The organism is Streptomyces sp. NBC_00203 (assembly GCF_045206325.1).
Taxonomy (GTDB): domain Bacteria; phylum Actinomycetota; class Actinomycetes; order Streptomycetales; family Streptomycetaceae; genus Streptomyces; species Streptomyces lutosisoli.
In genome coordinates, this window is record NZ_CP108126.1 from 5,668,157 (window position 1) to 5,725,500 (window position 57,344).

The 57,344-nt window shown below is 69.9% G+C and carries 52 protein-coding genes (2 of these 52 running past the window's edge); 31 read left to right on the forward strand and 21 right to left on the reverse strand.

All coding sequences use genetic code 11. The annotated features are described in order from the left end of the window. A protein-coding gene (locus OG975_RS25470) for a hypothetical protein (protein WP_406331677.1) crosses the window boundary here: on the reverse strand, positions 1–357 show its 5' portion. It extends 156 nt beyond the left edge of the window; 357 of the gene's 513 nt are visible here — the first part of the coding sequence; it begins with the start codon at positions 355–357; its stop codon lies beyond the left edge, outside the window. Positions 358–478: 121 nt separating this feature from the next. Beyond that, positions 479–1,318, reverse strand: coding sequence for a diacylglycerol kinase family protein (locus OG975_RS25475; RefSeq protein ID WP_406331679.1), 840 nt, complete (start codon positions 1,316–1,318; stop codon positions 479–481). A 191-nt stretch (positions 1,319–1,509) separates the two neighbouring features. Here OG975_RS25475 and OG975_RS25480 point away from each other — a divergent pair, with 191 nt between their 5' ends. Next, positions 1,510–2,793, forward strand: a complete 1,284-nt coding sequence (locus OG975_RS25480; RefSeq protein WP_406331680.1) for an adenylosuccinate synthase — start codon at positions 1,510–1,512, stop codon at positions 2,791–2,793. A 73-nt stretch (positions 2,794–2,866) separates the two neighbouring features. Here OG975_RS25480 and OG975_RS25485 read toward each other — a convergent pair whose 3' ends face one another. Next, entirely contained in the window at positions 2,867–4,735 is a 1,869-nt protein-coding gene (locus OG975_RS25485) for a serine/threonine-protein kinase (protein ID WP_406331681.1), read from the reverse strand. 356 nt (positions 4,736–5,091) lie between these two features. Between OG975_RS25485 and OG975_RS25490 the strand changes: the two genes are divergently transcribed. From OG975_RS25490 to OG975_RS25505, 4 genes are all read left to right on the forward strand, one after another. Then, the gene (locus tag OG975_RS25490) at positions 5,092–6,903 is read left to right on the forward strand and encodes a bifunctional metallophosphatase/5'-nucleotidase (RefSeq protein WP_406331682.1); all 1,812 of its coding nucleotides are present in this window, start codon (positions 5,092–5,094) and stop codon (positions 6,901–6,903) included. 256 nt (positions 6,904–7,159) lie between these two features. Continuing rightward, complete coding sequence (locus OG975_RS25495) at positions 7,160–9,379, forward strand: glycoside hydrolase domain-containing protein (RefSeq protein WP_406331683.1); 2,220 nt, start codon at positions 7,160–7,162, stop codon at positions 9,377–9,379. 66 nt (positions 9,380–9,445) lie between these two features. Next, the gene (locus tag OG975_RS25500; protein ID WP_406331685.1) at positions 9,446–9,934 is read left to right on the forward strand and encodes a hypothetical protein; all 489 of its coding nucleotides are present in this window, start codon (positions 9,446–9,448) and stop codon (positions 9,932–9,934) included. Beyond that, complete coding sequence (locus OG975_RS25505) at positions 9,931–10,683, forward strand: hypothetical protein (RefSeq protein WP_406331686.1); 753 nt, start codon at positions 9,931–9,933, stop codon at positions 10,681–10,683. Before OG975_RS25500 ends, OG975_RS25505 begins: the two co-directional genes overlap by 4 nt. A 65-nt stretch (positions 10,684–10,748) precedes the next feature. Here OG975_RS25505 and OG975_RS25510 read toward each other — a convergent pair whose 3' ends face one another. Then, positions 10,749–12,152, reverse strand: a complete 1,404-nt coding sequence (locus OG975_RS25510) for a condensation domain-containing protein (RefSeq protein ID WP_406331687.1) — start codon at positions 12,150–12,152, stop codon at positions 10,749–10,751. A 182-nt stretch (positions 12,153–12,334) separates the two neighbouring features. Here OG975_RS25510 and OG975_RS25515 point away from each other — a divergent pair, with 182 nt between their 5' ends. After that, positions 12,335–12,628, forward strand: a complete 294-nt coding sequence (locus OG975_RS25515; RefSeq protein WP_406331688.1) for a DUF3303 family protein — start codon at positions 12,335–12,337, stop codon at positions 12,626–12,628. Positions 12,629–12,738: 110 nt separating this feature from the next. Here OG975_RS25515 and OG975_RS25520 read toward each other — a convergent pair whose 3' ends face one another. From OG975_RS25520 to OG975_RS25530, 3 genes are all read right to left on the reverse strand, one after another. Then, entirely contained in the window at positions 12,739–13,389 is a 651-nt protein-coding gene (locus OG975_RS25520; RefSeq protein ID WP_327430390.1) for a hypothetical protein, read from the reverse strand. Between the two features lie 191 nt (positions 13,390–13,580). Beyond that, positions 13,581–14,294 carry a GntR family transcriptional regulator gene (locus OG975_RS25525; protein WP_406331689.1) on the reverse strand — a complete coding sequence of 238 codons (714 nt, stop codon included), beginning with the start codon at positions 14,292–14,294 and terminating at the stop codon, positions 13,581–13,583. A gap of 328 nt (positions 14,295–14,622) precedes the next feature. Then, on the reverse strand, positions 14,623–15,984 hold the full coding sequence (locus OG975_RS25530) for an aspartate aminotransferase family protein (RefSeq protein WP_406331690.1): 1,362 nt from the start codon (positions 15,982–15,984) through the stop codon (positions 14,623–14,625). Positions 15,985–16,197: 213 nt separating this feature from the next. Between OG975_RS25530 and OG975_RS25535 the strand changes: the two genes are divergently transcribed. The 4 genes from OG975_RS25535 (at position 16,198) to OG975_RS25550 (ending at position 21,208) form a co-directional block, all read left to right on the forward strand. Then, positions 16,198–16,800 (forward strand): type 1 glutamine amidotransferase family protein, encoded by a 603-nt coding sequence (locus tag OG975_RS25535; protein WP_406331691.1) that lies wholly within the window; start codon positions 16,198–16,200, stop codon positions 16,798–16,800. Then, positions 16,797–17,276, forward strand: coding sequence for a MarR family winged helix-turn-helix transcriptional regulator (locus tag OG975_RS25540; RefSeq protein WP_406331692.1), 480 nt, complete (start codon positions 16,797–16,799; stop codon positions 17,274–17,276). The genes OG975_RS25535 and OG975_RS25540 overlap by 4 nt, the downstream gene beginning before the upstream one ends. Before the next feature lie 78 nt (positions 17,277–17,354). Continuing rightward, on the forward strand, positions 17,355–19,514 hold the full coding sequence (locus tag OG975_RS25545; RefSeq protein WP_406331693.1) for a protein kinase domain-containing protein: 2,160 nt from the start codon (positions 17,355–17,357) through the stop codon (positions 19,512–19,514). Positions 19,515–19,675: 161 nt separating this feature from the next. Beyond that, on the forward strand, positions 19,676–21,208 hold the full coding sequence (locus OG975_RS25550; RefSeq protein ID WP_406331694.1) for a substrate-binding domain-containing protein: 1,533 nt from the start codon (positions 19,676–19,678) through the stop codon (positions 21,206–21,208). 51 nt (positions 21,209–21,259) lie between these two features. Here the strand turns inward: OG975_RS25550 and OG975_RS25555 are convergent, their stop codons facing one another. Then, on the reverse strand, positions 21,260–23,935 hold the full coding sequence (locus OG975_RS25555; RefSeq protein ID WP_406331695.1) for an ABC transporter substrate-binding protein: 2,676 nt from the start codon (positions 23,933–23,935) through the stop codon (positions 21,260–21,262). Between the two features lie 346 nt (positions 23,936–24,281). After that, on the reverse strand, positions 24,282–25,022 hold the full coding sequence (locus OG975_RS25560) for an SLATT domain-containing protein (RefSeq protein WP_406331696.1): 741 nt from the start codon (positions 25,020–25,022) through the stop codon (positions 24,282–24,284). 304 nt (positions 25,023–25,326) lie between these two features. Between OG975_RS25560 and OG975_RS25565 the strand changes: the two genes are divergently transcribed. The 5 genes from OG975_RS25565 to OG975_RS25585 all read left to right on the forward strand — a co-directional run bounded on the left by OG975_RS25565 (position 25,327) and on the right by OG975_RS25585 (position 30,253). Then, entirely contained in the window at positions 25,327–25,671 is a 345-nt protein-coding gene (locus OG975_RS25565; protein WP_330306112.1) for a YbaB/EbfC family nucleoid-associated protein, read from the forward strand. 100 nt (positions 25,672–25,771) lie between these two features. After that, positions 25,772–26,371 (forward strand): recombination mediator RecR, encoded by a 600-nt coding sequence (gene recR / locus OG975_RS25570; protein ID WP_107018120.1) that lies wholly within the window; start codon positions 25,772–25,774, stop codon positions 26,369–26,371. Then, complete coding sequence (locus OG975_RS25575; RefSeq protein WP_406331697.1) at positions 26,364–27,023, forward strand: DUF5063 domain-containing protein; 660 nt, start codon at positions 26,364–26,366, stop codon at positions 27,021–27,023. The genes recR and OG975_RS25575 overlap by 8 nt, the downstream gene beginning before the upstream one ends. Positions 27,024–27,157: 134 nt before the next feature. After that, positions 27,158–27,469, forward strand: a complete 312-nt coding sequence (locus OG975_RS25580) for a trypco2 family protein (protein WP_406331699.1) — start codon at positions 27,158–27,160, stop codon at positions 27,467–27,469. A 42-nt stretch (positions 27,470–27,511) separates the two neighbouring features. Then, positions 27,512–30,253: a tetratricopeptide repeat protein gene (locus tag OG975_RS25585; protein ID WP_406336455.1), complete on the forward strand. Its 2,742-nt coding sequence runs from the start codon at positions 27,512–27,514 to the stop codon at positions 30,251–30,253. Here the strand turns inward: OG975_RS25585 and OG975_RS25590 are convergent. After that, positions 30,192–30,605: a hypothetical protein gene (locus tag OG975_RS25590; protein WP_406331700.1), complete on the reverse strand. Its 414-nt coding sequence runs from the start codon at positions 30,603–30,605 to the stop codon at positions 30,192–30,194. The two genes, OG975_RS25585 and OG975_RS25590, sit on opposite strands and share 62 nt — an antisense overlap. A gap of 84 nt (positions 30,606–30,689) precedes the next feature. Between OG975_RS25590 and OG975_RS25595 the strand changes: the two genes are divergently transcribed. The 4 genes from OG975_RS25595 to OG975_RS25610 all read left to right on the forward strand — a co-directional run bounded on the left by OG975_RS25595 (position 30,690) and on the right by OG975_RS25610 (position 33,632). Beyond that, a complete protein-coding gene (locus tag OG975_RS25595) occupies positions 30,690–31,505 on the forward strand; it encodes a helix-turn-helix domain-containing protein (RefSeq protein ID WP_406336457.1) in 816 nt (271 codons plus the stop codon). Further along, the gene (locus OG975_RS25600) at positions 31,502–31,693 is read left to right on the forward strand and encodes a DUF397 domain-containing protein (protein WP_406331701.1); all 192 of its coding nucleotides are present in this window, start codon (positions 31,502–31,504) and stop codon (positions 31,691–31,693) included. Before OG975_RS25595 ends, OG975_RS25600 begins: the two co-directional genes overlap by 4 nt. A gap of 284 nt (positions 31,694–31,977) precedes the next feature. After that, a complete protein-coding gene (locus tag OG975_RS25605; protein ID WP_406331702.1) occupies positions 31,978–33,060 on the forward strand; it encodes a hypothetical protein in 1,083 nt (360 codons plus the stop codon). Positions 33,061–33,077: 17 nt separating this feature from the next. Continuing rightward, positions 33,078–33,632: a Uma2 family endonuclease gene (locus tag OG975_RS25610; RefSeq protein ID WP_406331703.1), complete on the forward strand. Its 555-nt coding sequence runs from the start codon at positions 33,078–33,080 to the stop codon at positions 33,630–33,632. 17 nt (positions 33,633–33,649) lie between these two features. Here the strand turns inward: OG975_RS25610 and OG975_RS25615 are convergent, their stop codons facing one another. Further along, positions 33,650–34,165 carry a DUF3592 domain-containing protein gene (locus OG975_RS25615; protein WP_406331704.1) on the reverse strand — a complete coding sequence of 172 codons (516 nt, stop codon included), beginning with the start codon at positions 34,163–34,165 and terminating at the stop codon, positions 33,650–33,652. 124 nt (positions 34,166–34,289) lie between these two features. After that, positions 34,290–34,994 carry a sulfite exporter TauE/SafE family protein gene (locus OG975_RS25620; protein ID WP_406336459.1) on the reverse strand — a complete coding sequence of 235 codons (705 nt, stop codon included), beginning with the start codon at positions 34,992–34,994 and terminating at the stop codon, positions 34,290–34,292. A 207-nt stretch (positions 34,995–35,201) separates the two neighbouring features. Here OG975_RS25620 and OG975_RS25625 point away from each other — a divergent pair, with 207 nt between their 5' ends. Further along, positions 35,202–35,699, forward strand: a complete 498-nt coding sequence (locus OG975_RS25625) for an SgcJ/EcaC family oxidoreductase (protein WP_406331705.1) — start codon at positions 35,202–35,204, stop codon at positions 35,697–35,699. Here the strand turns inward: OG975_RS25625 and OG975_RS25630 are convergent. Together OG975_RS25630 and OG975_RS25635 are read right to left on the reverse strand one after the other, a co-directional pair. After that, entirely contained in the window at positions 35,665–37,002 is a 1,338-nt protein-coding gene (locus tag OG975_RS25630) for a sensor histidine kinase (RefSeq protein ID WP_406331706.1), read from the reverse strand. The genes OG975_RS25625 and OG975_RS25630 overlap by 35 nt on opposite strands. Next, complete coding sequence (locus OG975_RS25635) at positions 36,999–37,688, reverse strand: response regulator transcription factor (RefSeq protein WP_406331707.1); 690 nt, start codon at positions 37,686–37,688, stop codon at positions 36,999–37,001. Before OG975_RS25635 ends, OG975_RS25630 begins: the two co-directional genes overlap by 4 nt. 258 nt (positions 37,689–37,946) lie before the next feature. Here OG975_RS25635 and OG975_RS25640 point away from each other — a divergent pair, with 258 nt between their 5' ends. The 4 genes from OG975_RS25640 to OG975_RS25655 all read left to right on the forward strand — a co-directional run bounded on the left by OG975_RS25640 (position 37,947) and on the right by OG975_RS25655 (position 42,513). Next, a complete protein-coding gene (locus OG975_RS25640) occupies positions 37,947–39,239 on the forward strand; it encodes an aspartate kinase (RefSeq protein ID WP_327430413.1) in 1,293 nt (430 codons plus the stop codon). Continuing rightward, positions 39,239–40,315 (forward strand): aspartate-semialdehyde dehydrogenase, encoded by a 1,077-nt coding sequence (locus OG975_RS25645; protein WP_406331708.1) that lies wholly within the window; start codon positions 39,239–39,241, stop codon positions 40,313–40,315. The genes OG975_RS25640 and OG975_RS25645 overlap by 1 nt, the downstream gene beginning before the upstream one ends. Before the next feature lie 468 nt (positions 40,316–40,783). Beyond that, on the forward strand, positions 40,784–41,359 hold the full coding sequence (locus OG975_RS25650) for a SigE family RNA polymerase sigma factor (RefSeq protein WP_330310217.1): 576 nt from the start codon (positions 40,784–40,786) through the stop codon (positions 41,357–41,359). Continuing rightward, positions 41,356–42,513 (forward strand): hypothetical protein, encoded by a 1,158-nt coding sequence (locus OG975_RS25655; protein WP_406331709.1) that lies wholly within the window; start codon positions 41,356–41,358, stop codon positions 42,511–42,513. Before OG975_RS25650 ends, OG975_RS25655 begins: the two co-directional genes overlap by 4 nt. 108 nt (positions 42,514–42,621) lie before the next feature. Here OG975_RS25655 and OG975_RS25660 read toward each other — a convergent pair whose 3' ends face one another. The 3 genes from OG975_RS25660 to OG975_RS25670 all read right to left on the reverse strand — a co-directional run bounded on the left by OG975_RS25660 (position 42,622) and on the right by OG975_RS25670 (position 44,768). After that, positions 42,622–43,458 carry an SURF1 family protein gene (locus OG975_RS25660; RefSeq protein WP_406331710.1) on the reverse strand — a complete coding sequence of 279 codons (837 nt, stop codon included), beginning with the start codon at positions 43,456–43,458 and terminating at the stop codon, positions 42,622–42,624. A 44-nt stretch (positions 43,459–43,502) separates the two neighbouring features. After that, positions 43,503–43,877, reverse strand: a complete 375-nt coding sequence (locus OG975_RS25665; RefSeq protein WP_406331711.1) for a nuclear transport factor 2 family protein — start codon at positions 43,875–43,877, stop codon at positions 43,503–43,505. A 66-nt stretch (positions 43,878–43,943) separates the two neighbouring features. After that, a complete protein-coding gene (locus OG975_RS25670; protein WP_406331712.1) occupies positions 43,944–44,768 on the reverse strand; it encodes a class I SAM-dependent methyltransferase in 825 nt (274 codons plus the stop codon). Between the two features lie 70 nt (positions 44,769–44,838). On the opposite strand from OG975_RS25670, the gene OG975_RS25675 reads away from it, so the two are divergent. Then, positions 44,839–46,686, forward strand: a complete 1,848-nt coding sequence (locus OG975_RS25675) for a prolyl oligopeptidase family serine peptidase (protein ID WP_406331714.1) — start codon at positions 44,839–44,841, stop codon at positions 46,684–46,686. Between the two features lie 298 nt (positions 46,687–46,984). On the opposite strand, the gene OG975_RS25680 is transcribed toward OG975_RS25675, so the two are convergent. Then, complete coding sequence (locus OG975_RS25680; RefSeq protein WP_406336461.1) at positions 46,985–48,910, reverse strand: NAD-binding protein; 1,926 nt, start codon at positions 48,908–48,910, stop codon at positions 46,985–46,987. Between the two features lie 168 nt (positions 48,911–49,078). Next, positions 49,079–49,576, reverse strand: a complete 498-nt coding sequence (locus OG975_RS25685) for a winged helix-turn-helix transcriptional regulator (RefSeq protein WP_381263139.1) — start codon at positions 49,574–49,576, stop codon at positions 49,079–49,081. A gap of 353 nt (positions 49,577–49,929) precedes the next feature. Between OG975_RS25685 and OG975_RS25690 the strand changes: the two genes are divergently transcribed. From OG975_RS25690 to OG975_RS25705, 4 genes are all read left to right on the forward strand, one after another. After that, positions 49,930–50,769: an NUDIX domain-containing protein gene (locus tag OG975_RS25690; RefSeq protein ID WP_406331715.1), complete on the forward strand. Its 840-nt coding sequence runs from the start codon at positions 49,930–49,932 to the stop codon at positions 50,767–50,769. Between the two features lie 304 nt (positions 50,770–51,073). Then, positions 51,074–52,126, forward strand: a complete 1,053-nt coding sequence (gene pyrB / locus OG975_RS25695; protein ID WP_406331716.1) for an aspartate carbamoyltransferase — start codon at positions 51,074–51,076, stop codon at positions 52,124–52,126. Between the two features lie 298 nt (positions 52,127–52,424). After that, positions 52,425–53,108 (forward strand): hypothetical protein, encoded by a 684-nt coding sequence (locus tag OG975_RS25700; protein WP_406331717.1) that lies wholly within the window; start codon positions 52,425–52,427, stop codon positions 53,106–53,108. A gap of 152 nt (positions 53,109–53,260) precedes the next feature. Next, positions 53,261–54,028, forward strand: coding sequence for a flavodoxin family protein (locus tag OG975_RS25705; RefSeq protein ID WP_406331718.1), 768 nt, complete (start codon positions 53,261–53,263; stop codon positions 54,026–54,028). Positions 54,029–54,116: 88 nt separating this feature from the next. On the opposite strand, the gene OG975_RS25710 is transcribed toward OG975_RS25705, so the two are convergent. Next, positions 54,117–54,962 (reverse strand): SDR family oxidoreductase, encoded by an 846-nt coding sequence (locus OG975_RS25710; protein WP_406331719.1) that lies wholly within the window; start codon positions 54,960–54,962, stop codon positions 54,117–54,119. A 92-nt stretch (positions 54,963–55,054) separates the two neighbouring features. After that, entirely contained in the window at positions 55,055–55,822 is a 768-nt protein-coding gene (locus OG975_RS25715; protein WP_406331720.1) for an SDR family NAD(P)-dependent oxidoreductase, read from the reverse strand. A 148-nt stretch (positions 55,823–55,970) separates the two neighbouring features. Between OG975_RS25715 and OG975_RS25720 the strand changes: the two genes are divergently transcribed. Further along, entirely contained in the window at positions 55,971–56,930 is a 960-nt protein-coding gene (locus tag OG975_RS25720) for a helix-turn-helix domain-containing protein (RefSeq protein WP_406331721.1), read from the forward strand. 189 nt (positions 56,931–57,119) lie between these two features. Next, positions 57,120–57,344 carry the 5' portion of a BTAD domain-containing putative transcriptional regulator gene (locus tag OG975_RS25725; RefSeq protein WP_406331722.1) on the forward strand. 2,901 nt of this gene lie beyond the right edge of the window, so only the first 225 of its 3,126 coding nucleotides appear in the window; the start codon lies at positions 57,120–57,122; its stop codon lies beyond the right edge, outside the window.

A 57,344-nucleotide genomic window follows, 5' to 3' on the forward strand; every position in this document is an offset into this window, starting at 1 on the left:
GTGCATCGACTCGCGGAGCGATGGTGAGAAGTCAGGGCGGGTTTCGGACCTGGTGGCTGCGGCTTCGGCCGACTCGGTCCAGGAGCGGAGGACTTCGAGGGGGCGTTGGTGGCCACAGTCCAGTTCGGCGCCCGACCGGTCGTAGACGACGGCCTCGTAGCCGACGTTCACCCAGACGCTGACGCCCTGGTCGTGGAAGGCCACGTCGAACGGCACGTCATCCGCGGGCGCGGGCTCCGAGTCACCGGCCACGACCGTGAACTGCTCGCCCGGCTTCATCCAACGGTCCTCACCGAGCGGCTCGATCCAGAGCGCGAGTATCTCGTCGGTGTCGTTGCTCAGTCTCACCTTGGCCATCCGAGCAGGCTAACCAGGCGCCCCTAAGAGGGGCGCGGGGAACTGCGCAATCTTTTAGGGGGGTCTGGGGGCGCAGCCCCCAGGGATGGGACGGGTAGGGGCGGCGGGGGCGAGAAACCCCCTACGCGAGCCCCGGCGGCAAGGTAAGTCCCCACGCCCCCTCCCGCACCACCCACGTCCGAGTCCGCACAGGCCCCCCGACCACAGAATCCGCCCGATACCGAAAGTCGGCCCCGGACACAGTCACCTGCCGCCCCACGACCCGGAGGGGCGACCCCTCGACCCCCACCGACGCGGGCCGGATCTCCACCTCCGCACCCCCCGACACCCCGGGCGTCACCGACACCGCCTCCACAGGCTGGTCAAGATCCACCACCAGCACCCCGTCCACCTCGATCCGCAGCCGCGCAGGCCCGGGCCCAGGCACGGCAGCCAGCCGCGAAGGCCGCGCGGCGAGGGTGCGGACCAGGGACTGGCAGGTGCGGAGCCAGGGGTGCGACGCGGCCTCCGAGGGGACCGGGGACAGCACCGACGGGATCCGGAGCGCGCCCAGCACCACCCCGTCGCTGTCGTCCACAAGCAGGTCCAGCCGCCGCTCGACCCCGTCGAGAACGGCCCGCGCGGCGGCCACGGTCCCGGTCGGCACCCCCAGCGACCGGGCCAGCGACTGCACACCCCCCACCGGTACCAGCGACAGCGCACACGCGGCGAGCTCCCGCTGCCGGTGCAAAAGGGACACAGCCCGCAGCAGGGCCCGGTCGTCGCCGATCACGACCGGTCGCCGGGACCCCCGTCGGGCCAATGCCCGAGCGAATTCCTCGGGCCCCTCCGGCAGGCACACTTTTGTCGCCGCACCCGCGCTGAGCACGTCTTTCGCGATCCGTACAGACTCGCCGTCCGTCCGACGGGCGACCGGGTCGATGACCACCAGGAGCTGGTCGGAAGCCGCCACCTCGGTCATGCCTCGCTTCCTCGGGTACCATCTTGCTGCAAGAGCCCCTTGCGCTATTGCGCCAGGGGCTTCGTCTATTCCGGGGCATCCGGTCCGACGGTCGCGGCCAAAGGAGGTCGCCGGCGTACGCAGCCGTATCGAAAACCAGCCGCGTACGTCCCCGACCTTGGACATGCCCCGCCCGGAAGGGGTGTACGCCTGTGCCCGCACTTGTGCTGCTCGGTGCTCAGTGGGGTGACGAAGGCAAGGGAAAGGCCACCGACCTGCTCGGTGGATCTGTGGACTATGTGGTGCGCTACCAGGGCGGCAACAACGCCGGCCATACGGTAGTCGTGGGCGATCAGAAGTATGCCCTCCACCTCCTCCCTTCCGGAATCCTCACGCCGGAGTGCACTCCGGTGATCGGAAACGGAGTCGTCGTCGACCCGTCGGTCCTGTTCTCCGAGCTGAACGGACTGAACGAGCGCGGCGTCGACACGTCCAAGCTCCTGATCAGCGGAAACGCTCACCTCATCACGTCGTACAACGTGACCGTGGACAAGGTGACGGAACGCTTCCTCGGGAAGCGGAAGATCGGCACGACGGGGCGTGGCATCGGCCCCACCTACGCGGACAAGATCAACCGCGTCGGCATCCGCATCCAGGACCTGTACGACGAGTCGATCCTGACGCAGAAGGTCGAAGCGGCCCTCGAGGTCAAGAACCAGCTGCTCACCAAGCTCTACAACCGCCGCGCCATCGAGGCCGGCCAGGTCGTCGAGGAGCTGCTGAGCTACGCGGACCGGCTCAAGCCGTACGTCGCGGACACCGTCCTGGTCCTCAACCAGGCGCTGGAGCAGGACAAGGTCGTGCTCTTCGAGGGCGGCCAGGGCACGCTCCTGGACATCGACCACGGTACGTATCCGTTCGTGACGTCCAGCAACCCCACCGCGGGTGGGGCGTGCACGGGTGCGGGTGTCGGCCCGACGAAGATCAGCCGGGTCATCGGCATCCTCAAGGCGTACACGACCCGTGTCGGCTCGGGCCCGTTCCCGACCGAGCTCTTCGACGAGGACGGCGCCGCGCTGCGCCGTATCGGCGGCGAGCGCGGTGTCACCACCGGCCGTGACCGCCGCTGTGGCTGGTTCGACGCGGTCATCGCCCGCTACGCGACCCGCGTCAACGGTCTGACCGACTTCTTCCTGACCAAGCTGGACGTCCTGACCGGCTGGGAGGAGATCCCGGTCTGCGTGGCGTACGAGATCGACGGCAAGCGCGTCGAGGAGCTCCCGTACTCGCAGACCGACTTCCACCACGCGAAGCCGATCTACGAGACCCTCCCGGGCTGGTCGGAGGACATCACGAAGGCCAAGACCTTCGAGGACCTCCCGAAGAACGCCCAGGCGTACGTCAAGGCGCTGGAGGACATGTCCGGTGCGCCGATCTCCGCGATCGGTGTCGGGCCGGGCCGCGACGAGACGATCGAGATCAACTCGTTCATCTAGTCAGCCGACGGGTTCCAGACCAGGAGGGGCGTCCACACGGGCGCCCCTCCTCGGTTTCGTGCCGCCGCGCTGCTCATTTCGCACGTACGAGGTCGATGGTCCCGTCGTCCTTCTTGTCGGTCCGGCGGAGCTTGCCATCGCTGGTGAGCCTGAATGTGTGGGTCGGGTCGGTGTCGCACTCGTCGGAGACATTGGGGCCGAGGAGCAGGCCGTTGGTGACCGAGACGAGGATCGAGTGGTACGTGCAGCGGTAGCCGTCGCTGATGCGGGTGATCGTCGTCGTGTCCACCTCGCTGCCGATGGCGCCCTGTTCGATGGTGACGACGGGTTTGACGGTGGGGATGTCGGAGGGGTTGGCCGGCTTCCAGTCGCCGAGGTAGGCGGCGGGTACCGCCTGTTCGCCGGTCGGGGCCTGGGTGAAGTCGCCGCTGAGGTAACCCATGACCCAGTGCAGACGTTTCCCGTCCAGGGTCAGATACTGCTTCGCGGCCATGCCGCACTTCCCCTCCAGCGAGGCGGGGACCGTCGCCGTGACCTTGCCGGGGCTGAGGACGAGTTCGGTGGAACTCTTCGAAACGAGCTCGGCCTCGCCCTTGCACAGGACGTCATGCTCGGCTCCGAGGGTGACTCCCAGCAGGGTGTCGCCCTTCTGGCCGGCTTGGGCCCCGCTGATGGTCTCGATCCGGATGAACTGTTTGTTCTTCGGATCGCTGCTGTTCGTGACGGTGCCTTCCCAGGCACCGGCGAACGGGTCACTGCCGCGGCCTGAGCTGCTGCTGCTCGCGCTACCGCCGCCCTTGCCACTGTCGCCGCCGCCCCCATCAGGCAGCTGGGAGAGGACCACGATCGCCGCGACGAGCGCGGCTGCGGCACCGACGACAATGAGCCGGGTCCTGCGCCCGCGCCGGCGGGGCCGCGCGACCGGTTCGGGCGGCCCGGGGTCCACCGGCACCTCGCCGGGCGCCACCCCGAAGTCGCGGGTCACCGCATCCACGGTCGGAGGTGCCGCGACGTCCGTCGGAGGTATCTCAACCTCCGTCGCAGGCCCGTCCGCGTCCAACAACTCCGCCGCCCGTCGCCCCAGCCCCGCCAGCAACGCCCCCGGCAGCCAGGGCTCGCTCCCGGCACCGCCCTCCGTGCGGGCCGCGACCTCGGCCGGAGTGGGCCGGAGGGCCGGGTCCTTGCGGAGGCAGTCGCGTACGAGGGTGTCGATGCCCGGTGGCAGCCCGGCCAGGTCCGGTTCCTCCTCCGCGACGCGGAACAGCAGGGCGTGCAGGCCGCTGATCGCCGTGCCGAACGGCGGGCGGCCCGTCGCCGCGAAGGCGAGCACCGAGCCGAGGCAGAAGACGTCCGAGGCCGGGAAGGTGCGCAGGCCGCGTACCTGCTCGGGCGACATGAAGCCCGGTGAGCCGATCATCGTGCCGGTACGCGTTTTGAAGTCGTCCAGGACGGTGTCCAGGGCCCGGGCGATCCCGAAGTCGATGACGCGGGGCGCGTCGACGGTCAGGAGGATGTTGGACGGCTTCAGGTCGCGGTGGACCAGACCGGCGGCATGGATCGCCTGGAGGGAGAGGGCGAGCCGGTTCGCCAGGACGCGGACGGAGGCCAGGGGGAGGGGGCCGTACTCCTTGTCCACGACCGCCTGGAGGGAGGGCCCGGGAATGTACCCGGTGGCCACCCAGGGCGTCGCCGCCTCCGTGTCCGCGTCCAGTACGGGCGCGGTCCACGCCCCGCCGACGCGGCGTGCGGCCGCCACCTCCTGTGCGAACCGCCGCCGGAATTCCGGCTCCTGGGCCAGTTCGGTCCGGACGAGCTTGACGGCCACGGTCCGCCCGCCCTCGGAACGGGCGAGGTAGACCCGGCCCATTCCGCCCGCGCCGAGCCTGCCGATCAGACGGTACGGGCCTATACGGGGCGGATCCTCGGGGCCAAGGGGGTCCATGCCGCTCTCCTGTCAACCGCTGGATGAGACCAGGTGATTCGTCGGAGCCCGGATCCTCACTCAGATCCTCTGCGCGGATCTTTGCACAGCAATAGGGGAGTTGGGGCACTTTGGCCCGATCGTCCATGAGGGTCCCATGAGGATCCCATGAGGATGCAGGGAGATGCCGGGAGAATGCCGGGACGGTGCTGGGCGGCGGCAGGCAATTTCCGTTACTTGACCGGGAGATGGGGCTTTCCTGGTTTCGGAAGGGGTACGTCCGCGACCACGATCTACGCGTGTAGTCCCCACAGGCCCCCGCACGGCTCGCACGGCCCGTTCCCCTGCCCTCGCCACCCCACTCCCAGGAGCCCCGTATGCCCGTCAATCCCCTGAACCGCCGGGAGTTCGTGAAGAAGTCGGCCGTCACCGGTGCGGCCGTGGCCGTCGCGGGGACCGCTGCCGCGACGCCCGCCCAGGCGGCTTCGGACAAGAAGCCCCAAAAGGCGCCCAAGACCTGGTCGTTCTCCATCCTCGGCACCACCGACCTGCACAGCCACGTCTTCGACTGGGACTACTACAAGGACGCGGCGTACACGGACAGCAAGGGCAACAAGACCGGCGTCGCCCGCGTCGCCACCCTCATCAAGCAGCAGCGTGCCGCCAAGGGTGAGGACCATGTCCTGCTCGTCGACGCGGGCGACATCATCCAGGGCACCTCGCTGGCGTACTACTACGCGCGCGTCGACTCGATCACCGGCACCAGCGGGCCGAAGCACCCGATGGCCGTCGCCATGAACGCCCTGAAGTACGACGCCGCCGCGCTCGGCAACCACGAGTTCAACTACGGCATCGACCTGCTGCGCAAGTTCGAGAAGCAGTGCCACTTCCCGCTGCTGGGCGCCAACGCCCTCGACGCGAAGACGCTCAAGCCCGCCTTCCAGCCGTTCACGGTGAAGTGCATTCGCGTTCCCGGCGCCCCCGACATCAAGGTCGGCATCCTGGGGCTCACGAACCCCGGAATCGCCCTGTGGGACAAGGACAACGTCGCGGGCAAGATGGCCTTCACCGGTCTCGTCGAGCAGGCGAAGAAGTACGTGCCCCGCATGCGTGCCCTCGGCTGCGACGTCGTCTTCCTCACCGACCACTCGGGCCTGGACGGCAGTTCGTCGTACGGCACCGAACTCCCGTACGTCGAGAACGCGTCGAACCTCGTCGCCGAGCAGGTCCCGGGCATCGACGCGATCCTCGTCGGCCACACGCACACCGAGGTCTCGTCGTACACGGTCACCAACACCGAGACCGGCAAGGACGTCGTCCTCTCCGAGCCGTACTGCTGGGGTATGCGTCTGACCGTCTTCGACTTCGAGCTCGAACTCGTCCACGGCCAGTGGAAGGTCACCAGCACCAAGGCGCAGACCCTCAACTCCAACACGGTCGAGGAGGACGCCGAGATCACCGCCCTCCTCAAGGCCGACCACGACCTGGTGGTGAAGTACGTCAACACGGCCGTCGGCACCTGTACCGAGGACCTGTCGGCGGCCGAGGCGTGCTGGAAGGACACCGCCGCCATGGACTTCATCCACCAGGTCCAGATGGAGTCGGTCAAGTCGGGCCTGTCGACGGCGGACGCCGCGCTTCCGCTGATCTCGGTCGCCGCGTGCTTCAGCCGTACGGCCGACATCCCCAAGGGCGACGTGACGATCCGCGACGTCGCCGGCCTCTACATCTACGACAACACCCTGTACGGCAAGAAGCTCACCGGCGCCCAGCTCAAGGACTACCTGGAGTACGCGGCGAAGTACTACCACCAGGTGCCGAGCGGCACGGCCGTCGACACCGCCACGGTGACGAACGCCAACAGCTTCTGGGACTACATGTACGACATGGCCGCGGGAGTGTCGTACGAGATCGACATCGCGCAGGCCGAGGGTTCCAGGATCAAGAACCTCACCTACAACGGCACCGCGGTCGCCGACGACCAGGTCTTCGTCGTCGCCGTCAACAACTACCGCGCCAACGGCGGCTCCGGCTACCCGCACATCGCCGCCGCCGACATCGCCTACAGCTCCACCAACGAGGTCCGGCAGCTGATGATCGACTACTTCACGGCCAAGGTCACCCTGAACCCGGCCGACTTCGCGGTCAGCAACTGGAAGCTGACGCAGGACGGGACGCCGGTGTTCTGACCCACCCGCGCGCACTGTCGCCGCAGATACGCCACCGCGGCCGGCGCCCTCCCTCCGGAGGGTGCCGGCCGCGGTGGCGTCTTTGCGTCAGAAGGCGCCAACTCGCCCGATTTTACTTGCTGTTGACGATCGGGCTGTGCCTATGGTGATCACACGCCCGGCGGCCACCAGACGTTGCACGACCTCTCGAACGACTCTCCTCTCGACCGATTTCTCGACCGAGTCCGAGTACCTCCGCAACGGAACAGGAGCCCCCGTGGCCGACGAGATGGTGCGCAAGGCACAGCAGTTCATCAACGGCGCCTACGAAGGCAAGCTGGGCATCGACCGCATCCCCGAGACCGGGGTCACCGGCTGGACGACGATGTTCGGGCTCACCCGCGCCCTCCAGTACGAGCTGGGCATCACGACGCTCTCGGACACCTTCGGCCCGACCACGCTGTCCACGCTGGCGTCGAAGTACCCGAGCCTCAGCAGCGCCACGGTCCCGTCCCAGAACTTCGCCCGGATCATCCAGTCCGGCCTGTACTGCAAGGGCTACGACGGCGGCGACATCGACGGGACGTACAACTCCCGCGTCCAGTCGTCGATGGCCCAGCTGAAGCAGAACATGGGCGTGGACTTCACCTACCCCGGCGGCGACCTGGTGCCGAAGGTGTTCAAGGGTCTGCTGAACATGGACGCCTACGTCACCGTCAACAGCGGCTCGGACAGCATCCGGGCCGTGCAGAGATGGCTGAACGGGCAGTACGTGGGCCGCAAGGACTTCTTCATCATCCCGGCCGACGGTCACCACTCGCGTGACGTCGCGAAGTCCATGCTGTTCGCCGTCCAGTACGAACTCGGCATGGCCGACGGCACGGCCAACGGCGTCTTCGGCCCGGGCACCCAGAGCGGGCTGAAGAGCCACACCGTCGCGTCCGGCGACTCGGGCCCGTGGGTGCAGCTGTTCTCCGCCGGCATGGTCCTCAACCAGCGGCCCGTCGGCTTCACTTCCAGCTTCACCAGCTCCCTCGCCTCGGCCGTCTCCGACTTCCAGTCGTTCGCGAAGCTCCCCGTCACCGGCAAGGGGGACTTCTCGACCTGGGCCTCCCTCCTCGTCTCCTACGGCGACCAGGCGCGCAAGGGCGCGGCCTGCGACGGCGTCACGCGGATCACGCCGGCCCGGGCCGCCGCGCTGAAGGCCGAGGGCATCACGTACATCGGGCGTTACCTGACCAACCCGAGTACGACCTCGCTGCCGGAGAAGGCGATCCAGGCGGGCGAGCTGCAGACCATCGCCGACGCGGGCCTGCGCTGCTACCCGATCTACCAGACCTTCGGCCGGGACGCCTCGGACTTCAGCTACATCGCGGGCCGTACCGCCGGGCAGGCCGCGGTCAACGCCGCCCTGGACCACGGCTTCAAGTCCGGCACCAGGATCTTCTTCGCCGTCGACTTCGACGCCCTGGACGGGGATGTCACCTCCAACGTCCTGCCCCACTTCAAGGGCATCGAGGACGCGATAGCCGACGACGGGAACCGGTACGCGATCGGCGTCTACGGTCCGCGCAACGTGTGCACCCGCGTCGGCGAAGCCGGCCACGCGTCCGCCTCGTTCGTCTCCGACATGTCCTCCGGCTTCTCCGGGAACTTCGGCTACCCGCTGCCCACGAACTGGGCCTACGACCAGATCGTCACCCGCACCGTCGGCACCGGTGCCGGTGCGATCGAGATCGACAACAACATCGCCTCGGGCCGCGACACCGGCCAGGGCTCCTTCAACCCGCCGCGCGTGCAGAAGGCCGACACCCGCCTCGACGACTCCGTCCTCACGGCCATGCAGACGGACGTCGGCAAGTACATGGAGTCCCTCGGCTACCCGCTCGACGGCGGTACGCGCAGCTACCAGCACTGGAAGTGCTTCCAGTCGACCGTGGTCGACCACGACGACGTCATCACCGAGCTGTCGAACCGGTACAACATGCGCAAGGCGCTGGTCCAGACGTCGGCGTACTGGGAGATGCGGCACATCGAGCCGCTGGACGAGGCGGCCTGGGAAGCCGTGATCCTCGCGTACAACACGACGGGCCAGTACATCAAGGACACGTCCACGGGCATCGCCAAGCAGCGTGCCCTCACCCTCGTCGGCGCGTGGAACCACTGTCTCACCAAGGGGTATGTGACGGGCCGCCCGATCCTCGACGCGTCCAAGGACGACGACAAGTACTCGATCTGGAAGAAGGCGCACGACGACGAGAGCTTCGCCCTCACCAGCGTCTTCATGATCCACATGTGGGACATCGACGGGAAGCCCGGCGGAGACGACAATTCCCCCGCGATGCGATCGCCGCGCCTGGACTACACCGACTCGGAGATCTACGACGTCCTGCGGCGCTACCAGGGTCCCGCCGAACCCGCGTTCACCGAGGCGAAGAAGCGCCTGGGGCTGTACTACGTGATGGAGAAGTACAACTCGATCTCCAGGAACGTATAGATCGCACAGATCTCCCCGCAGGCGCAAGAGCAGGCGCAAGAGCAGGCGTAAGAGGAAGCGATGCGCATGATGTCCGGAGACCAGCCGTACGCCGGCCACGACGGCACCGCCGTCCTCCTGCTGACCCTGATCGGCCTTGTCGCCACTCCGTGGCTCACCGTCTACGGGATCAGACTGGTGTTCCGCGCCAGGAAGGCAGCGAAGGCCGGTAAGCCCGGCACGACGAGGGCGGCCCTCAAGTCCGCCGCCGTCCTGGCGTGGGCCGCGATGGCCGGCATGTACACCTGGGGCGTCCTGCACCTCGTCTTCTTCGACGACCCGGACCAGGCGCAGGCCTGCCGTACGGCGATCGGTACGCGCCGGCTCACCGGATACGAACCCTCGTTCATCCCGCTGCACTTCGGCTGCCGTACCAGTGACGGACACACGGTCGAAGCGGTCATCCCGTCGTACATCAACCCGGCGGTAGCCGTGCTGGGAGTGGCCGCCGTAGCCCTCACTCTCACCGGACTCACCGGATTCGCGAACGCCCGACGCAAGGAGGAAATCTCATGACGGCGAACTTGCCGCGACGCACCGTTCTGCGTCGCGCCGCTTTCATAGCCGCAGGCGCCACGGTCGGATCACAAGTGCTCGCCACGCCCGGATACGCGGCGGACAAGAACCCCGACCCGGCCGCGCTCCGCAAGGCGTTGAAGAAGGCGCAGCAGAAGGCCGCGGAGCGCAAGGCCCGCGTGGAGAGCGGCATCAAGTCCAAGAACGGCTGGGAGATGGAGAAGGTGGCCGACGACCGCGGCAACATCTACACCAGACCCGTTCCCGGCGCCCCCGTGGACGTACAGGTGCGCATGGGTGACGTCGAGACGGTCCTCGTCCACGTCATCCGTCGCTTCCACTACGAGATCGACGCCCTCCGCAAGGGCGACGTCGTCGGCTGGCGCACCCCGGGGAGGGTCCGCAAGGGCCTGGCGGAATCCAACCTGGCGTCCGGTACGGCGGTACAGATCCGTCCCGGCTCCTACCCCTCCGGGGCGCGCGGTGGCTTCTACCCCCTCCAGGAGCTGATCCTCCGCGACATCCTCGCCGACTGCGAGGGCGTGGTCCGCTGGGGCGGCGACGACCGCAGGCCGGACGAGTCGCTGTTCTCGATCGACGTACGTCCAGGCGACGCGCGCCTGGTCCAGGTCGCGGAGAAGATCCGCGGCTGGAACTTCACCCCCGGTCTGGGCTCCGGCGTCCTGGTCGACCCCCTCCAGCCGGCCCGCCGCAAGGCCGCGAAGCGGCTGGCAGGTCAGCAGGCCTGACGGGCCTGACGAACCTGACGGTGGTGGCGGCCCAGTCCTCGCCGAGGGCCGGGCCGCCGGGGTTCTCAGACCCGTACGGCCTGTGCGGCCGGGTGCCGCGCCGCCGTGACGATGAACTCCCGCAGCCGGTCGACGTACAGGCACATGTTCTTGAACGCCACGTCGGTGTCCGGGTAGCGGGCGGCGAACTGCACGCCCTCGTGGAGGCGGGTCGTCCACGCGCACACCTGGTCGCCCGACGACACCCGGATCAGCCCGTACGCCTTCAGGTCCCGCCACCGCTCCGATCCCACCACGCCGCGCGTGTCGACGAACGAGACGATCGAGTAGAGGTCCGGGGACGTGGGCCGGAAGTCGGTGCCCAGCAGTCTGAGCACGCGTGCGATGGGCATCCGGGCGAGCGGGCGGCTCTCCCGCAGCGCGGCCCGCACCATCTCCAGCGCGCTGTCGAAATCCGTCGCCCGCGCCACGGGAACCTCGATCGGCGCGCCGCCCACGTACCAGCCCACCGAGTCCGACCACTGGGACTTCGCCCGGGTGTGGAACGGCACGACGGTGCGGTACACCTCCTGCCCGCCGATCTCGCGGACGGCCAGGGCGGTGGCCGCGAGGATGCCGACGAGGCTTCCGCCGTACGGGCGGCAGCGCGCCTCGAAGGCCGCCGCGTCCGCGTCGTCCACGAGCATCTCGTGCATCAACTTCTGGCCGGGCAGGGGCCCTTCGGGGTCGAGCCCGAGGTCGACGGGGAAGTTCGGCAGCTTTCCGTCGCAGCGGCCGATGAACTCCCGCCAGCGGGCCACGATCGCGTGCGTGTCGTCGATCCGGTCGGCGTTCGTGCGCTCGTTCGCGCAGAAGTCGACGTAACTGGCCACCGGTGCCGTGTCCATGGCGCGGCCTTCGAGTCCGGCCGCATAGAGCTCGTGGATCTCGGCGGGGATCCGGTAGATCGAGTAGGCGTCCACGTTGCTGTGGTCGAATGCCATGCGGACACTCGCGCCGTCCTCCCTGACGACCGCGGTGTAGATGAAGTTCGGCCAGGTCAGCGCGTTCGCCACGACGTCGAAACGGTCCTGCAAGTAGCGGGTGAGCGAGGCCGCCTCGGTGAAGTGGCCCTTGTCCTCGCGGTGCAGTACGACGTCGTCGGCGTCCAGCGTGAAGCGGCGCATCTCGTCACCGGCCCACCGGAAGCCACTGCGCAGCGTCTCGTGCCGCAGCGTCCATGCCCGCAACGCGTCGTGCAGCACGTCGAGATCGACCCTCCCGGGGATGTCGAACGTCGCCCCCAGCCACGTCGGCACGAACAGGCCGTCCTCGTGCACCGAGCGCGCCGTCCGGACGTGCGACTCCTGCACGTACGCGGGTGGCCGCTCGTCGTCCGGCAGTCTCGCCGCGGCCTCGACGGCCGCTGGATGCAACGTCCACTCGACGAGACGTCCGGGCCGCATTTCGCAACGCTGGAGGTCGGTCATACGCACGGGGCTCTCCGATCGCGGCATCCCTCGATGCCCACGACAAGCCCAACGAACGGGTGATGCTAAAGAGACGACGGGATCAGGGGGCCGGTCGGGGGGCGTGCGGAGAGTAACGGGCATAACCTGAAAATGCACCTTTGTGTGCATCTGCGTGCGTCGACCAGAAGAAGGTGAGCGCGATGCGCGTACTGCTGAGAGCGACATTCGACACGGAGAAGTCGAACGAGGCGATCCGGAACGGCACCCTGGCGAAGGTGATCCAGGAGTCGCTGGAGCAGATCAAGCCGGAGGCGGCCTACTTCACCGCCCTGGACGGCGACCGCACCTGTTTCCTGGTCTTCGACATGGAGGACAGTTCCCAGATGCCGGTCTTCGCCGAGCCGTTCTTCCTGAACTTCGACGCCAAGATCCAGTACACGCCGATCATGAACCTGGACGACCTCCAGAAGGGTCTGGCTCAGCTGGGCCGCTGAGCCCGAGTGCGGATGTGCGGCTGCGCACCGAACTCCTCGGCGACTCCGAGGAGAACGGTGCGGCATCCCCAAAGCCCCGCGTACCCCGCCTACCCGCGTACGGTCTTCCTTCAGCTGAAGATGATCATCGAGCCCTGGGCGAGGCTCCGGGTCGCGGCCGCGTGCAGGCCCAGCCAGACGTGCCGTTCGCGGGCGAAGGGGCTGGCGTCGTAGGGGGCGGGGGCGGCGGGCTCCTCCAGCTCCGTGGGAGCCATGGGAGGTTCGGGAGCCGCCGGAGGATTCGCCGGGTCGATGCCGATCGACGGGGCGACGAACTCGAGTTCGCGCAGCAGGGTCTGGGAGGAGCCCAAGGGGCCGCCGCCCGCGAGGAGTTCGTCGTTGGCGAGCGGGTGCGGGAAGTCGACGGGGACGTACGCGCCCGCGTGGTCGTAGTGCCAGACCAGGTGGGACTGCTGGGCGTTCGTCTCGAACATCTCCAGCAACTGCTCGTAGTCGCCGCCCAGTTCGTCCACCGGGGTCACCGCGAGTCCGCACATCTGGAGGAGATACGCGCGGCGCAGGAAGTGCAGCGCGTCGTAGTCGAACCCGGCGACCGGGGCCACGTCACCCGACAGTCCGGGCATGTACGCGTACACCGGGACCGGCGGGAGTCCGGCCTCGGCCAGCACCTTGTCGTAGAGCGCGAGTTCCTCGGCGAAGGGGTTGTCGGGGGTGTGGCACAGCACGTCGACGAGCGGGACCAACCACAGGTCACAGGCCAACAGACGGCTCCTCTTGCTGCTTGGGGTGCAGGGTGGTCAGGGCAGCGTAATGCGCGCGGCGGTTCTGGGAAGTCCCGGTGCACAAGTCCGTGGTGGGCGGGCCGGTGGTGGTGGGGGCGTTCTTGGGGCCCGCGGCGGAGCCACTGATCGATGCGGTGCCCCCAAACCCCGATCGCCCGAAAGTCTCGTCCTCAAACGCCGGAGGAACCGGAACCTGATGCCAGGCGCTCGATGAGGGCGATGGAGTGGGCGTTGTACTCCGTGACGATCGCTTGCGCGGCGGCCGGGTCGCGCCGGGCCAGCGCGTCCACGAGCTCCGTGTGGCCGGACCACAGGTGGCCCTTCAGGTCGTCCACCCGGCGCAGGTACTGGACCGCGCAGACCCACGACTGGACGCGCAGCCGGTGCAGGAAGTCGGCGAGGTAGGGGTTGCCGAAGAGGCCGCTGAGCTCGCGCCAGAAGCGGAGGTCGTAGCCGATGAGGATGTTCAGGTCGCCCGCGGCGGCGGCGCGCTGGGCCTCGTCGCCGCGGCGGCGGACGGCGGCGAGGGCGGCGATGGCGCGGGGGTCGTCGATCTGGCGCATGCCTGTCTTGGCGAGGCTGGTGAACATGCCGTCGGTGACCAGGCTCCGTGCCTCGATCATGCCGCGGTAGTCGGCCGGGGAGTACTCGTGGACGCGGAAGCCGCGGTGCTGGTCCGCTTCCAGGAGGCCTTGGGCCGACAGGTCGACCAAGGCCTCGCGGACGGGGGTCGCGGAGACGCCGTACTGTTCGGCGATCTCCTTCACCGTGAACTCCTGGCCCGGCTGGAGACGGCCCGCGAGTACCTCGTCGCGCAGCGCGTCCGCGATCTGCTGCCGCAGGGTGCTGCGGGTTACGGCCCCATTGCCGCCGCTGCCGGGCATGGTGTCTCGCTCCCCTGATCTACTCGCGTATCTCTCCGAGCAGGCCACCATACGCCGTGGGGCGCGGGAAGGGTTTTTTCGCCCCCGCCGCCCCTACCCGTCCCATCCCTTCCTGGGGGCTCCGCCCCCAGACCCCCAAAAGATTGCGCAGTTCCCCGCGCCCCTTAAGGGGCGCGGGGAACTGCGCAATCTTTTGGGCCAGCCCCCACCCACCCGCAGCCGACGAACCAGGGCGGGCGGGGGATCGCGGGGCGAAGCCCCACGCCTTTAGGGGCGCGGGGAACTGCGCGACCAGCCCCCACCCACCCGCAGCCGAAGAACCGGCCGCCTACGGAGTCGTCGTGTGCTCGTCGGCCACCGACAGGGCGTCGTCCAGCGCGGCCAGCCCCTCCTTGGCCTCGGCCTCCGTGACGTTGCACGGCGGCACGACATGGGTGCGGTTCATGTTGATGAAAGGCCAGAGGCCGTTCGCCTTCGCGGCGGCACCGAACGCGGCCATGGGAGCATTCGCCGCCCCAGCCGCGTTGTACGGAACCAACGGCTCCCGAGTCGCCCGGTCCTTCACCAGCTCCAGCGCCCAGAAGACACCGGTACCGCGCACCTCACCCACACTCGGGTGCCGCTCGGCAAGCTCCCGCAGCCCGGGCCCGAGAACGGTCTCACCGATCCGCGCGGCCTGCTCGACGATCCCCTCCTCCTCCATGACGTTGATCGTGGCGACGGCGGCGGCACACGCCAGCGGATGCCCGGAGTACGTGAGCCCACCGGGGTAGGGCCGCTTGGCGAAGGTCTCCGCGATGGCGGCGGAGATCGCCACGCCGCCCAGCGGCACGTACCCGGAGTTCACACCCTTGGCGAAGGTCATCAGGTCCGGCGTCACGTCGAAGTGGTCCGCCGCGAACCACTTGCCCGTACGCCCGAACCCGGCCATGACCTCGTCCAGGATGAAGACGATGCCGTAGCGGTCGCAGATCTCCCGCACTCCGGGGAGGTATCCGGCCGGCGGGGTCATGATCCCCGCCGTACCCGGGATGGTCTCCAGGATGATCGCCGCGATGGTGCCGGGACCCTCGAAGGCGATGGTGTCCTCAAGGTGCTGAAGCGCCCGCTCGCACTCCTGCTGCTCGCTGTCCGAGTGGAAGGGGCTGCGGTACAGGAACGGCGCCCAGAAGTGGACGACACCGGCCGCGCCGATGTCGTTCGGCCAGCGCCGCGGGTCACCGGTGAGGTTGATCGCGGTGGAGGTGGCACCGTGGTACGAGCGGTACGCGGAGAGCACCTTCTGGCGTCCGGTGTGCAGCCGGGCCATGCGCGTGGCGTTCTCGACGGCCTCCGCACCACCGTTGGTGAAGAAGATCTTGTCCAGGTCGCCCGGGGTCCGCTCGGCGATCAGCCGGGCCGCCTCCGAACGGGCCTCGACGGCGAAGGCGGGCGCGAACGTGGACAGGGTTGCGGCCTGTTCCTGGATCGCGGCGACGACCTTCGGGTGCTGGTACCCGATGTTGGTGAAGACGAGCCCACTGGTGAAGTCCAGATACCGCTTGCCTTCGTAGTCCCAGAAGTACGACCCCTCCGCGCCGGCGACGGCGAGCGGGTCGATGAGCTCCTGCGCGGACCAGGAGTGGAACACGTGCGCACGGTCCGCGGCCTTCACGGCGGCGCCGACCTGGGGGTTGGGCTGAGGGGTCATGCGGCGAGCGTAGATGTCCACGGTATGGACGCGACATCGGCGTCCTGTCTGTGGTCCGGGGGTTTCCGCGACAGGTTGTCGCGTGGGCGGTGCGGTGGCGCGGGCGGCGGGGTGAGCTCCGTACGGCGACCGATTGACAGCATGCTGCCTATTTGACAGCATGCTTACATACGCCTCGGCGTGCCCCGTGTCCGAGGACCCCTTGGAGGAGTCATGAGCCGCAAGCCCGTCCACCTCGCCGTCTACGACACCTTCGCCGACTGGGAGACCGGACACACGACCGCGTATCTCGCCCGCGCCGGGTACGAGATCCGGACGGTCGGCCCCGGCCGGGAGACGGTCACCACCATCGGCGGGCTCCGCATTCAGCCCGACCTCGCGCTCGACGAAGTCCGGCCCGAGGACAGCTCCCTGCTGATCCTCACCGGCGCCGACCTCTGGGACTCAGGCGACGACCTCGCCCCGTTCGCCCGCAAGGCCCGCGCCTTCCTCGACGCCGGTGTCTCCGTCGCCGCCATCTGCGGAGCCACCGCCGGGCTCGCCCGCGAAGGGCTGCTCGACGACCGGGATCACACCAGCGCCGTGTCCTTCTACCTCGCCGCCACCGGCTACAGCGGCGGCGAGCGGTACGTCGACGCCGACGCCGTCACCGACGGCGGGCTCGTCACCGCCGGTCCCACCGAACCCGTCGCCTTCGCCCGCGAGGTGTTCCGGCTCCTCGGGGTGTACGAGGGCGAGGTGCTGGACGCCTGGTACCGGCTGTTCCACGACTCCGACCCGGAGGCCTACGCCGTACTCGAGAAGGCCGCGCGGTGAGCCGGGAGCGCCAGGACCTGTTCAGCCGCAGCGCCCTCGCGGCCTTCCGGCTCAACGGGCAGTTCCTGTCCGTCGCCGAGGAGCTGGCCAAGCCCGCCGGACTGACCGCCGCCTGGTGGCAGGTGCTCGGCGCGGTGCTCGGCGAGCCCCTGCCCGTGTCCGGGATCGCCCGCGTCATGGGCATCACCCGGCAGAGCGTGCAGCGCATCGCGGACCTGCTGGTGGAGAAGGGCCTCGCGGAGTACCTCCCCAACCCCGCCCACCGCCGCGCCAAGCTGCTCTCTCCGACGGATGAGGGCCGCGCCGCGATCGCCAGGATCGGGCCCGGCCACGCGTTCTTCGCCGACCGTCTCGCCGAGTCCCTCGGCGACGCCGGGCTCGCCGAGACCGTACGCGTGCTGGAGCGCCTGTCCGCGGTGCTCGACGGCCTCGCGGCGCCCGTGACAGAAACGGCACCCGCTGTTACGGAACCGTAGACACCGCCCCATCCATCTCCCCGTACGGCCGCCGTATCCTCGGTCTGTTGCACACGTACGGGGGAGGGTGGCGCAGCCATGGAGAAGCTGGGGCCTGGGGATCCGCAGCGGATCGGGGCATATCGGCTGCTGGCGCGCCTCGGCGCGGGCGGGATGGGGCACGTGTACCTCGCCCGGTCCGACCGGGGCCGTACCGTCGCCGTCAAGCTGGTGCGCGAGGAACTCGCCGAGCAGGAGGAGTTCCGGGCGCGATTCCGGCAGGAAGTGCAGGCCGCGCGGCGGGTCGGCGGGTACTGGACGGCGCCCGTCCTCGACGCGGACACGGAGGCCGAGATCCCGTGGCTGGCCACCGGTTACGTCGCCGGGCCCAGCCTCCAGACCGTCGTCGGCCACGACCACGGCGCACTCCCCGAGCGCTCCGTCCGCATCCTCGCCGCCGGCCTCGCGCACGCGCTCCAGGACATCCACACCGCGGGGCTCATCCACCGCGACCTCAAGCCCTCGAACGTGCTCGTCACCATCGACGGCCCCCGCGTCATCGACTTCGGTATCGCCCGCGCCCTGGAGACCGTGACCGACGGCGGCCTCACCCGCACCGGCGCGCTCGTCGGCTCGCCCGGCTTCATGGCCCCCGAGCAGGTCCGCGGTGACCGCATCACCCCCGCGTGCGACGTCTTCTGCCTCGGCTCGGTCCTCTCGTACGCCGCCAGCGGCGCCCTTCCCTTCGGGTCGACCAACAGCGGTGTGCACGCGATGATGTTCCGCATCGCCCAGGAGGAACCCGACCTGGAGGGCCTGCCCGAAGGCCTCGCCGACCTCGTACGCGACTGTCTGCGCAAGGACCCCGCCGCCCGGCCCACCCTCGACCAGATCCTGGAGCGCACCGGCGCCGAGGACACCGTCTCGGACGGGCGTACGCGCGACCCGTGGCTGCCGAGTGCCCTGGTGGCTCAACTCGGGCGGCACGCCGTGCAGTTGCTCGACACGGAGAACCCCGACGAGGGACAGGGACAGGGGAAGGCGCAGGGTCAGGGTCAGGGATACGGGCAGGGGCCTGCGCAGGCGCACGGTCAGGCGGCGGGTGCGGGCGGCGTGCCGAGCGCCCCGGCCGCCGCGCCGGCGACGCCTCCGCCCCCGGCCTCGGCTCCGGGTCAGGCTCCGGCCCCGGCGCCGGTCCCGGACTTCTCCAAGCCCCCGTCCCCGCTCCCGCCCGTGCCGCAGTCCTCCTCCCCGTCCTCGCTCCCGCCCGTGCCGCAGTCCGCACCCCCGGCCGCGCCCCCGTCCGTCCCGCCCGAGGCCTCCCCGGAGCACGCCTCCACCCCGGCCGAGGAGGGCGCCACCCCGCCCGCGCCGGGACAGCCCGCCCCCTTCAACCACCTCCCCACGATGGTCGCGGGCACGGGCCAGACACCTCCGCCGGGCGCCCCGCCCGTCACCCCGCACCCCGCGTACGGCTACCCCCAGCAACACCCCCAGCCCACCGGCCCGGGCACGCCCCATCCCGCGTACGGCTATCCCCAGAGCGGCTGGGGCCAGCAGCCGGGCCCATACGGCTCGACGCCCCCGTACGGGCCGGGCGTCGCCCCCTCCCCGTACGGCCCGGGCGGTGCGACACCCCCGTACGGACCCGGAGTCGTTCCCCAGCAGCCCGAAGCCCCGCGCAGGAACGGCCGTTCCACCGCCCTCCTGATCGTCGTGGCCGTGGTCGTCGCGCTCGGTGCGGGCGGCAGTGTGTACGCGATGATGAAGGACGGCGGGAGCGACGACAAGAACAACGGTTCCGCGGCGTCGCCCGCGTCCAGCGCGCCCACGACGCCGGGCCCGAGCACGTCGGAGCCGTCCCCGTCGTCCGAGTCGCCCAGCGCGTCGGCGTCCCAGGGCGGCACGATCCCGGAGGGGTTCCTCGGCACCTGGAACACCAGCATCGACAACAAGACGGGCCACAACACCCGCCAACTGACGATCCAGCAGGGCGAGGTGGGCGACACCGTCCTCTCGCTCACCGCGGACGGACCGGCCGGCAGCGGCACCTACCACTGCGTCTTCCAGGCCACGCTGACCGAGGCCCCGGCCGCCGACGGCCCCCTGGAGATCGGCCCGTCCGAGGTCACCGTCGGCGAACCGGCCTCCTCCTGCTCCCCGGGCGCCGCCTCCGAGGTCACCCTCCTGTCCGACGGCAGCCTGCGCCGCGTGAACAAGGACTCGGGCGAGGCGCTGACGTACACGAAGAGCGGCTGACGTACACGCGAAGAGTGGCTGACGTGCACGCGCGAAGAGCTGCTGACGGTGAATCAGGCTGTGTCTGTTGAACGGTAGTTGAAGTTCACCTGACGTCTCCCGGGCGTTCCCGGCCCGCGCCGTACCGTGTCCGCACCGCAGGGCTCGGGGGAGTGGCTCACATGGAGTGGCTGAGCGCAGAGAACGTAGTGGCCGTGGGCACCGCCGTGATCGGTGTCGTCGCCTCCGCCGTGATGGTCTGGTACGAGCGCCGGGTGCCGCGGCGCAAGAGGATCGGGTACCGGGTCCAGATGGACAACCCGATCGGTGACGACGTGCGCTCGGGGCGCGCGAACGTGCGGCTCGGGCTGTTCGACGAGACGCCGGGCATGATGGACGCCACCCTCGTGCTGCTGCGGATCGAGAACGACGGCTCGCAGAGCATCGCCGGGGACGACTACACGAGCCGCGAACGGCACGGTCTGACCGCGGTGTTCACCGACCGCACCATCCGGGGCGTGTCCGTCACCCAGCCGCCCGGCACCGACCACCTCATGGACCACTTCACCCCGGCCGCGGGCCTCAGCTACGAGGACGGCGTCCTGCGCATCCCGCGCGTCCCGCTCAACCGGGGCGAGCACTTCAAGCTGCTCGTGCTGCTGTCGGGCGGCGACGTGGGCAGGGAGATACGGCTGATCGGCGGGCTGCGGGACGGTGAGGTCAGTCCCAACCGCAGTACGACACCGGACGATCAGCCGCCGCTGTTCAGCCGCGCCGCCCGGCTGATCACCGTGCTGCTGACCGTGTGCGTCGTCACGCTCGCGCTGATCGTCGTGCTGCGGGACGACACCCCGCGCCCGGTCGGCTGTGAGACGGGCACGCTGACCGTCACCGGCTCGACCGCCTTCGAACCCGTGATGCGCGAGCTGGCCAAGAAGTACCAGGAGGACTGCGAGGGCTCCGCCATCGTGGTCGATCCGCACGGCAGCACGGCCGGTGTACGGGAACTCGCCGCCGCCGGGGCGAAGTCCAAGGCCGGCTCCCCGCCCGTCGTCGCCCTCTCCGACGGCCCGAAACCGAGCGGCCTCCCGCAGCTGCGCGAGAACCGCGTCGCCGTGTCGGTGTTCGCGCTGGTCGTCAACGACGACATCCCCGTCAGGAACCTCTCGCTCACGGACGTACGCCGTCTCTATCGCGGCGAGATCAGGAACTGGAAGCAGCTCGGCGGCCCCGACCGGCCCGTCCTGCTCGTCAGCCGTGACGCCAACTCCGGTACCCGGCAGGTGTTCCAGCGCCGGGTGCTGGGGCGCGGCGAGATCGCCAACTCCTCCCTCGACTGCGTCCACAAGGACGACCCGACGGCCCCCGTAGTGCGCTGCGAACTCGACTCCACCGACCAGGTGTTGAACACGGTGGCCAAACTCCCCGGCGCGATCGGCTACAGCGAACTCAACAGCGCCATCGGAGCCACCGGTCTGCACAAGCTCAGCCTCGACGGCCACACCCCGTCCGTCGAGGACCTGGAGCACGGCACCTCCGACTACCCGTACCGGGAGATCGAGTACGCCTACACCTACGGCCAGCCGCCCGCCGACTCCCTCGCCTCCAGCTTCCTCTCCTACATCAGCCGGGGCAGCGGCCAGGACGTGATCCGTACGCATGGGCATCTGCCGTGCGGGACGCCGGTGGGGCTGAGGATCTGCGGCGACGGGTGACCTTGATGGCTCGATCGCTTGATGCGTTCGTACGGGTGACCTCCATGCCCCTCACGGGGCGCACGGCGGGCCCTCCGCCTTGCTCGACGCCCCCTGCTTGTACGCCCCGCACACCACGACCGTCTCCGGCCGGTCCGCCAACTGCCGCAGCAGGACGAGGGTCTTGTCGGCGGGCGGGGCGTTGTTGCCCTGGTCGTAGGAGACGTACCCGGTGGCGCCGTTGAAGGTGACACCGCCGCCGAGGGCGACGAGGACGGACTCGCGGGAGACGGACTCGTCGCGCAGCCGCGCCTGGTCGACGGCCTGGGACAGGACGTGGAAGGCGTCGTACGAGACGGCGGAGTGGCCGTCCTGTATCCAGGGGTCGGCGCCCTTGGTGGTGCGCTCCACGAACGCGTTGTAGGCGTCCACGAACTGGAGGGTCTTGTCGCTGACGCGTTGGAGGTCCGTGGCGGGCAGCCGGTGCGCGGAGTAGTAGAGGCGCAGCCAGTCCTTGTTGTTGAAGGCGCCGGTCTGGGCGACGTTGGTGAGTTCGTTGCCGCCGAGGACGGTGATGTCGTCGCTGATACAGGTGCCCCGGGTGTCCATGGCCTCGATGAACGCGGTGAAGTCACGGGCCCGCGCCGACCAGTAGACGACGGATTCCGGCTCGGCCTTGAGCGCCTTGCACAGCTGGCGGGCCAGTTCGTCGGCGCTGGACACGCTGGTCGCGCCGGTCGGCGGCGCGGGCTCGAAGTCGCCGACCTGGTTGAAGTTGAACACCTGGGAGGTGCCCGGGAAGTCGGCGCGGAACTTGTCCGCGAGGCTGCGGCTGTAGAGGTCGGCGGAGCTCTCGATGACGAGGGCGCGGCGGGCGGCGGAGCAGCTCGCCTCGGTGCCGGGCTCGGCCACGATGTTCTCCTGGCTCGCGAAGTCCGCCTCGATCCGCGCCTCGGTCGAGTTGGCCGGGGTGAAGGGCCAGTAGCTGAGGCTCGCGGAGCCGGCCAGCATCTCGTCGGCGGTCGCCGTGGTGCCGATCGTGGGGATCTTCGCGGCGCCGAGCACCTGGAGCGCGGCCCGGGTCTCGTCCCGGCTCTGCGCGTACGCGAGAACGCCGACGACCTTCTCGTAGGCCTTCTTGTGGCTCTCGCCCCGCACTTCGGCGACCAGCTTCCTGGCTTCCGGCACGGCGTTCTTGAACGCCCGTCCGGTGGGGCGGACCTCCACCCGCAGCCGTACGGCCGAGTCGTTGGACACCGCGTCGTCGAGCAGCTTGCGCTGCCACATCGCTATACCGCGCAGCTCGGGGATCGTGCCGTCGTAGCGCGTCTCGTTCTCGTCCGTGGGCACGCTGGAGACGAACGCCACCACGGTCCGTACGGTCCTGCCCTGGGCGGCGGCCCGCTCGGCCCGCGTGTTCTGCTCGCCGATCTCCTTGACCGCCGCGTCGTACCAGCCCTTGGAGTCCACCGGGATGGGTGTGTCGCGGGCGGACTCGGCGACGGACTCGGTGCCGCCGACGCAGGTGTGGTCCTCGGCGGGGGCGGTGATCTGGCGGATGACCAGGCCCGCGGCGGCCAGCGCGAGGACGGTCACACAGGCCACGATCCCCGTGGGGACCATCCGGTTGGCCTTGAACGTGCGCGGATCGACTTTGCGGAGGTCGAGCCCCGGCGCGGCCACCGCCTCGTCGCTGAAGGTCACCAGGACCGGGGCGGCGTCGTTCTGGCCGAGCCGCAGGCTGGCCTGCGCGAAGGTGGAGTCGGCGGGGTTGCCGAGCTCTTCCAGCAGCGCCTCGGACGGCCGGCCCACGGCCACGACGAGGGGTCCCGGCGGCCGGGCGGTGGCGCGCGCCCGGTGCAGCGAGCGCAGAAAACGCTCGGCGGCCAGGGCTCCGGGCGCACCCGGCGGTGGCACTTCGACGAGTAGGACGGGCCGCGCGGTCCTGCGTCTCCTCCCCGGCAGGATCCGCCCGACAGCGGGCGACCGCAGATCTTCGAGCAGCGCCCGCAGCAGAAGCCGGTCGAGTTCCTGAAGCGCTTCCTCGTGGTTCGGGTCGTTCTTCAGCTGCGCCCCCCACACGGCGCCCGCGTTGTCCATCACCCGGAACAGCTTCTTGCCGCCCCCGGCCACCGGCTCCGCGCCCAGCCAGCCCCGCACCACCTTGCGGGACGTCCAGCGGGCCCACAGCCACTTCGGCATCCGCTGCACGAACGACAGCCAGCTGATGCCGACCAGGAATCCGGGGAGTCCGCCGAGGTCCGGCCCCTCCATCCTGGTGAAGCCCAACACGCCGCCGCGCTTGGCCCGTTGCTCACTGGCGTGGATACGCAGATTCCGCGCCTGCGAGCCCTCACGCCAGGCGGCCGGATTCTCGCGGATGTAGGAGACGAGGTCCCGCATCACCAGAAAGTGCGGGTACCGGTCGGGCGTCATGTGCTCCGGCGCCCCGGTCCCCACCTGGATCCCGGCGCTCTCCGACAGCAGTGCGGAGTCGTCCTCGGCGGGAAGATGGGCGTACGGCACGAGCTTGCCGTTGTCGTACAGCGAGGCACGCAGCGCCCCGACGACACGGTCCACGACGCTCTCGTACGCCGCCGCCGGCACCCGCAGCACGAACAGCGGCGGGCTGGTCGCCAGGTTCGACCGGTTCCGGTACTCGGGCGCCACGGCGGTAGGGAAGCCGAGGACAAAGTCCATGGCCCGGTCGTCCGGGAGCCCTTCGGGCCCGCCTTGAGTCGCTGCCACGTAGAGCTCCCCCACTGGTCAACTGCACGTGTTGGCAAGGAAGTTGAGAGATGGAAGTTGAGAGATTACTGGCCGGATACCTCCCGTCGCAGCGAGTTGCCGCAAGCGCTTCCGTTTCCTTCACGCAGGTGCACTTGTCGGTTGTGCCTTGGGTGCGGGTGGGTGGGGGCTGGCCGCGCAGTTCCCCGCGCCCGTAAAAGACTGCGCAGTTCCCCGCGCCCCTGAAGGGGCGCGGGGAACTGCGCGAGCAACCCCCACCGGCCCGCAGACGACACACGACCCAGGGGGGTCTGGGGGCGCAGCCCCCAGGGATGGGACGGGTAGGGGCGGCGGGGGCGAAAACCCCCTACCGAGGCTCGGGCGGCCGCTGGCGAGGCATGTTCGGCCGGGTGCCCGGAGGCAACGGCACCCGCCCGTTCACGGCCCCCTCCACCCGAGGCGCCGCGGCCAACGACGACTGGATCCCCAACGGCGCGGGCCCGGTCCGAAACTCCACCATCCAGTCCGCGGTCTCGGCGCGAACCAGTTCCGTCACGTCCTCGGAGAACCGCCGCAGCACACCAAGACACCGCTCCGCAGCCTCACTCGCCGTCCCCTCCGTAGGCCCCAGAACCTCCCGCACACTCTCCGACGCCCAGTCGAACTGCAACACCTGAAGCCGCCGCTGCACAGCCTGAGCCGTGGCCACATCCCTTATCCACCCGGAGGTCACCCCGAAGAACCGGTCCCCCGCGACACAGGCGACCCCGAGCAGCAGCGCCAGATACCCCCAGACGGCAACCCCGCCCACCACCCCGGTGAGGTCCAGAAGGGGAAGCGCGGCCCCGGCCACGGCCCCCACCGCGGCCCCGCCCCGCAGCCCCCACGCCCCCCACCGCTTCCACACCCGGTCCGCGAGATACCAGGAAGCCGTTTCGAGCGCGCCCCGCTCCACCCACTGGTACAGCTCGTGGAGCCGCTCGGCAGGCTCCCCCCAGTCCCCGAGCGGAAACGGCCGGCCGGTCAGGTCACCCGGCCGCAGCGCCGCCGCCCCGTCGCCCCGCCCGTCCTGGGGCGGCCCTTCGGGCTGCATCTCCGGCTGACTCACCCGGCACTCCCTACTGACGACGGCGACAGCGACAAGCGATAACGGTGTGTGACACCACGTGACGCGTGGTGCAAAAGCGCCGCCCCCTTCCTACCGCCCAATGGGTGGCGATGGACCGGGTTTCGTCGCTTTTCCGCCCAGAAGGGGGTCTTGATCAGGTATAGGCCAAGGGATCGACTCACTCGAAAGAGTGCTTGGGCGACGGGCCCGTCAACCACGTAGGCTCGTGCTGGACAGGAAAAACGGTCCAGACAGCCGTATCCACAGAGCCGTATCCACAGCCGTACGAAACCAGGAGCTGATCGTGATTCCCGGTGGTGGCCAGCCCAATATGCAACAGCTGCTCCAGCAGGCCCAGAAGATGCAGCAGGACCTGGCGAACGCGCAGGAGGAGCTGGCGCGGACGGAGGTAGACGGCCAGGCGGGCGGCGGCCTGGTCAGGGCGACCGTGACGGGCTCCGGCGAACTCCGCGCACTGGTGATCGACCCGAAGGCGGTCGACCCCGAGGACACGGAAACCCTCGCCGACCTGATCGTCGCGGCCGTCCAGGCGGCGAACGAGAACGCGCAGGCACTCCAGCAGCAGAAGCTCGGCCCGCTCACCCAGGGCCTCGGCGGCGGCAGCGGCATCCCGGGCCTGCCTTTCTAAGACAGGCCGACGCCAACTACCGTACGCACCAGGACGAGCAGGATTCGGAACGCGGGAACTCAGAAACAAGGGAACCCAGGAACCCAGGAAAGGCAATCCGTTGTACGAAGGCGTGGTCCAGGACCTCATCGACGAACTGGGGCGGCTCCCCGGCGTCGGTCCCAAGAGCGCGCAGCGGATCGCCTTCCACATCCTTCAGGCCGAGCCGACGGACGTCCGCCGTCTCGCGCAGTGCCTGATGGAGGTCAAGGCGAAGGTTCGCTTCTGCGCGACCTGCGGCAATGTCGCGCAGGAGGAGCTGTGCAACATCTGCCGCGACCCGCGCCGCGACCTGTCGGTCATCTGCGTGGTCGAGGAACCGAAGGACGTCGTCGCGGTCGAGCGGACGCGTGAGTTCCGGGGCAAGTACCACGTCCTCGGCGGCGCGATCAGCCCGATCGAGGGTGTCGGCCCCGACGACCTGCGGATAAGGGAACTCCTCGCCCGCCTCGCCGACGGCGCGGTCACCGAGCTGATCCTCGCCACGGACCCGAACCTGGAAGGCGAGGCCACGGCCACGTACCTCGCCCGCATGATCAAGCCCATGGGCCTCAAGGTCACCCGCCTGGCCAGCGGCCTCCCTGTGGGTGGCGACCTGGAATACGCGGACGAGGTCACGCTCGGCCGCGCCTTCGAGGGGAGACGACTCCTAGATGTCTGACGCCACGCTGCACGCGACAAGCCAGGATCCCGACGACTTCGTGGTCCAGATCGCGGACCAGGTAGAGAGCTTCCTGGTAGCCGTCACGGAGGTCGCGAAGGGCGACGAGCCCGACTCGGCGGTCCCCTTCCTCCTCCTGGAGGTCTCCCAGCTGCTCCTGGCCGGCGGCCGACTCGGCGCGCACGAGGACATCGTCCCCGACGAGCGCTACGAGCCGGATCTGGGCCCGGAGCCGGACGTCGACGAGCTCCGCGAGCGCCTGGCGGTGATGCTGGAGCCGGTGGACGTGTACTCGGAGGTCTTCGACCCCTACGAGCCCCGCAAGGCCCCGGTCCCCGCCCGCATCTCGGACGACCTGGCGGACGTCATCACCGACCTCCGCCACGGCATGGCCCACTACCGCGCGGGCCGCACCACCGAAGCCCTCTGGTGGTGGCAGTTCTCGTACTTCTCCAACTGGGGCTCCACCGCATCGGCCGCCCTCCGCGCCCTCCAGTCGATCGTGGCCCACGTCCGCCTGAACCAGCCCCTGGAGGAGCTGAACGGCCTGGACACCGACCAGGACCTCGGCGAGGACGCTCTCGCGGAGGAAGCGGGCAGGGTGATGGCGGAGGAGATCGCGGAGCCGCTGGGGTTGCGGAAGGTCACGTAACGGCGGGGCGGACGGGCGAGCGCTCGGACGCCCGCCCGCACTCTGCGCATTGGGCGCGGGCCACAGCGCACGGCGAGTACGCTGCCGCTCACAACGCGTGTACGGGGACGTGTACGGGGACGAGGGGGCGCTCAGTGGCGGATGAGACGTGGGCGGGTCTGGCCGAGGCGATCGGTGCCATCCGGGCGGAGCTTCAGCAGGCGGCGCGGGACGGGGTGGGGCAGGAGATCCAGTTCCGCACCGGGCCCGTCGAGGTCGAGTTCACGGTGGACGTGAAGAAGGACGCGGAGGCCCGCGCGAAGGTGCTGGTCCTGCCGTTCGGCGCCGAGGCCAAGGCCTCCCGCTCCAAGGGCACGACGAGCCGCGTCAAGCTCACGCTCCAGCCTGTCGACGCCGACGGTACGGATCTGCGTATCGCGGACGACTCCGGGGAACGCCCCAAGTAACGGGGAACGCGGGGGTGTTGGCCTGTGGACGTGCGGCGGGTCGTGGAGGTCTGGAACCCTGTCGGGAAGTGTTCGGGGACCGGGTATCTCGTAGCGGATCGACTGGTGTTGACGGCCTTTCACAATGTGGTGGGTTGCGGCCGGTTGGAGGTGCGCGGGCTCGATCCCGAGGGTGGCGCGGAGTGGGTCGCTGCCGAGGTGCTGTGGCCGGAGGTGGCGCCCGACCTGGCTCGTGAACCCCAGGCGGACGCGGCGTTGGTCCGTATCGCGGAGGCGAGTTGGCTCCCTCCGGTCGGCGGTGAGCCGGTGCGATGGGGGCGCATCGACGGGGAGGTCTCGCGGGCGTCGACCGACAGTCAACTGCCCTGCCTTGCGGTCGGATTCCCTCGCTCAGAGACCCGTGACGGGGTTCGGGACACGAAGGAGATCCGTGGGCACATCGAGACGCTGACGGGGCTCAAGTCCGGCGGCTTGATCAGCGCGTACGTCGACCGGGTCGCCGTTCCCAGCAAGCCGGACGAGAGGTCGCGGTGGGCGGGGGCGTCGGGGGCGGCGTTGTTTGCACGGGGACGGCTCGTGGCGGTAGTGACGACTGATCGGCAACGGGACTATGACGCAGACCAGTTGACTGCGGTGTCGGTGGTGTCGCTGGCGGCGCGACCCGGATTCGCCATGGCGGCGAAGGCGGCGGGGAGCGACCTGATCCTGGAAGACGTCACGGCCGCGGATCCCGAACAGCCGCCGCGTACGGCGTACGACGTCGAAGTCCGGCGGGGTGTGAACAACTTGCCCGAGCTCTCGTCGCCGATCTTCGTCGGCAGGGCGGAGGCGATGGCGGAACTGGAGCGAGCCCTGGCCGAGGACTCACAGACGATCACACAGACCGTGCATGGCCTGGGCGGCGTCGGGAAGACGACGCTGGCTCTGCATTACGCGCACGACCATGCGGGGGCGTACCGGCTGGTGTGGTGGATCCGCGCGGACACCCCCGAGCTGGTCGAGGCGGGGTTCGCTGCCCTCACTGTCCGCTTGCGGGGTGGCGAGGCATCCGATCTCACGACCGCTCAGGCTGCCGAGTGGGCCGTCGGGTGGTTGCAGACACATCCGGGTTGGCTCCTGGTCTTCGACAACGCGGAGAAGCCGGAGTACGTGCATGCCTGGACGGGGCAACTCCGTGCGTCTGGACGCCACTTGATCACCAGCCGGTACAAGCGGGGCTGGGTCTGCGACCCGATCGCGTTGCCCGTATTGGACGACGAAGCCTCGCTGGCCCTGCTGTTACGTCTTGTCGGGGGCGGAGACGAGGACGAGGCCCGCGCGTTGACGAACGAGCTTGGTCACCTGCCACTGGCTCTGGAACAGGCGGGAGCCTTCATCGCGCAGACCGAGATCACGATCGCCGAGTACCGGGCCATGCTGCGTCAGCACCCGGAACGCGCCACGGACGCGGCACCTGGTGGCTCGGACCCGGGGAGGACAGTCGCGCGGATCTGGCGCATCACGCTGGACGTGCTTCAGGAACGGGATTCCCGGGCGGTGGACATCCTGCGGATCGCCGCGTGGTACGCCCCGACGGGCATTCCTCGTGACCTGTTCGCGCCGCGTGCCGAGGATCCTGTCGACCTTGCCCAACTCCTGGGGCTACTGGCCGACTACAACATGATCACGCTCGACAAGGCGGGGATCGGTGTCCACCGTCTGGTCCAGACGGTGGCTCGCACCCCGTCGGAGGACGATCCCCATCGTGAGCAGGCTCGCATCACAGCTGCGCGTGACCAGGCCGCGATGCTGATGTTCGGCGAGCTCCCGGATGATCCGTTCGTGAATGTCGCGGGCTGGCCCACTTGGAGAGCCCTGCTCCCACACGTAGAAGCGCTCCTCGATGCGGGCGATCCGGCCGAAGATACTGCTGAGATTGAGCTGATCCTCACTGAGGCCGGCAAGTTTCTCGCAGAACAAGGGCAGCTGAGTCGGGCCGCCGACTACTTCAGCCGCTCCCTGGCAACGGTCACTCGGGTATTCGGTGAGGATCACGCGGACACGCTGGTCTCGCGGAGCAACCTTGCTTACGTGTATGCGGCGGCAGGGGATCTGGAGCGGGCGGTTCCGTTGTACGAGCGGACGTTGGCCGATCGTGAGCGGCTGCTGGGTGAGGATCATCCGCACACGCTGGGCGCGCGGAACAATCTTGCCGGCGTGTATGAGTCGGTGGGAGATCTGGAGCGGGCGGTTCCGTTGTACGAGCGGACGTTGGCCGATCGTGAGCGGCTGCTGGGTGAGGACCACCCTGACACGCTGGCCTCGCGGAGCAACCTTGCTTACGTGTATGCGACGGCGGGGGATCTGGAGCGGGCGGTTCCGTTGTACGAGCGGACGTTGGCCGATCGTGAGCGGCTGCTGGGTGAGGATCATCCGCACACGCTGGCGTCACGAAGCGATCTTGCTGTCGCGTATCGGTGGGCAGCGGATTTGGAGCGGGCGGTTCCGCTGTGCGAACGGGTGTTGGCCGATCGTGTGCGGCTGCTGGGTGAGGATCATCCGGACACGCTGGTCTCGCGGAGCAATCTCGCTGTCGCGTATCGGTGGGCGGGGGATGGGGAGCGGGCGCTCGCGTTGTACGAGCAGGCGCTCGCCGACTGCCTTCGGGTGCTGGGTGAGGACCACCCGACGACGAAACTCGTCCGCGACAATGTGTCACTTGTCCTTGAGGACGGGCCACGAACTACCGCTCCCCCAGCCCCAGCACCCCCCGCAACCGCCCCGCCTCCACAAACGGCGCCGTAACCGTCGGCTCGCTGTACCACCGCAACGGCCACGTGTTCCCGTCCAGCGCCGGAATCCCGATGTACGCGACCGTACGACGTCCCGCGGCCCCGCCGAACCGCTGCACCCCCAACGGCCACTCGCACTCCCTCGCCGCCCCTGGCGCCAGCAGGAAGTACATCCACCGGAACCCGACCGCCTCGCAGACCACGGGCCCGGCGTCACCCTCCGCCGCGTCGATGAGGGCGGCGGCGACCTGTTCCCCGCGCACCCCCTGGATACGGAGCGCGTCGAAGTTGATGCCGGACACGCAGAGTTGGTGGCCGGCCAGGGGGACCCAGTCGGGGCGGTGGTGGGGGATTGCGTTGGTCATGGTCACACGATGCGATGTCGCGAGCTACGCTCAGTAGTGACTGAGGTGATACACGCTGGGGTGTATCCGTCGGAGGTGGCCGCTGTGTCCGTCCAGTACGACGCCAACTCACAGCCGGCGCCTGTCGCCTGGCGCTACAGCGGCAACCAGATGAAACGCTGGCGCACGAAGGCGAACGTCACGCGCGAGGAACTGGCCGCCGCCTCCAACTACTCCCCGGACACCATCAAGTCGATGGAGCAGGGGGTACGGATGCCGACGCCCCGGGTGCTCGACGTGGCTGATGAGTTGTGCTGCGCGGAGGGTCTGTTGAGCGCGGCGAAGGAGTACTTGCGGAGGGAGAAGTTCCCGGCGCGGGCGCAGGACTTCATGGAGCGCGAGCGCGAGGCGATCAACCTCTGGTGGTACGAGCCCGTGCTGGTGCCGGGCCCCTTGCAAACGCCGTCATTCGCACGGCTGTTGATCGGCAACCACATCCCGCCACTGGACGAGGACACCGTCGAGGAGCGGGTCACGGCCCGAGTGGCGCGGCAGCAGATCCACACCCGGAAGCCGCTGGTGGGGTGCAGTTACGTGCTGTATGAGGCGGCCCTGCGCGGTCCTTACGTGGATGAGGAGCAGCTGCTGTACCTCCTGGAGGTCGGGAAGCTGCGCAATGTGTCGATCCAGGTACTGCCCTACAAGCGGGCGATGACCGCCGCACTCCACGGCGAGATGGTGCTGCTGGAGACCAAGGACCACGAACGCCTCGCGTACACGGAGGCCCCGTCGGCGAGTCAATTGACTGCCGACCCAGCGATCGTGAGCGCTCAGACCGAACGGCTTAGCATGATCCGCGGTATGGCCCTCGACCCTGACGAGTCGGCGCGCTTCATCGAGCGGATGGTGGCAGAGCTATGAGCGACGAGCTGAAGTGGTTCAAGTCGAGCTACAGCGATGGCGAGGGCGGCGCCTGCGTCGAAGTAGCCCTCCCCACCCCCCACACCACCATCCACATCCGCGACTCCAAAAACCCCACAGGCCCCGAACTCACCGTCACCGCCCCCGCCTGGACGGCGTTCATCTCCGCAGCTCAGCCCGGAGCTTGAGCCCCGGGACCCGAGCTCTTTCCCTGGGTTTCTGGGCTGGGTGAAATCAACCCAACCAACCAAGCCTGTACGTGAGTTGAAGGCGGCGTAACCCGAAAGGGTGACGTTCCGTGATCGGCTTGCGTCGGAACGTAAGGCCACTCTAGGTTCGCGGCAAACGTGCAAATAGTTCGGCCCCGGTCGGTGCGCCAACACCGGCTCCGGGGCCTGACCTACGGATCGAATGAGAGTCGATCGTGGCTTACGCCCAGCCTAGTCCTGCCCTGCCGTCCCCCACCCATCCCATGGCCAATACGGGCTATGGAAAACGCGCCGTGGGTGACGAAGACCCGCACGCGGACGTGGACTTCGCGCACCTGTGCCCCCGAGACGCCGAGTTCGCCGTCTTCATCGACCACCTCGAAGACGGCCACGCCATGGGCCACAAGGTGATCGCGGCCGAACACCCCCGCTACGGCCAGCAGGCAAGCCGCACGTCCCTGAGGAGCCTCACCGAGGTCGGCCACCTGCGCTGGATCAAGGAACACATCACCGTCGAGGACAACTCGATGCGGTGGGTGACGCGGACGTACTGGTCGCGTACGCCCAGGTCCCTGGAGTGGTGGGCGGAGTTCGCGCGCGAGCGCCACGGCAGGGACGTGACGCAGGCCTACCAGCCGGGCCTGGCCCGAACGGAGTCCCCGGCCCCGGATACGGCCCCGGTCCCGGCCTCGACCGCGCCCCCGAGCCCCGCGCCCGACGCAACCCCGGACGGGTGTCCGACACCGGATGCGGAAGCCGCCCCTGAGCCCAGCGCCGCGTACCGCACCCTCGTCCGACTCCGCGTCGCAGATCCCCGTATGCCCCTGTCCGAAGCCGACTGCCGAGCCCTCGAACCCCTCGCCGCCGAGTGGCTGTCGCGAGGCGCCACCCCGGCCGAGCTGACCCGCGCACTGACCGACGGGCTGCCGCCCGCTGTCACCAACCCGGGCGGGTTCGCCCGCACCCGATTGGAGAGCAAGATGCCCCCGAAGAAGAACGGCACCGAAGAGACCCGCCCCCTCCGCGCCCGCGTGACCCGCGTGCTCATGGCCTGCGCGACCTGCGACGCCGACGAGCGGACGGTGAAGATCATCAGAGGAGTGTGCGAGGACTGCCGTGCTGAGCCGGATCTGAGCGAGGAGGAGGTCAAGAAGGGCTTCGAGGAGATCGCGTACCTCGGCACCACGTCGGCCCGCCTCCTCAAGGAGAAGTTCGAACGCCGTATGGGCGGACCCGTGCCCGACACCTTCCGCTCCGTGCCGATCGAGGACCGCGTCCACTACCACTACCGCGACAACCGCGACCGCATCGCGAACGGCCTCCCGCCGAGGCGGTGGAAGGCATGAGTGCGGACCGGCGCCAGATGTCCGTCGAGGAGTTCGAGGAACTGGCACGGAGGGCGCCGGAGTCTGTGTGGCTGGAGTTCATTGCTGGGAGGTTGGTGGTCAAGCGTGGCCCGGACGGGAACCGGAGTGAGATCGTCGCCCGGTTGCAACGGGTCCTTGCACAAGCCGACTTGGGCCTGTGGCTCTACGCGTTTCGAGGCTTGCGTGTGGAGGCCGACGGAGCGGGTCGGTTCCGCGTTGACGGCGCGCTCGCTCCGGACAAGCACTTCGCGGGACACGGCGAGTGGTCCGATCCTTGTGGCGTGCTCATGGCTGTTGAGGTCACCGCCGGCGACGCGGACACGGACCAGCACAACCGCATCGAGAAGCCCGACGGCTACGCCGCCGCAGGCATCCCCGTCTACCTCCTCATCGATCGCGACGACTGCTCGGTCACCGTCTTCACCAACCCGGAAGACGGTCGCTACCGTCGACAGGTGAAGGAGCCCTTCGGGGCCGCCGTCACCATCCCCGAGCCTGTAGGCCTCACCCTGGAGACCGAGGCACTCAAGGAGTTCGTGGACCGACGGTGAGCGGGCCGAGGGCCTGTTCAAGCAGGCCTGCGCTGCGGCCACGCCGCGACGCCACCGCTGATCCCCGCGCCGAGCGCGACGAGCCCGATGGTCAGTGCGATCCAGTGGTGGGTCGCCAGGTCGAGGACCCCCTGGTCCAGGGCGCCTTCGGCCTGTGCCAGGTCCGGGTGTGCGGGGTCGTAGACGACCGTCGTCGCCACCCGGCCCTCGGCGTCCCGGTGGCCGTCGGGGACGTAGAGGGAGCCGTCGATCGTCTCTTCCGGCTCGTCCACGGGGTCGCCGGAGGTGTCGTTGAAGTCGAGCCACACCGAGGACGTGTCGCAGGTCGTGTCGTGCACTCCGGAGGAGCAGGTGGTGGAAACGGTGGCGTGAGCCGTTGTGTGGCGCCCGTGCTCGCGCAGGCTCGCCAATTCCTGGTAGCCGTCGTGGAGTTGGCGAATCTGGATCGTCAGCAGCAGAACCCCGAACAGCGCCAACGTGACCGCGGCCGCCGTCGGCCACCACCGGCTCAGCCGACTCAGCACACTCTCCACGGGACGACTCTCGACCGGACGACTCTCCACCGGAATTCCTTCCTCAGGGCCGTTGCGTTCGCCTCGGCTCCGCGGCGGCACCGTAATCGATGCCGTCCCCGGTCATCACGGCGGGGCGGCGCGGTCACATCCCCCACAACCCCTTCCCCAAAGCCGTCACCCCGCCCGTCAGCGCCAGCAACAGCACCAGCCACCGGGCCTGTTTCTCCGGCACCCGCCCCGCGAGCACCCTGCCGATCCCGGCGCCCACCGCCATCCCCGTCACCACGAGGGCCCAGCGCGAGACGCCGAGGTGAGGCACCCCGTTCGCGGCCACCGAGAACGCGTTCACCACGACCCCATAGAACTGCGCGTTCGGCACGAACTCCCGTACCGTCCAGCCGGCGTTGAGCGCGTACAGGGACACCGGTGGTCCGCCCACCCCCGCGGCGGAGTTCATGAACCCGCCCGCCGCCCCCGCGGCCACCGCGCCCTTGGTCCCGCGCAGGGCCGGTACCCGTGCGCCGCGCATGACCAGCGCCACGGCGACGGTCACCAAGGCGCCCATGAACACCAGGAGCGCGGGCTCCGGCAGCCGCCGGGCCAGCCAGGCCCCCGCCGGGACCGTGCAAGCCGCCGCCACGCACAGCGGCACCATCGCGCGTGGCCGTACCCGCCGCCATCCGCCCGCGAGCCCTACGACGCTGATCGCCCCGGCGGCGCAGTTGGCGAGGACGACGCCCTCGGCCGACCCGAGCAGCAGGACGAGCGCGGGTACGGCGACGAGCGCGAACCCCATCCCGGTGAGCCACTGCACACAGGACCCCACCAGCACGATGCCGCACAGCATCAACTCACCTGTCACGGAGGGATCTTGCCCCGCAGGTCGCCGCGCACGCGACGCACCCCCAGTGCGTAATACCCGTACTACTCCACGTGAGTTGGACGGGAGTTGGATCAGCCCTGCACGTCCCCTGGGCAGCCCCTAACCCGCGCCCCGCGAGGCTGGAGTCGCTCCCACCGCAGCGGAGCAGCCCCCACTCGCACTGGAGACTTCGTGAAGCCCCAGATACGCAAGCGTGCCGTGATCGTCGCCGCCTCCGCCCTCGTCGTCACCAGCGTGGGTGTCGGGGTCAGCCAGGCCGGTCCGGAGTACCGGGACGCGCCGCCCACCAAGGCGCGGATCGCCGCGCTCTTCGACGGCTGGAACGACGCGCTGCAGACCGGCGACCCGGAGAAGGTGGCCGACCGCTACGCCTCCGACGCCGTGCTTCTGCCCACCGTGTCGAACCGGATCCGGACCGACCACGCGGAGATCGTCGACTACTTCGAGCACTTCCTGGAGAACAAGCCGGTCGGCAAGAAGATCGAGACGATCGTCAACGTCCTCGACAAGAACTCCGCCATCGACACCGGCCTGTACGAGTTCACGCTCACCGACCCGGACACCGGCGCCCAGCGCGTCGTCAAGGCCCGCTACACGTACGAGTACGAGAAGCGCGGCGGTGAGTGGCTGATCGTCAACCACCACTCCTCGATGATGCCCGAAGGCTGATCGCCACGCACAGCCCGACGCCATGGGGGTGCCCCCGGTCGAGCGAAGCCGAGACTGGGGGAGCGTCCTTGAGGGTCACGGTTCCGCCGTCGTCGGTCACCAGCTGCTTGACGATGGCGAGGCCGAGCCCGGACCCGGAGCGCCCGGTCAGGCCCTGACCGCGCCAGAAGCGGTCGAAGGCGCGGGACTTCTCCGCGTCCGACATGCCGGGTCCCTGGTCGAGGACCGACAGCACGACCTCGTCGGAGCGGGCCTGCACCCGCACGGTGATCGTCGAGCCGTCCGGGGAGACCTCCAGGGCGTTCGACAGGACGTTGTCCAGTACCTGGTCGAGGTGCCCGGGGCTGGCCAGCACGAGCGACCGGTCGCCGGGTTCCCCCTCCCGCGCGATGGTGACACCGCGCTCCTCGGCGGCCGGTCTCCACACCGCCAGCCGGTCCTCCACCAGCTCCCGCAGCGGCAGCGCCTCCGTCGCGGACACCTTCGCCTCGGCCCGCGCGAGGACCAGCAGGCCGTTCACCAGTCGGCTCATCCGGACCACTTCGGCCGTCGCCTGCTCGATGTCCTCGCGTACGAAGTCGTCCTCGACGCCGTCCGCGATGTTGTCCAGCGACAGCCGCAACGCCGTGAGAGGCGTACGGAGTTGGTGCGAGGCGTCGGCGACGAAGATCCGCTGGGAGGCGACGAGGATGTCGAGGCGTTCCGCGCCGGAGTTGAGGGTGCGGGCCAGTTGCTGGGTCTCCGGGGGGCCGGTGACGGGTGAGCGGGCGGTGAGGTCGCCGTCGCCGAAGCGGGTCGCCATGTCGTTCAACTGGCGCAGGGGGCGGGTGAGCCGGCGTGCCACGAGCGCGCCGAGGCCCGCCGCCACCGCGAGTACGCCCACGGCCAGCACCGCGCGGAAGCCCCAGATCCGCCAGAGCCGTGACGTCAAGTCCGAGGTGGGGTAGGTGACTTGTACCGCCCCCACCGTCCGGCCGTCCTGCTTCGCGGGAGCCGTCACCTTCAGCTCGCCGCCGCCCCAGTGCGCCGTGGTCCGCCCGTCCGCCGGCGCTTCGGAGGCCGGGAGCACGTGCACCGCGCCGGGAGTCTCCGCCGCGTACGCCGCGGACATCCGGGTCAGCGCCGCCCGTGACGCCGCGTCCCCGTCCGCCAGCAGCAGCGCCATGGTCCGGGCCTCCCGCCGTACGGACTCCTCGGTGTCCCCGCGCAGCTGCGCGGTCAGGGTGAAGGCCACCGGCACGGTGAACGCCGTCAGCGCGACGGCCACCAACAGGACGTAGCTGACGATCAGTTGCCGGATCATCCCGAGGACCCGCCGCCCGGCTCGGCGATCTCCAGTCGGAAGCCGACTCCCCGTACCGCCTCGATGGTGAGCGCCCCCGCCAGCTTCCGCCGCAGCGCCGCCACATGGACGTCCAGCGTCTTCGTCGGCCCGAACCAGTTCGCGTCCCAGACCGCTTCCATGATCTGCTCGCGCGACATCAGCGCGCCCGGCTCCTCGGTGAGGAACGCGAGCAGGTCGTACTCCTTGGGCGCGAGGGCCACTTCCTCGCCGTCCAGTCGTACGCGGGCGGCCTTGCGGTCGATGGTGAGGCGGGAGCCGTAGCGGTCGGGGCCGGCGGTCGCGGGGGCGGGCGGCTGTACGCGGCGCATCACCGCTCTTATCCGCGCGATGACCTCGCGGACGCCGAAGGGCTTGGAGACGTAGTCGTCCGCGCCGATCTCCAGGCCGACCACCCGGTCCGTCTCGTCGCTGCGCGCGCTGATCACGATGATGGGGATCCCGCCGCGCGCCCGCAGCGCCTTGCAGACGTCGAGGCCGTCGGTGTCGGGCAGGCCGAGGTCGAGCAGGACGACGTCGTACGGCCCCTCGTGTGCCAGCGCCGCGCCGCCCGTGGTCACCCACTCGACCTCGAAGCCGTAACGCAGCAGTCCGCGCCGGAGCGATTCGGCGACCGGCTCGTCGTCTTCCACCAGGAGTACGCGCACAGGCGAACCCTAGTGCTTGAAAATTAAGTCACGCCTGTCGCATGTGACCCGGCCCACTTCCGGCGTGTTCGGGGCCGTCTGCGGGCAGGTGCCGTCCCGGAGCGGCCGGAGGACCCGGTTGGCCTGACATCCCCGGGGTGATCACGTCGTGAGCGGGACATCTCACGATGCGATACCCCGAAAGGGAATTCCGGCCGCTCGTTAGACTGAGCCGACCGCAGTTGTGCGGTGCAGAGACGGACTGAGCGAGGAGCGCACGTGGGCCTGGTCGTGCAGAAGTACGGAGGTTCCTCCGTAGCCGATGCCGAGGGCATCAAGCGCGTCGCCAAGCGGATCGTGGAAGCGAAGAAGAACGGCCACCAGGTGGTCGTGGTCGTTTCCGCGATGGGCGACACGACGGACGAGCTGATCGATCTCGCCGAGAAGGTGTCTCCGATGCCTTCCGGTCGGGAATTCGACATGCTGCTGACCGCCGGAGAGCGGATCTCCATGGCACTGCTGGCCATGGCGATCAAAAACCTGGGCCACAGCGCCCAGTCGTTCACCGGCAGCCAGGCAGGCGTCATCACCGACTCGGTCCACAACAAAGCCCGGATCATCGACGTCACCCCGGGCCGTATCCGCACCGCGCTGGACGAGGGCAACATCGCCATCGTCGCCGGGTTCCAGGGCGTCAGCCAGGACAAGAAGGACATCACCACCCTCGGCCGCGGCGGCTCGGACACCACCGCCGTCGCGCTCGCCGCGGCGCTGGACGCCGAGGTGTGCGAGATCTACACCGATGTGGACGGCGTGTTCACCGCCGACCCGCGGGTGGTGAAGAAGGCGAAGAAGATCGACTGGATCGCCTTCGAGGACATGCTGGAGCTCGCCGCGTCCGGCTCCAAGGTGCTGCTCCACCGCTGTGTGGAGTACGCCCGCCGTTACAACATCCCGATCCATGTGCGCTCGTCCTTCTCCGGACTCCAGGGCACCTGGGTCAGCAGCGAACCGCTCGTTCAGAAGACACAGCAGCAAGGGGACCAGAAGGTGGAGCAGGCCATCATCTCCGGTGTCGCTCACGACACCTCCGAGGCCAAGATCACGGTCGTCGGCGTGCCGGACAAGCCGGGCGAGGCCGCTGTCATCTTCCGCGCCGTCGCCGATGCCGAGATCAACATCGACATGATCGTGCAGAACGTGTCCGCCGCCTCCACCGGTCTGACGGACATCTCCTTCACCCTCCCCAAGACCGAGGGCCGCAAGGCCATCGACGCCCTGGAGAAGGCGAAGGCCGGCATCGGCTTCGAATCGCTGCGCTACGACGACCAGATCGGCAAGATCTCCCTCGTCGGCGCCGGCATGAAGACGAACCCGGGTGTCACGGCCGGGTTCTTCGAGGCGCTCAGCGACGCCGGGGTCAACATCGAGCTGATCTCGACCTCGGAGATCCGTATCTCGGTCGTCACCCGCGCCGACGATGTGAACGAGGCCGTGCGCGCCGTGCACACCGCCTTCGGCCTCGACTCCGACAGCGACGAAGCCGTCGTCTACGGAGGCACGGGCCGCTGATGGCTCCCACCGGGTCTCGGACCGGGCGCCCGACGCTCGCGGTCGTGGGAGCGACCGGGGCCGTCGGCACGGTCATGCTTCAGATCCTGTCCCAGCACGCGGACATCTGGGGCGAGATCCGTCTGATCGCCTCCCCGCGCTCGGCCGGCCGCAAGCTGGCCGTGCGCGGCGAGGAGGTCGAGGTGGTCGCCCTGTCGGAGGAGGCCTTCGACGGGGTCCACGTCGCGATGTTCGACGTACCGGACGAGGTGTCGGCGCAGTGGGCGCCCATCGCCGCCGCCGAGGGCGCGGTCGTCGTCGACAACTCCGGCGCCTTCCGGATGGACCCGGACGTCCCCCTGGTCGTCCCCGAGGTCAATCCGCACGCCGCGCGTGTGCGCCCGCGCGGGATCATCTCCAACCCGAACTGCACGACCCTCTCCATGATCGTGGCCCTGGGCGCGCTGCACGCCGAGTTCGGGCTGCGCGAGCTGGTCGTGTCCAGCTACCAGGCGGTCAGCGGCGCGGGCCGCGCGGGCGTCGACACCCTGCGCCGCCAGATGTCGCTCGTCGCCGGTACGGAACTGGGGACCAGCCCCGGTGACGTACGACGGGCCGTGGGCGACCAGACGGGGCCGTTCCCGGAGCCGGTGGCGCTGAACGTGGTGCCGTGGGCCGGGTCCCTCGCCGAGGACGGCTGGTCCTCGGAGGAGATGAAGGTACGCAACGAGTCCCGCAAGATCCTCGGGCTGCCGCACCTGAAGGTCGCCGTGACGTGCGTACGCGTCCCCGTCGTCACCACGCACTCCCTGACCGTCCACGCCCGCTTCCAGGACGAGGTCACCGTCGCCAAGGCGCGGGAGATCCTCGCCACCGCCCCCGGGGTCGTGCTGTTCGACAACCCCGCCGCCGGTGAGTTCCCCACACCCGCCGATGTGGTGGGCACCGACCCGACCTGGGTGGGCCGGGTGCGCCGGGCCCTCGACGATTCGACCGCCCTCGAACTGTTTGTGTGCGGCGACAACCTGCGCAAGGGTGCTGCATTGAACACCGCTCAGATCGCGGAGTTGGTGGCGGCGGAGATCATCGGGGCGTAGGTTCGACGTTCTGGACGTGCGGCGGTTCCGCAGGTTCTGCGCTGCGGATGTCCGGCAGCCGGAATCTCGGTGGCCGTCGGGGGATTCGTTTGTAGGATCTGTGTGACTTCTGTGGTCGGAGTAATGGTCCGGACCACTTGAAACGAACCCGCTCAACGTTCGAAGATTTCCCTCCCCGTCCTCCGCAACCGTGCGGAGGGCGGGGAGCGTCTTTGCGGTCGCCATTCAGGGGGCGTCCGAGCGGTATGGCATATGGGTCATAGGGGATGAGCTGGTACGCATGAGGGCATTTGACGCACAGTCAATCGGGGTGCCTGACGCAAAAGCGATGCCTGATGCGTACAACCCTCTCGGGGGGACGCGTGTCCAACAGGCGTGGCAGAGGTACTCGAATTCACCGCGGTCCAGACGAGGGGCACAGCCCTGCGTCCACCCCGCCGACTCCGCAGCCCCGGCGCGCCCGGCGGCATGCCGGTGATCGCGCCGATGCCCGCAGCGCGGCCGGCCCGCATACCGAACCAGCGCGACGGCGCTGAGGACAGCCTGGCGGCGGGTACCACCGTCGACCATCTGACCGAGACCTACCGCGCCCACTACCGGTCGCTCCTGGGTCTCGCGGCGCTCCTTCTCGACGACACCGCCTCCTGCGAGGACGTCGTCCAGGAGGCCTTCATCCGGGTGCACTCGGCGCGCAAACGCGTCCGCGACCCCGAGAAGACGCTGGCGTATCTGCGCCAGACCGTCGTGAACCTCTCGCGCTCCGCCCTGCGCCGGCGCATCCTCGGCCTCAAGCTCCTCTCGAAGCCGATGCCCGACATGGCGAGCGCCGAGGAAGGCGCCTACGACCAGTTGGAGCGCGACGCGCTGATCAAGGCCATGAAGGGACTCCAGCGCCGCCAGCGCGAGGTCCTGGTCCTGCGCTACTTCGCGGACATGACCGAGGCCCAGGTCGCCGAGACGCTCGGCGTCTCGCTGGGATCGGTGAAGGCGTACGGCTCGCGCGGCATCGCGGCGCTCCGGATCGCCATGGAGGCCCCGGCATGAGCGAGCGACGTGGCACCCACGACCGACACGAGCCCTATGAGTGGCACGAGCCGATGCACCGGCGCGCGCCCCACGAAGACGAGCACGAGCTGCATGCTGGGAACGGAACTGTGAACCACGGCCCCGACGGACACGGCCCTCATACCCCGGGCCCGGACGCACTGGGCCCCGGAGGGCTCGGCTCGGACGAGCTGGCGCTGCGGCGGCTGCTGCACCAGGCCGTCGACGAGATCGAACCCACCGACGGCACCCTGGAGCATCTGCGCCGCGCGGTTCCGGCCAGACGAGCCCGCAAGCGCCAGGCCGTGGTCGGCATGGCCGCCGCCGCGCTGTTCATCGGCACGGCCGTCCCGGCCCTGGTGCACGTCTCGAACTCCACCGGTTCGAACGCCGACCCGTCCATCGCGGCCAACAGCTCGCAGGCGCAGGGCGGCGCGAGCTCGGGCAAGGGCACGGACGGCGGCGACGGGAAGGTCGCGGGCGGCTCCTCCGGCACGTCCCAGGACAAGGGCAAGGACGGCCAGAAGGGCACGCCGGACAAGGGCAAGAGCACCGGCGGCGGGGCCACCACGGGCGGAGCGGATCCGACGGCCTCGTCCGTGACCGCGACGGCCTGTACGGCGACGCAGCTCGGCGGGGCCACCGGCGCCGTCGCCGCCCCGGACTCCACCGGCGCGGTCTACGGCTCCTTCACCGTCTCGAACGTGTCCACGGCCGCCTGTACGGTCACCGGCGCGGGCACCGTGACCGCGACCGCGCAGGGTGCTGCGGACGCCGCCAAGATCGGCGTGGCGACCCATGTGTCGGGCGACGCGGCCACCGGGCTGCCGGACCCCTCCACGGAGGTCACCTCCCTGGTGCTCCAGCCGGGCGCCTCGTACGTGGTCAAGTTCGCCTGGGTTCCCTCGGAGACCTGTCCGACCGTCTCGGAGCCCTCACCGGACCCGTCCCCGACGGAGACCACGGACACCGGCACCACCGACACCGCTGGCAGCAGCGGCACCTCCGCCCAGCTCGTCACGGAGGACGGCGTGGCCGACGGCAGCGTCGTCGTCTCCGGCACGGCGGCGACGGGCTCGGCCACGGCGGCACAGACCGTGTCCAACGCGTGCGCGGGCACGGTGTATCACACGGGGATCCTGGCGTCGTCCTGAGTGGAGGGGTGGCGGGGCGGGTTCCGCGTCGTTGTGGGGCGGGGCCGTGCCGGCACGGCCCCTTCGGTGCGTCGCCGGGTGCGGGTGCGTCGTCGTACCGGGCGACGATTACGCGGGGGCGTTCTCGCCCTCGGTCCGCGGTTCGGTCTGCCGGTCGGCCCGCTCCTTGGAGTCGATCGACTCCTCTGACTCGGCCGGGGCCAGGCCGAGTGCCGCGTCCCGTGCGAACTCCACCTCGCGGCGCAGCAGCCGGAACCACATGAAGACGACGAAGCCCGCGAAGACGAACCACTCGCCGGTGTAGCCGAGGTTCTGGAACGCCTTCAGGTCCAGGCCGGTGTTCTGCGCGGCGGTCGCGGGTACGGCCTTCATCCCGCTGTCGGCCTTTTTGAGGGTGATCCACGCGTCGTACGGCTTGTACGGCACGAGGTTCACCAGCGACGCCGAGCTGATCGCGCCGGTCTGCCCCTCGGGAAGACCGCCGCCCACGCCGTTCGCCCCCGGGCTCTCGGACGCCTGGAGCGCACCCGTCACCGTGACCTCGCCGGTGGGCGCGGCCGGCGCCTTCGCCGAGTCCGCGTCACCGGGCAGCCAGCCGCGGACGACGGGCAGCGCCTGGCCGCCGTCGACCCGCAGCAGCGTCAGTACGTAGAACCCGCGCTTGCCGTCCAGCTCGCGGTCGGGCACGAGCAGCTGCTTGCCGTACCGGCCGGTCGCGGTGGCCTGCTTGCCGGAGGTGTTCGTGTCCACGGGCAGCAGCTCGGCGAGCGGACGGGCCGCCTCCGTCTTGGCCGCCGTGGCCTGCTTGTCCGCCGCCCGGTGGTCCTGCACCCGGTCCTCGAACCGTCCCAGCTGCCATGACCCCATGAAGATGCAGAAAGGGATGGCCAACAGCACGAAGACGTTGATCCCCCACCAGCGGGGCGTCAGCAGGAACCGGTACACGCCTTCCAAGGTACGGGGCCCGTGCGCGCGGCCGGGCCGCGGGGTCAGTACCGCTCGGTCAGGTGATCCCGGCCCGCCGGGGGCTCGTACGGCTCCGGCCAGAAGTCCGTCACCGTGGCGATGCGCCCCTGCTCGTCCGCCGTGAAGAACGTGATCGCGTGCATCTCCTCCAGGCCCACGGTGAAGTGGGTCCAGGTGACGGCCTGACCGGGCTCGGCTATGACCCGCTCGATCCTGACGTGCCAGTCGCCCGGATACTCGCGGTTGAACTCGACGTACCTCTCCCTGCCGCTGATGCGCTCGCGCGTCTGCGGCAGGGTGTAGACGACGCCGTCGGCCAGTGTGTCCGCGAACGCGGTCCAGTCCCGGGCGTCGGCGGTGGCCCAGTAGCTCTCGACTGTCTTGCGCAGATCGGTCATGCGGAAAAGTCTGCACCCGGCCACTGACAATCACCTCTGACCTGCGCAAATACCCTGAAGTCGATGTCAGGCCTTGCTCGCCTTCAGGGAGTACATGAGCGGGATGCGCGGACGGTCCGCCGGGAAGCGGTGGTACCCGTCACGTACCTCGAACGAGTCGAACCGCGGGAACAGCGAGACGTCGTGCTCGTGCAGGAACTCGATGCGCAGGCCCGCGGCGGCGAGCGCGGAGACGACCTCGCCGAGCGGGTGCTGCCACTCCACGCTGCGGTTGTTGGTGGTGGTGGCGTCCAGATCGGCGTACGTGCCGGACAGCTCGTTGATCCAGGCGTCCCGGGTGAAGTAGTCGTTGATGATCCGCGAGCCGGTCTCGTCGTCGAGGATGTCGGTGAGCGGATGGAACTCGGCGAGATAGAGGAAGCCGCCGGGGGAGAGGAGCGCGGTGACGGTCTCGGCCCAGCGCCGGATGTCGGGCAGCCAGCACAGGGCGCCCACGCCCGTATAGACGATGTCGTACGACGGATCCGGCACGGCTTCGCTCGCGTCGTACACGTCGGACGCGACGAACGCCGCGCGGTCGGTGGTGAAGCCCAGCTCGGCGGCGAGATCGCGGGCCACCTCGACGGCCGGTTCGGAGAAGTCGAGGCCGACGACGCGGGAGGCTCCGTGCCGTGCCCACGACAGGGTGTCGACGCCTATATGGCACTGCAGATGGAGAAGGGACCGTCCTGTCACGTCCCCGACCTCCGCGCGTTCGAAGTCGCGCAGGGCGTCCTTGCCCGCGCGGAAGGCGTCGAGGTCGTAGAAGTCGCTGGCGACGTGCAGCGGGACGCGTTCATCCCAGTGGGCGCGGTTGGCCTCGTGCCAGTCGGCGGGTGTCGGTGAGTACATGGCCGCGAAGTTATCCACAGGCTGGGGACCTCGCCAGCGAATTGTCGGGCGGGCCAGGCACTATGGGGCCATGACTGAGAGCAACAGGTCCATCGAGCAGCAGCAGGCGGCCATGCCCGACTGGGAGAAGCGCTTCCGCGCGCCGCGGGTGTCGCTGCCCGACTGGGCGGAGGACGCCCCGCACCGCTCCCTGTTCGTCTCGAACGCGACAGGGACGTACGAGCTGTACGCGTGGGACCGCGCGACGGGCGAGCAGCGCCAGGTCACACACCGGGCGAACGGCACGACGGACGGGGTGCTCTCGCCCGACGGAGAGTGGATCTGGTGGTTCGACGACAAGGACGGCGACGAGTTCGGCATCTGGCGCCGCCAGCGATTCTCCGGGGAGGCGGAGAGGAAGGGGAAGGGGGACGGGGACAGCGCCGACGAGCCGGCGGTCCCCGGTCTCGAACCCTCCTACCCCTCCGGGCTCGCCATCGGACGTGACGGGCGTACGGCGGTGGTGGGCCGCTCGACGGACGACGACGGCTCGACGATCCATGTGGCCCGGACCGGCGAGGCCCCCGTGGAGATCTACCGGCACCGGGAGTCGGCCGGGGTCGGCGACCTCTCGCACGACGGCTCGCTGATCGCGATCGAGCACACCGAGCACGGCGACGCGATGCACTCGGCGCTGCGGGTGCTGCGCCTGGACGGTTCGACGGTCGCGGAGCTCGACGACTCCAAGGGCGGCACGGTCGAGCTGGGCCTGGAGGTGCTGGGCTTCGCCCCGGTCGACGGGGACACCCGGCTGCTCATCGGGCACCAGCGACGCGGCCGCTGGGAGCCGCTGGTGTGGGACGTCGTGTCGGGAGAGGAGACGGACCTGGCGCTGGACCTGCCGGGTGACGTGGCGGCCGAGTGGTATCCCGACGGTTCGGCCCTCCTCATCGCCCACAGCTTCGAGGCCCGCAGCGACCTGTGGCGCTACGACATCGCGTCCCGCGAGCTGGTCAAGGTGGAGACACCGCCCGGCTCGGTGTCCGGGGCGACGGCCCGCCCGGACGGCACGGTGGAGTACCTGTGGTCGTCGGCCGCCGAGCCGTCCGCGGTCCGCTCGACGACCGGCGAGATCGTCCTCGATCCCCCCGGCCTGAAGTCCCCGGGCTCGGTCCCCGTGGAGGACGTCTGGGTCGACGGCCCGGGCGGCCGCATCCACGCCCTGGTCCAGAAGCCGGCGGGCGCGACGACTCCCCTCCCCACGGTCTTCGACATCCACGGCGGCCCGACCTGGCACGACAGCGACTCGTTCGCGGCGGGCCCGGCGGCCTGGGTGGACCACGGCTACGCGGTGGTCCGGGTCAACTACCGGGGCTCGACGGGGTACGGGCGTGAGTGGACGGACGCGCTCAAGCACCGCGTCGGCCTGATCGAGCTGGAGGACATCGCGGCGGTCCGTGAATGGGCGGTGACGTCCGGGCTGGCCGACCCCGACCGGCTGATCCTCACCGGCGGTTCCTGGGGCGGTTACCTCACGCTTCTCGGCCTGGGTACGCAGCCCGACGCGTGGACCCTCGGTATCGCCGCCGTTCCGGTCGCCGACTACGTCACGGCGTACCACGACGAGATGGAGGCCCTCAAGGCGATGGACCGTACGCTCCTTGGCGGCACCCCGGAGGAGGTCCCCGAGCGCTTCTCGGCGTCGTCCCCTCTCACCTACGTCGACGCGGTCAAGTCTCCCGTCTACATCTCGGCGGGCGTCAACGACCCCCGTTGCCCCATCCGCCAGATCGACAACTACGTCGACCGCCTCACCGCCCGCGACGCCGTCCACGAGGTCTACCGCTACGACGCGGGCCACGGTTCCCTCGTCGTCGACGAACGCATCAAGCAGGTCCGCCTGGAACTCGACTTCGCCAACAGGCACCTACAGCTGTGACCACCGGGTTCTCGCCCCCGCCGCCCCTACCCGTCCCATCCCCAGGGGCTCCGCCCCTTCGACCCCGGGATGCGTTGTGTGTCGGCTGCGGGTGGGTGGGGGTGCGCCTAAAAGATTGCGCAGTTCCCCGCGCCCCTTAAGGGGCGCGGGGAACTGCGCGAGCAACCCCCACCGTCCCGCAGCCGACTTTCAGGGGCGCGGGGAACGGCGCAATCTTTGAGGGGGGTCTGGGGGCGCAGCCCCCAGGAAGGGATGGGACGGGTAGGGGCGGCGGGGGCGAAAACCGCCCACCCGCACCCTACGTTCCGGCCCGCTCCCGAGGTCGTCGTCCCAACAGCTCCGCCAGCCCCCGCCGGGTCGCCGCCAGCACCACCCGGTCCTCGGCGCGAAGCACATACGTGGAGGGAAGGGACCACACCAGCCCCGAGGCCCGCTCGGCGGACACCGGTCCGGAGGCCTGGCGTTGGGTGTCGAGGGCGAGCACCCGCCACGCCCCCGCCCGAAACGCCTCACCCACCGTGCGCCCCTCCAACTGCGCATGCCCACCCACATCCACGGCAGCGAAGAGCAGCACCCGCCGCTCCACAGGAATCGCCCCGAGAATCTGCCGCCCCATCATGGCCCCGGCAAACGCGGGCGCGGTCAGATGCGACACGCTCCGACTCCGGGTGAGCGCATCGGGATACGCGGCACGCAGGGTGCGGTACACGGCGGTCGCGAAGTCGTCGTCGTACAACCGCAGCACCACCCGCAGATCGGGCCGCACGGTCCGCGCGTACAACGCGGCCTCCAGATTCATGGTGTCCGCGCTGGTCAACGCCAGCAGCGCATGCGCCCGATGGATCTTGGCGGCCTCCAGCACGCCCTCCTGCGTCACATCCCCCAGCACCACCGGCACCCGAAGCCGCCGCGCCAGCGCCAGCCCCCTTGCCTCCGGATCGGCCTCGACGCACACCACGGGAATGTGCAGCTCCCGCAGCCGCGCCAGCACCCGCGTGCCGATCTTGCCGACCCCGAGCAGCACCACATGCCCGGACAGCCCACGCGGCGGCTTCCGCAGCGCGGACCCGCTGCGGAACGTACCGAGCGCCTCCAGCACGGCGGCCAGCAGCACGGGCAGCAGCAGCAATCCGACGAGCCCGGAGAAGAGTTGGAGGATCTGCCGCCCGAGGGGCTGCCCGATGGCGGGATCGTTGATGGCGAAGAGATCGAGCAGCGTCAGATAGGTCGCCTGGAGTGGAGGCTCCCTGGTGACCAGCATCGACGCGACGGCGAGGCCGGCCACACACGCCACCAGCCCGGCGAACGACCACCGCAGCCGCCGCGACAGCAACGACCCGAACGGCATGATGCTGCGCCCGGCGGACAGTGCGGGTCCTGAGTACGAGACGTTCTCCAGTACGACGGTCCCGCGCCCGGTGGCGGCGGCCACCGCCCTTTCGTCGGGCAGGAGTTGGGGTCCGTGCGCCCCACTGCTCTCGGAACCGTCGGCGCCGGCGGGATCGTTGGTCGTGGCGGACAGCAGCGCCAGCGTGCACAGCCCCGGATCGGCGACCTCCCCGGGGCCGGGCGGCGGCCGCTCCACCGCGCGCAGCATCAGCCCGTCCGTCTGGACGACCTTGCTGGTGCCGGCCACGGCGGTCGCGGCCAGCGCGGGCGCGGCGGTGTCGGCGTCGGACAGCACGGTGGTGGACGCGTCGAACGCCTCGCCGTCACCCTCACCTTCACCGCCGGCTCCCGCGGCACCGGCTCCTGCTGAGGCACCCGCCGCGGCCAGCGCCGAGGCCTGGTCGAGGAGCGCTTCGATGTGCTGCCCGAGGCGCCGGTTGTAGAGCCGCAGGACCAGCCGGATCCGGGGGTTGAGCCGCCGGGCGGTGAGGGCGGCGCGGATGTTGGTCTCGTCGTCGTCGTACACGAGCGCCAGCGCGGCGGCCCGCTCGACGCCCGCGTCGGCGAACACGGCCTCGGTGAGTTCGGCGGCCTCCAACACGCGGTCGGAGCGCGGGGGTTCGGTCCGGGCGACTCCTGAGTCGCCGTTCCCGGAAGCCCGGTTCACCGCAGCGGACACCCGGTCGAACAAGGCCGTGGCCCGCGCCCGCCCCACCACCGGTGGCCGCACGATCCGCTGGGCGGGCGGCACGACCAGGGTGACCTGCTCGCCGTACACTCCGCGCAGTTCGGCGGCCAGCCGGTGTGCCAGGGCGTCGTCCCCGGCCACCATCATGTGCGCGGCGGCGTCGGCGGACGCGCTCTGAGACGGAAGGTTCCCCGGGTTCCCCACGGGAGAGAAGACTGCCGTACTGGGACGGGTGGTTCCACAGGGGCGGGCCGGTCAGTGCCAAGTGCCCATGTACGGACACGAATAGCCGGGCGCCGGGCCCCCAGGAATGCCTTACTCCCCGAACCGCTCCCGCACCTCGGCCCGTTCGGCCAGCCGCGCCGGATAGCCGGGCCCGAGCCGCGGCCGGGTGTCCTCCGCGGTCATCGCCTCGCCGCACGAGGAGCACACCACCTCGGCATGCCCCTGGTGCCCGCACCGTTCGTGCCGGAAGACGATCGGCGCGCCTTCCTCCCCGGCGAGCCAGCGGTCCCCCCAGGCGTTCATGGCCATCAGGACCCCGAAGAAATCCCGTCCCTTCGCGGTGAGCAGATACTCGTGCCGCACCGGCTCGCTCTGATACGGCTGCTTCTCCAGCAGCCCCTCGTCCACCAGCCGCCGCAACCGCTCCGCCAGGGTGTTCCGCGCGATGCCCAACGACTGCTGGAACGCGTCGAAGCGCCGTACTCCGTAGAACGCCTCCCGGAGCACGAGCGGCGTCCACCAGTCCCCGAGCAGATCCATGGTGCGGGCGATGGAACAGGGCCAGTTCGCGAAGGAGGTCCGCCTCATGCCCGCCAGGATACGGCCGGGGATCAGGGGTTCAGGTCGGTCTCCGTACGAGACCCAGCAGGCGACCGAGGCGCCATCCGAGGGGATGGCCGCCTCATCCCCAGGGACTCTGCCCCTTCGACCCCGTTCGGTTGTGTGTCGGGTGCGGGTGGGTGGGGGTTGCTCGCGCAGTTCCCCGCGCCCCTAAAGAACCGCCGGCCCGCCCCGGGTGCTTTTAAGGGGCGCGGGGAACTGCGCGACCAGCCCCCACCCACCCGCAGCCGACGAACTACCCCCGTCTTCCAGGGGCGCGGGGAACTGCGCAGTCCTTTGGGCCCCCAGGGACCGTCAGTGGCTATGGCTACGCTCCCCGCATGCACCTGCACCAGATAGTCCTCGACGCCCATGACCCGCAGGCCCTGGCCCGGTTCTGGGCATCCCTGCTGGGCGGCACGGCGGTCGCGCGGGATCGCGGAGCGGTCCACGTCGGGGCGCCGGGTTTTCCTCAACTCGCCTTCCAGCCGGTACCGGAGGGCGGGGCGGGAGGGGACTGCCGCCCCTTCGAGATCGCGGTGGCGGACATCGAGGCGACCCGCGCGCGGGCCGGTGAGCTCGGCGCCGCCACCCTGCCCCTGCCGGCCGCTGAGGAGCAGGGCTCGTTCCAGCCCATGCGGGACCCCGAGGGCAACGAGTTCCGCCTGGTCCTGGTGCCGTCCGCGCCGCCTGTGCCGCCCGCGCCGGCGGCGCTTCCTGGGGCGGTGGCCAAGGCCAGGGTGCTCTTCACCGACAGCCGTGGACGGATCCTGCTGGTGCGGTATCAGCCGAGGCGCGACGAACGGCATTGGGGGCTGCCCGGCGGCACCGTCGAGGCCGGGAGGGAGACACCCCGCCAGGCGGCCGTCCGCGAGATCCGGGAGGAGACCGGCCTGCGGTGTACTCCCGGACGGCTGCTCAGCGTCGACTGGGTGAACCGGTCGAAGGGTCGGCCCCGGATGGTGCATGTCTTCGACGGCGGGTTGGTGGAGGACAGGGACCTGACGGGGATCCGGCTTCAGGAGGCGGAGTTGGCGGAGTGGCGGATGTGCTCGCCGGAGGAGGCCGAGGCGCTGCTTCCTCCCGTGCCGTGGGGGCAACTGCGACAGTCGCTCGCCGTGCTGGCGGCTGCCGGGAGCGGTCCCGCGGAGCTCGTGGACGGGGTACCGGCGACCTCCTGAACGCGGGGCCGGTGCTCGGCACGGCCCCGGCAACGATGGCCGCCAGGTTGCCGTGGCGGATGTCCGCGCGCCCGGCGCCTCCCTCAGGAGAGGGCAACAGCGGAACATTTCGTCGGTGCGGTTGGTGGCGCTCACCGGCCGCTGAGGCCGACGTAATTCCACATTCCACCGAATGTCCGCCCCGTTGTTTCCCGCAGCGGGGCGGAACCCGATATCTCCGGTAAAACGCATGCCCCGTACACTGTCGGCGCCCCGAATGCGGAGGCCGGTCACTGCTGAACACCCAGAGGAAGCCAGATCCGTCATGTCACTCACCGGAAAGCACATCCTCTCCAGCGATCTCTTCGACAGGGACGAACTGGAGCGCCTCTTCGAACTGGCGGACGTGCTGACACCGGTGGCCCGGGGCCGGCAGGTGACCCGGATCCTAGAGGGCGCGGTGATGGCCAGTCTCTTCTTCGAGGCGAGCACCCGTACCAGGCTCAGCTGCGAGGCCGCGTTCATGCGCCTGGGCGGCGGGGTGACCACCACGACCGGCGCCGAGATCATGTCCATCGCCAAGGGCGAGTCGCTGGCCGACACCAGCCGTGTGGTCAGCGGATACTGCGACATCATCGTGATCAGGCACCCTGAGGAGGCCGCCGTTCACGAGTTCGCGGCGGCCACGAACATACCGGTGATCAACGGCGGCAACGGAGCCGGCGAGCACCCGACGCAGGCCCTGCTCGACATGTTCGCCCTGCACCGGGAGTTCACCCGCACCGGGGGCACCCTGGACGGCCGCCGGATCGCCCTGGTCGGTGACCTGCGGCACGGCCGCACCGTGCACTCGCTGATGCGGCTGGTCACCCTGTACGAGGACCTCACCATCGTCTGTGTCGCCCCCGAGCCCCTCGGGATGCCCGTCCACCTGCTGGAGCTGGCCGAGAGCCGGGGCCACACGGTCGAGTTGAGCGACCAGCCTGAGACCGGCCTCAAGGACGCCGACCTGGTGTACGCGACCCGCCTGCAGACCGAACGCTTCGCGGACCGGCCGATGCCGTACAGCGACGCCTTCCGCATCGACAAGGCGCTGGTCAGCCGGGTGTGCCGGGAGGACGCGGTGATCATGCACCCGCTGCCGAGGGACGGCCGCCCGGGCTCCAACGACCTGGCGACGGACCTCAACGACGACCCCCGCCTCGCGGTCTTCCGGCAGACCGACGCCGGAATCCCGATGCGGATGGCCCTGTTCTCCTCGGTGCTCGGCGTGGCCGACGCGGTTCCCGACTCCCTGCGCCCGGCGGCCTGGTACCGCCCCGACTACACCGGACCGGACGACGCCCCGTTCTACAAGAACATCGCCATCGCCACCTGACATTCACGGCACGCGAAAGCCCCCGGGGATTTCTCCGTGCATCGGAATCCACGTGTTTCCGTCACAATGGCGAGTACCTCCTTTCTTCTTGTGCTTTTTGAGCTTTCTTGAGCCGGTCTCCTTTCTCTGCATGCCGTTCATGAACGCGGTCTGAACGCGACCCGCGTGCCGGCAGCGAGGCCAGGTTCACGGCGATGCCTGCCGGTTTCCGGCCGATTCAGCTCCTTCGTGAATGAAGTCCGAAGCCGTCGGGGACGGGTCTTGCTGCCGTAGACCACCGACCGGAGGGTCCCCGCCCGTGCCCGCACTCATGGCCCGTATCCCGCAGGACCAGGCCGACGTCGCACGTCACCGCTTCCACGCCGACAGCTATCTGCCCCTGCCCGGGCTGCTCACCGCCGACGGCCTCGACGCGCTGCGCGAGGAGGCGCGGCGGCTGGAGAGGATCGCGCGGCGCCGCGACTTCACGATGGCGTGCATGGACGGCTCGCCCCGGCACATGACGACGCTCGGCGGCCAGGTCATCGCCCGGGAATCGCGGCTGATTCCCGACCTGTACGCGGACCCCGTGCTGCTCGACCTGCTGGGCAGCCTCACCGGCGAACGGCCCGTCCCCGTCCCCGACCCGCTCGAACGCCACGTACTCAACATCCTGCACCGCAAGGGCGACACCCACGGCGCCCACACCGACGACTACCCCTACGCACTCGTCCTGTTCCTCGAAGCGCCGGAGACCCCGGCGGACGGCGGCCTCCTCGCCCACACACCCCGGGCCGCCTCCCTCGGCGACCTGGATGCCGGGCAGGCGCGCGAGGCTCACCACCGCCCTGGGGACGCCTATCTCCTGCGCAGCGACACCACCGCCCACCGCGTCACCCCGCTCACCCGCTCCGGTGTACGCCGTACCGTGCTCAACTTCGCCTACACGACGGGCTCCGTGACACCGCGCGCGACGCCGTCGGCCCGCGAACTGTACGCGTAGTGCCCGGACCGGGTGACGATCCTGGCCCATGGGGCGCTCGTCTCCGCGTCGGGGGGCCGAGTCCAGGATCCGCGCGAGAAGCTGCTGTGGAGCCACGGCTCGGACCGGCGTGGGGGACCCGCGCCCCGGCGGTCCCGCGCGAAGGAGCCTCCATGCCCCGGACATCGCCACAGTCATCGGCGGACCCGAACCCGAACCCGAACCCGCTCGACGACTCGTACCGCTTCGACGACCTGCGTGCCCTGATCATCAACTGCACGCTCAAGCCGTCGCCTCAGCAGAGCCACACCCAGGGACTGATCGACAAGAGCCGGGCGATCATGGACGCGCGCGGGGTCGCCACGGACGTCGTACGCGCCGTCGACCACGACATCGCGCCGGGCGTCTACCCGGACATGACCGAGCACGGCTTCGCCACGGACGCCTGGCCGGCGCTGCACGAGCAGGTGATGGCCGCGGACATCCTGGTGCTGGCCGGCCCGATCTGGCTCGGCGACAACAGCTCGGTCATGAAGAAGGTCATCGAGCGGCTCTACGGCGGTTCGGGACTGCTCAACTCCCAGGGCCAGTACGCCTATTACGGCCGCGTCGGCGGCTGCCTGATCACCGGCAACGAGGACGGCGTGAAGCACTGCGCCATGAATATCCTCTACAGCCTCCAGCACCTCGGTTACACCATCCCACCGCAGGCCGACGCGGGCTGGATCGGCCCGGCGGGACCCGGACCCTCCTATCTCGACCCCGGTTCGGGCGGCCCGGAGAACGACTTCACCAACCGCAACACCACATTCATGGCCTGGAACCTCATGCACATGGCAGCCATGCTCAAGCGCGCCAACGGCATCCCGGCCCACGGCAACCAGCGCTCGGAGTGGGACGCCGGCTGCCGCCTCGACGCACCCAACCCCGACTACCGCTGAAGCGGGCGCCGGGCCGCACAGTCGGCGAACGGCTGCGCGGTCCGGACTCACCGCTGCGGCGTGAACTCACAGCCCGGACCCGGGTGTGTCAGGCGGTGGCGTCGTCGTAGGCCAGGTCGCCGCCCAGTTCGCGGGATGCCTGGGCCTGGGCGAGGAGTTGCCTGGCCTTGGCCTCGACACCTTCGATGGCGTCGGCGCCGGCGACGAAGCGCAGCGGCGGCTCGGCCTGGCCGGCGATGGTCAGCAGGGCCTTGGCGAGCTTGACGGGATCGCCGGACTGCCGGCCGCTCATGCTCTTCCACGCCGCGACGGTGGCCGTGGTGCGCTCGGCGTAGTCGTCGATGATCGGCTCGGGCCAGGTGGTGGAGGCGTCCACGAGCAGCTCGGTGCGGAAGAAGCCCGGCTCCACGACCGTGGTGCGAATGCCGTACGGCTCGACGTCGTAGCGCAGCGACTCCATCCACCCCTCCACGCCGAACTTGGAGGCGGCGTACGCGACGCAGAACTCCTGGCCGATCAGACCGGCGGACGAGGAGAGCGTGATGACGTGGCCGGCGCGCTGCTTGCGCAGGATGGGCAGGACGGCGCGGGTGACGTTCATGGGGCCGAAGAGGTTGGTCTCGATCTGCTGGCGCATCTGCGCGGGCGTGATCTCCTCGAAGTAGCCGGCGAAGAAATTGCCCGCGTTGTTGATCAGGACGTCGATGCGGCCGAAGCGGTCGACGGCGGCCTGCGCGGCGGCCTCGGCGTCCTCCAGGCTCGTGACGTCCAGCTTGGTGACCAGCAGATCCTCCTGCGGTCCGCCGAGGGCTTTCTCGACCTCTTCGGGGCGGCGGCCGGTGGCGACGACCTGGTGGCCGGCGGCGAGGGCTTCGCGGGCGATGTCCGTGCCCAGACCGCGTCCGGCACCGGTGACGAGAATGACCTTGCTCATGACGTGTTCCTTTTCGGGTGTCTATTCGGGTGTTTAGGGGGTGCAGGGGTGCTTTTCAGGTGGTGCTGGGTGGTGCTGGGCGACGGGTGACCTCAGGCCTGATCGGTCGGCATGATCCACAGCTCGCCGACGGACGCGTGGCGGGGCCGGGTGACCATGTAGGCGACGCCGTCGGCGATGTCGTCGGGGGCGAGGACCTCGGTCTGCTCGTAGAAGGTGCCGATCGCTTCGCGGATCTCGGGCTTGTGGTCGTTGTGCGAGCCCAGCTCGGTGTCCACGCCGCCCGGCTCCAGGACACCGACGCGGACGTGCCGCTGCGTGACCTCCTGGCGCAGGGACTCGGTGAAGCCGTTCACGCCGAACTTGGTGAGGTTGTAGACGCCGTAGCCGTTCCAGGCGACGCGGCCGGCGATCGAGCTGATGTTGACGATGTCGGCGACCCGGCGCGGACCGTCTTCGGCGGCCTTGAGCAGGTGCGGCAGGGCGGCGCGGGTGGTGTAGAGCAGGCCCTGGACGTTGACGGCGATCATGCGCTCCCATTCGTCGACGTCCGCGCCGACGACGGGGCCCAGGAGCATCAGGCCGGCGTTGTTGACGAGGGTGTCCAGTCGTCCGAAGTGCTCGACGGCCTGCTGTACGGCCGCTTTGGCCCGGGCACGGTCGGTGATGTCCGCCTCCACCGCCAGCGCGGTGCCGCCCGCCTTCCCGATCTCGGCGGCCAGGTCGGTCAGTCGGTCCTTGCGGCGGGCCACGAGGGCGACGGAGGCGCCGTTCTCGGCGAGCCGGCGGGCGGTGGCGGCGCCGATACCGCTGCTCGCGCCGGTGACGAGAGCGACGGTGCCGGTCAGTTTCGATGACATGTTCGATGGCATGGGGGTGTCCTGTTCTTGGTTCTCTGGATGCCGCACCATCAACAGAACCGCTTGTCATGGGAGCGTGGGAGTCCCTGATGAGGGGGTCCCTGAGAGGGACCCCCAGCCCTGCGGCAGCGCTCGTAGAGTGGGGCGCATGGCAGGCAGAAACGACCCTTACGGCGCCAGCCGCGACATTCGTGGTGATTTCCGCGCGGAGATCCGGGAATTCCTGGGCACGCGACGGGCCAGGGTCACCCCCGAGCAGGCCGGACTGCCCGTGTACGGCGGAGACCGCCGGAGGGTCACCGGGCTGCGCCGGGAGGAGGTAGCCCTGCTCGCGGGCATCTCCAGCGAGTACTACACCCGGCTGGAGCGCGGCAACGCCACCGGCGTCTCCGAGAGCGTCATCGACGGCATCGCGCAAGCGCTGCAACTCGACGAGGCCGAGCGGATCCACCTGCTCGACCTTCTGCGCGGCGCCGGCACGACCCGCCCGCCACGCCGCCGGCCGGCCCAGCAGCGCGTCCGGCCCGCGGTGCGGCGCGTCCTCGACTCGATGACCGGCACTCCCGCGTTCGTACTCAGCGGACGCCTGGACATCCTGGCCGCCAACCACCTCGGGCGCGCGCTGTTCTCCCCGGTCTACGCCGACCCGGTGAGGCCACCGAACAACGCCCGGTTCGTCTTCCTCGACCCGCACGCGACCGAGTTCTTCCGCGACTGGGACGAGGTCGCGGGCGACACGGTCGCCATGCTGCGCGCCGAAGCCGGCCGCGACCCCTACGACCGGCGGCTGACGGACCTGATAGGGGAACTGTCCACCCGCAGCGAGGACTTCCGTCGCCGCTGGGCCGCCCATAACGTCCGGATCCACACCACGGGCCTGAAGCGCCTCCACCACCCGGTCATCGGCGACCTCGACCTGCCGTTCGAGACCTTCCCGCTCGGAGCGGACCCCAGCCAGTTCCTGCTCGCCTACACCGCCGAGCCCGCGTCACGTTCGCAGGACGCCCTGAACCTGCTGGCCAGCTGGGCCGCGACCAACGACGGCATCGACGAGTACGCGTCGGCCAACGACTCCGAGCCGGCCGAGTCGGCCGAGACCCCCGACTGATGGCCGAAGCACCGCGCACCGCACTCAGCGTCTGACGGCGGTCGGCGGTCGCTCCGCACGCGCACCGCACACCGACGTGCCCTCCGGCGCCGGAGGCCCTTTACCGGCGGCGTCAAGTGGGTGATGCTGACCCGGCGTTGGAGGGTGATCGACACGGAGGGGCCGGTCGGTCGGGAGGGAGAGGCCGCCGTGGTGCGCGTAGAGCTGCTCGGACCGGTTCAGGTGTACGCCGATGATGCGACGCCGGTCGAAGTCGGTGGCGTCCGGCTGCGGATGCTCCTCGCCAGGCTCGCCCTCGAAGAGGGCCGGACGGTGCCCGTCGACTCGCTCGTCGACGGCCTGTGGGGAGAGGAGCCGCCCGCCGACGCGGCCAACGCGCTGCAGGCACTGGTGTCCCGGCTGCGCAGGGCGCTG

What these genes read in the sequence shown, in the direction of transcription:
- OG975_RS25475 (WP_406331679.1), bottom strand. Translation starts at nt 1,318, where the DNA reads ATGACCGAGGTGGCGGCTTCCGACCAGCTCCTGGTGGTCATCGACCCG.
- OG975_RS25485 (WP_406331681.1), bottom strand. Translation starts at nt 4,735, where the DNA reads ATGGACCCCCTTGGCCCCGAGGATCCGCCCCGTATAGGCCCGTACCGT.
- OG975_RS25490 (WP_406331682.1), top strand. Translation starts at nt 5,092, where the DNA reads ATGCCCGTCAATCCCCTGAACCGCCGGGAGTTCGTGAAGAAGTCGGCC.
- OG975_RS25500 (WP_406331685.1), top strand. Translation starts at nt 9,446, where the DNA reads ATGATGTCCGGAGACCAGCCGTACGCCGGCCACGACGGCACCGCCGTC.
- OG975_RS25505 (WP_406331686.1), top strand. Translation starts at nt 9,931, where the DNA reads ATGACGGCGAACTTGCCGCGACGCACCGTTCTGCGTCGCGCCGCTTTC.
- OG975_RS25510 (WP_406331687.1), bottom strand. Translation starts at nt 12,152, where the DNA reads ATGACCGACCTCCAGCGTTGCGAAATGCGGCCCGGACGTCTCGTCGAG.
- OG975_RS25515 (WP_406331688.1), top strand. Translation starts at nt 12,335, where the DNA reads ATGCGCGTACTGCTGAGAGCGACATTCGACACGGAGAAGTCGAACGAG.
- OG975_RS25525 (WP_406331689.1), bottom strand. Translation starts at nt 14,294, where the DNA reads ATGCCCGGCAGCGGCGGCAATGGGGCCGTAACCCGCAGCACCCTGCGG.
- OG975_RS25530 (WP_406331690.1), bottom strand. Translation starts at nt 15,984, where the DNA reads ATGACCCCTCAGCCCAACCCCCAGGTCGGCGCCGCCGTGAAGGCCGCG.
- OG975_RS25535 (WP_406331691.1), top strand. Translation starts at nt 16,198, where the DNA reads ATGAGCCGCAAGCCCGTCCACCTCGCCGTCTACGACACCTTCGCCGAC.
- OG975_RS25545 (WP_406331693.1), top strand. Translation starts at nt 17,355, where the DNA reads ATGGAGAAGCTGGGGCCTGGGGATCCGCAGCGGATCGGGGCATATCGG.
- OG975_RS25550 (WP_406331694.1), top strand. Translation starts at nt 19,676, where the DNA reads ATGGAGTGGCTGAGCGCAGAGAACGTAGTGGCCGTGGGCACCGCCGTG.
- OG975_RS25575 (WP_406331697.1), top strand. Translation starts at nt 26,364, where the DNA reads ATGTCTGACGCCACGCTGCACGCGACAAGCCAGGATCCCGACGACTTC.
- OG975_RS25590 (WP_406331700.1), bottom strand. Translation starts at nt 30,605, where the DNA reads ATGACCAACGCAATCCCCCACCACCGCCCCGACTGGGTCCCCCTGGCC.
- OG975_RS25600 (WP_406331701.1), top strand. Translation starts at nt 31,502, where the DNA reads ATGAGCGACGAGCTGAAGTGGTTCAAGTCGAGCTACAGCGATGGCGAG.
- OG975_RS25605 (WP_406331702.1), top strand. Translation starts at nt 31,978, where the DNA reads ATGGCCAATACGGGCTATGGAAAACGCGCCGTGGGTGACGAAGACCCG.
- OG975_RS25610 (WP_406331703.1), top strand. Translation starts at nt 33,078, where the DNA reads ATGTCCGTCGAGGAGTTCGAGGAACTGGCACGGAGGGCGCCGGAGTCT.
- OG975_RS25620 (WP_406336459.1), bottom strand. Translation starts at nt 34,994, where the DNA reads ATGCTGTGCGGCATCGTGCTGGTGGGGTCCTGTGTGCAGTGGCTCACC.
- OG975_RS25630 (WP_406331706.1), bottom strand. Translation starts at nt 37,002, where the DNA reads ATGATCCGGCAACTGATCGTCAGCTACGTCCTGTTGGTGGCCGTCGCG.
- OG975_RS25645 (WP_406331708.1), top strand. Translation starts at nt 39,239, where the DNA reads ATGGCTCCCACCGGGTCTCGGACCGGGCGCCCGACGCTCGCGGTCGTG.
- OG975_RS25650 (WP_330310217.1), top strand. Translation starts at nt 40,784, where the DNA reads ATGCCGGTGATCGCGCCGATGCCCGCAGCGCGGCCGGCCCGCATACCG.
- OG975_RS25655 (WP_406331709.1), top strand. Translation starts at nt 41,356, where the DNA reads ATGAGCGAGCGACGTGGCACCCACGACCGACACGAGCCCTATGAGTGG.
- OG975_RS25665 (WP_406331711.1), bottom strand. Translation starts at nt 43,877, where the DNA reads ATGACCGATCTGCGCAAGACAGTCGAGAGCTACTGGGCCACCGCCGAC.
- OG975_RS25670 (WP_406331712.1), bottom strand. Translation starts at nt 44,768, where the DNA reads ATGTACTCACCGACACCCGCCGACTGGCACGAGGCCAACCGCGCCCAC.
- OG975_RS25675 (WP_406331714.1), top strand. Translation starts at nt 44,839, where the DNA reads ATGACTGAGAGCAACAGGTCCATCGAGCAGCAGCAGGCGGCCATGCCC.
- OG975_RS25680 (WP_406336461.1), bottom strand. Translation starts at nt 48,910, where the DNA reads ATGATGGTGGCCGGGGACGACGCCCTGGCACACCGGCTGGCCGCCGAA.
- OG975_RS25685 (WP_381263139.1), bottom strand. Translation starts at nt 49,576, where the DNA reads ATGAGGCGGACCTCCTTCGCGAACTGGCCCTGTTCCATCGCCCGCACC.
- OG975_RS25690 (WP_406331715.1), top strand. Translation starts at nt 49,930, where the DNA reads ATGCACCTGCACCAGATAGTCCTCGACGCCCATGACCCGCAGGCCCTG.
- pyrB (WP_406331716.1), top strand. Translation starts at nt 51,074, where the DNA reads ATGTCACTCACCGGAAAGCACATCCTCTCCAGCGATCTCTTCGACAGG.
- OG975_RS25705 (WP_406331718.1), top strand. Translation starts at nt 53,261, where the DNA reads ATGCCCCGGACATCGCCACAGTCATCGGCGGACCCGAACCCGAACCCG.
- OG975_RS25710 (WP_406331719.1), bottom strand. Translation starts at nt 54,962, where the DNA reads ATGAGCAAGGTCATTCTCGTCACCGGTGCCGGACGCGGTCTGGGCACG.
- OG975_RS25715 (WP_406331720.1), bottom strand. Translation starts at nt 55,822, where the DNA reads ATGTCATCGAAACTGACCGGCACCGTCGCTCTCGTCACCGGCGCGAGC.
- OG975_RS25720 (WP_406331721.1), top strand. Translation starts at nt 55,971, where the DNA reads ATGGCAGGCAGAAACGACCCTTACGGCGCCAGCCGCGACATTCGTGGT.